Here is a 55,797-nt window from a genome sequence, read left to right as displayed (position 1 = left end):
CATCGTCGACGGCACCCTGGCCGAGCTCAAACGGCTGCTGCCGCCCGTCAAGGTCGAGTACGTCGAGAAGCAGCGATCCCTCGAAGACGTCTTCTTCGCGGTCGTCGGCGACGCCGGCGAAGACAGGTAAGGAACGACCATGGCCGCGCACTTCTTCGCCGACACCGCCGTCCTCACGGGACGGACCCTGCGCCACGTCACCCGCAGCCTGGACACCATCATCACGACCGCGATCACTCCGATCGCCATGATGCTGCTGTTCGTCTACGTGCTCGGCGGCGCGATCGACACCGGGACGGTCTCGTACGTGAACTACATGCTGCCCGGCATCCTGCTCATCACCATCGCGTCGGGCATCTCCTACACCGCGTTCCGCCTCTTCGCCGACCTGCAGGGCGGGATCTTCGAGCGGTTCCAGTCCATGCCGATCGCACGGTCGTCCGTGCTGCGGGCGCACGTGCTGACCTCGCTGGCAGCCAACGCGATCTCGCTCGTGGTCGTCGTCGGCGTCGCCCTCCTGATGGGCTTCCGCTCGTCGGCGGGGGTACCGGCATGGCTCGCGGTGGCCGGCCTCCTCCTCCTGTTCACGCTGGCCTTGACATGGGTCGCCGTCATTCCCGGCCTCACCGCCAAGAGCGTGGACGGCGCGAACGCGTTCGCCTACCCGCTCATCTTCCTGCCGTTCATCAGCTCGGCCTTCGTGCCCACCGGCACCATGCCCGGCCCGGTGCGCGCCTTCGCCGAGCACCAGCCGGTGACCTCCATCGTCAACACGATCCGGGCCCTGTTCACGCAGCAGCCGGTCGACTCCGGCATCTGGACCGCCCTCGCCTGGTGCGCCGGCATCCTCGTCATCGCCTACCTGTTCGCCGGCATCTCGTACCGTCGCAGGATCTCCTGAGCCGGCGCCGAGCGGGCCCGGGCGCGTCGAGGGCAGGATCAGAGCATGCTGACGATCGGACAACTGGCGGCGTACGCCGGCGTCACGGTGCGCGCGGTACGGCACTACCACCAGATCGGCCTCCTGCCCGAGCCGGAGCGGGACGCGTCGGGTTACCGGTGGTACGGCGCGCGAGCGGTCGTGTCCCTCATCAAGATCCGCACCCTCGCCAATGCCGGCGTGCCGCTGTCCCAGATCGGTCGGATGCTCGAAGCCGACACCTCGGCCTTTGCCGAAGCGCTCCAGCAAATCGACGGCCACCTGCGCGAGCAGATCGAACAGCTCGAAAGCAGCCGCGAGCAGATCGCGCAGCTCGCCGCCGGGGACAGCCTGGCGCTTCCACCGGAAGTGATCTCCTATCTCGATCGGCTCCGGGAGATCGGGGCGTCAGAGCCGATGGTGGAGGGCGAGCGGGACGGCTGGATCCTGGTCGCGGCCCTCTGGCCCGATCGGATCCGCGAGATCATGTCCGCGAAGCACGCCCAGCTCGATGACCCGCGACTCGTCCGGCTCTATCGGGTCCTGTCGGAGCTCATCGAAAGCGACGCGGCCGACGACCCGCGTCTGGAGGAAGCCGCCGACATCATGGCCGCCCTGGCCGAGCAGGCGTACACCGCCGGCGAGCTCGACCTCGGCGAGGTGGCGCAAGACGATCTGGCGGTCGGCCTCCTGGACGCACTTCCCCTCGAGGCAGACCCGCGTGCGCAGCGGCTGCTGGACATGATGCGCGAGCGCGGCTGGGCCGGCTGGACCCAAGTGGAACGCCTGGCCGAGCCACCCGCACCCTCACGCTGTGAGCCAGGTGGCGCTACGGAGGGCTCTGCACAGCAGGGCGGGGTGGCCTAGTCGGTGGCGAGAGGACAGTCCTGGCCGGGCGCTAACGTGGCCGAACGTGAGCGTGAGTGAGAAAGAGTGGCGTGAGTCGCATGCCGCCGCAGTCCGCGACTACAACGGCAGAGTCCGCGCCTGGGCCGAGCAGAACGGCATGTCCGTACGTTCCAGGGGCCGCATCCCCGCCGCCATCGAGGAGATGTACCTGCAGGCGACCGACGACGACATCATCGACGTCCTCACCCAGATCGAGAGGCTCCGGCCACCGCGCACACCCACCGCCTACGACTGGCTCAAGGGCCCGGACTGGCAGCATTTCCTCGCAGGGGCGGCGTTCTGCCTCGTCTGGGTCGACGGTCTCGGCGTGACAGGATGCCTCGAAGAGCTGACCTGGCTGCATCCCGTGCCCGGCGGCCCCACGCCGCTCCGACAGGTGATGTCCCGGCCCGAACCTCCGGCCAGCGACATCGCAGGAGCGACACGAATCGGCGAGTGGACCCTCCTCTACCAGCCGGAGGGCGGCTCTCTCGGGGTGGCGGCGGCAGCCCAGCGGCTCTCCGGCGACGGCCGCCGGACGGTCGTGTACTGGCAGCACCCGATCCTCGGCCACGAACGCTTCCTGTACTACCGCAATGGTGAGCTCCTCACCGAATTCGACCCCATGTTCCCGGGCGACCGCCAAGGCTCCCAGCCGGACCTGCTGGTGCCGCAGATGACCGACGCCGGGCTCCTGCCCTTCAGCGACCCCGGCGACTCGCCCCGCGACCACGAACTCAAGGCACTCGACCTGGCGGACCGTCTCACCAGCGGCGCCCACGCAGGTCCTGAAGTGATCGGCGGGACGTTCCTGTGGGCTGAACGGCTCTAGGAGCTCAAGAGAGCGCCACAACGCCGGCGGCCTTCCCGTACCCGAGACCCGCGTCCATCTTGCACCAGCCCGCCCAGGACGAAGATCGTTCAGTAGGATCTGCTGGATTCCGGGAGATGGTGGGGACCTTGTTCAGAGTTTTTCGTCGGCGGCGTCCGGACGAACTGGCCCTGGTCGACGCCGAGATCACGGCTTTCGGCGAGGCGCTCGCGCGGCACGCCTTCGAGCCGGAGCAGTACGCCGCCGACGCGGAACTCCTCGCGCATTACGCCAGTGCGCTCGACGCCTACGAACAAGCCAAGGTGGCGTTCATCGGTGACCGCGACAGCAGAGACGCGGAAGACGTGCTGCGCTTTCTGGACGAGGGCCGATACGCGCTCGCCTGCGTCGATGCCCATCTTGCGGGACGTCCCGCACCGGCCCGGCGCCCGTTGTGCTTCTTCGACCCCCGGCACGGCGTGTCCGTCGACCGGGTGCGCTGGACACCGGAGGCGGGTGCCACCCGATTCATCGACGTGTGCGCCGCCGACCAGGTCAGACTCGGGGAGGGCATGCCTCCCATCGCGACCGGACGCGGCACCCCATCGGGCATCGTGAAAACCACGTCGATCACGCGCAGTGGGAATGCCCGCAGGTCCCAGGGCTCCGTACCGAGCGCTGAACCATCGACCCGGCCTCCTCACCGGGAGCCCGCACCGTTCAAGATATTTCCGCCGAGGACCCGCCAGTCGCGGCGAGCCCAAGGAAAAGGGAAAGGACAAGTCAGGTTCCCTACTTACGGACCGCACATTCCCTTGGTGCTCGTCGTCCGCCTCCGTGGAAGAGGACGTTCAGGAACGGTGAGCCCGGACAAGGTCGAACTCCTGGAAAGGGGAAAGGCCCGGCTCCTCCATCAGGGCAAGGAACTCCGACGAAGCCGCGTTGTGGCACCCATCCCGGTGCGCGACGCACCGCATGTCCTCGTGCGCATCCGGTCACAGGGCCAGTGGGCGGCATGGATACAGCCGGCGGATAGCGTCCCCGTCGTCGAGGCTCAGGTGAGCTCACGCGGCTCATTCGTCCTTCGCTACGCGGGAGGCCCCGCAAGCATCCAGATGACGCATAGAAGCAAGGGCGCCTTCTCTCTCACCGAACTCACCCCTGAATTCGAGCAGGGGGCGGAAGTCCTGTCCGGCCGGGGCACGTCTTCCACCGAAGGTCACCTGTCGGGCCCGTCCTACCTGCACGTACGCGCCGAAGCGAATGGGAGATCACCGTCAACGCCCCGACGACGGACCGCTGGTCCCGTTCCGGCGCGGATCGACGACGGTGACCTGGGTACGGGCCGTACCAGCAGATCTGTCGTTCCTCGGCGGAAGCGGTGAACCGGGCACGGAGCCTGGGCGTCTGAATCGCATGGGACCGACGATGGCCGAAGAAACGCCGGCGAAGAAGTCCTCCGGGTGTTTGCTGGTGCTGATCACCGGATTCCTGATGGCCGTCATCTCGATCTACGGGCTCCTGGCCGCGGATGAGATGCGGGTCTACTTTCAGGGAGATTCGACGACCGCGCGGGTCGAGGCGTGTTCGGGTGGAAGAAAGCCGCGCTGTACCGGTACGTGGATTCAGCCTGACGGCACGGCCGCCTCCGGGCCCGTTCTCGGGGCGGGACGGAGCACCATCGGCACATCGATCGAGGTCCGGGTCTTGGGCGGGACCGCCACGACCTCAGGCGCCGGCGATGTGTGGTTCAAGGTCATCGCCATGGCCGCCGCCATGATCGGCATCATGTGGGGATTCGTCTTCACCTGGCGCCGCAGGAGCTGACCCTTCGCAGCCTGCGCTGACCCCCACTCCTGGATCGACCCTGACACGTGCGCGGCGATCGACGTCCGGCAGAACGTCCGCACCGAACAGGTGCCCCGGCAGGGTCCCGCCTCCTGGTCGCCGCCATGGACCTCCGCCTGCCCGAGCACGACCAGCGCGCCAACGCGACCACAGTCCGGGAGGGCTCCTGCGGCATGACGCTCCTCACGACCACTCTTCCGCTCGCGGGCCTGATCGCCGCGGCGGCGCTGTCCGTCCCTGGCCTCCTACTCACCCGATCCCGCCGGTGACCGATCAGGCCGATTGCGCGCGAGCCACGGGCGAGAACCAAAGACCGGCTGCTCGGCACGAAGACGTGCACGCCGCCGAACGGCCCCACCGGCAGCCCGAGCCGAGAGAGTCCTGGCTTCGCCTGACGGCCGACCGCAGGGTCAGAAATCGGAGGTGGGCAGGGCGCCTTCGAGTGGGGCCGGGACAGGCAGGTCCTCGCCGAGGGAGACCGAGGCACTGTGCGTGTAGTCGTCGCCTCGGGGCTCGGAGAAGATCGTGGCCTTGCCCTGTTGGCGGTCGATCAGCAGGTACAGCGGGATGTCGGCAGCGGCGTATCCTCGGCGCTTGGCCCCCGGTCGCGTTCGGCCGCCTTGCGGTCCCACCGCCCACCGGAAGTTACCTCCAGGACCATCGCCACCCCGTCGGGCTTGCTGTGCCAATCGCGCCCGGCGAACGCGCCCTTGGGGGCGGCGATCCCGTCAGGAACATATTCGCCCTCGGGACTGATCAACGTCAGGTTGCGATGCAAACGCAGTCCATGGACCTCGCGCACCCAGTCGTCGACCGCCACGATGATGGTCTCGTGCTGTCCGTCGTGGGGCGGTGACACGATGATCTCTCCATCGACCAGTTCCGCACGGAAGCCCGGCATCACGTCGAGCGCGGCGAACGCCTCGCGCAGGTCGGCACGGACGCGCGACACCCCTTCGGGCATTGCCGTCATCGAAGGTCCCCTCGCGCTCCGAGCGGTGTGGCGCCGAATCTCGTATCGACCATGCATCAGGCTCGTTCCGCGAATGTGGCCCGGAGGGTTCGTCCTCGGGAATCGCCTTTCCAGGACCATGCGGTGGCGAGCGCGTCCACTGTGAGCAGGCCACGGCCGCTCTCCGCCAGTTCCACGATGTCGCCCACGCGCGGCTCCCCCGGACCGCCCTCGTCGATCACGTGGACGGTCACCCCGGCCACGTCCCTGCGGATCTCGATGGTGAAGTGCCCGCCGGCCTGTCCCGAACGGGTGTGCCGGAGCGCGTTGACGGCCAGCTCGTCCAGGACGAGGAGGACATCGTCCAGAGCTTCGAAGTCGGCCAGCAGGTGCGCGGCGAAAGCGCGGACACTCCACACCTGGTCGGCCGCGCCCCTGAACCTGCGCCGCCAATACATCGACGCGTCGGCTTCGGCGGGGACGGGGATGGCGAGCAGCATTGATCACCTCACGGGGAGAACGGAACGGAGCTTTCTGGCTCGTTCCATCCTCACGACGAACCGCGTCGCCGTACGGCGAAGAGGCCGTTCACCTCCCCGTACGGCCGATCGGCACGCGGCTACGGCGAACAGCGCGGCCGTTTACGTAAACGATCCGAACGTTCGATCTCACATCGCTCGTTCGAATAGCTGCACTATCGAATGACACTCATTGTGTTCGCGTGATAACACAGAGTTGACAGCAGCCCCCCGCCCCACCGGCACGATCTTGGAGGTCCCCGGTGACCAGCCCCTTCCTCCGCCGACGCCGCCTCGCCACCGAACTCCGAACCCTCCGCGAGGAGAAAGGCATCAAGGCCGAGGACCTGTCCCAGCAGATCCTCCGTTCTCGCATGACCGTCTCCAAGCTGGAGAACGGCCGCTGCCGTCCCGACGTAGCTGACGTCGTCAAGATCCTCGAAATACTCGGTGTCACCGGCGACAAGTGGCAGGAACTCTTCAACCTCACCTGCCAGGCCGCCGAACGCGGCTGGTGGGACAAGTACGGCGACGCGATGGGCCCTCGCCAACGCATGTACGCCGATCTCGAGTCCGCAGCAGAATCCATCTGCGGCTACAACCAGTTCGGCGTCCCGGGCATCCTGCAGACACCAGATTTCTCCCTGGCGCTGGTCGAACTCGATAAGGCCGACGGGCCTTTGACGTACCGACCGGACCGCATGCTGGAAGCACGCCAACGACGCCGGCAGGCTGCCTTCGGGCCAGGAGGTCCCACCTACGAGTTGATCCTGGACGAGTTCGTGGTACGCCGATTGGCCGTTCCACCTGGTGTCATGAGCGAACAACTCGTCCACCTGGTGCAGGCCGCCACGGCAGAACCTCGCCTATCCATCCACGTCCTGCCGGTCAATGCGCGGGTCGAGGGAGGCTTCCTGGCAAGGTCCACCTTTGCGATCTACACCTTCACCGACCCGCGTGACCCGCCGGTGGCGATCGCCGACACGATGCACACCGATATCGTCCACACCACAGCACGTGAAGTCGCTCGTTATGTCGAGCTGTACAGACGCCTGCGCGAAGCCTCGCTCTCGCCGGTCAGCAGCCTCACGCTTCTGGAGGAAGCTGCCAACGAGCTGAGCGAGCTGGCAGGATCGTAAGCATGATGCTCCGGTACGAAAACTGGCGTAAGTCCACCTACAGTGCGCCGGACGGCGATTGTGTGGAAGTCGGGTCCTCCTCCGCTGGCATGGTCGGTGTTCGCGACAGCAAGGAAGGCGACTCAAGCGCCGCCTTGGAGTTCACCCCTCGTGAATGGTCCGCATTCCTGCAGGCCGTCCGGTCACGGTAGCTCCAGGGCCGCGAGGGCTGCGGTGTAGAGGTGGCTGGGATCGGTCGGTAGGTCGCGGGCGGTCCAGCCCGGGATCGGCTTCACTTCCTGCGCCCAAGGGCGGAGTCGCTCGTAGACCGACAGGGCGTCGGCGGGACGCGCTGTCGGTTGTGGCCCCGGAGGCCGACCGGAAGGCCCGGCCCGGCCTCTGGCGGAGGTCGGGCCGGGTGGTTCGTGCGTCGACGGCTACCTGCTGATCCAGATGGTCTCGAAGCGGTGCGTGGAGAGTCCGTTCAGGGGCTTGCCCGTCGATCCGTCCGGCAGCTTGTACTCGGCCAGGCCCCTGACGTTGGGCTTGGTGATCACCGCGTTGGTGCTGAGGTGGTCGACCCAGATGAACGGCAGCAGTTCCCGCAGCCGCTGCTGCACGGTCGCGTAGGACTGCTTGCGCGCCTCCTGGTCCAACGTCCGGCGGCCCTTGTCGAGGGCCGCGCTGAGCTGTTCGTCCTTGATGCGGCTGGTGTTGAGGGAGACCTGGCCCACCGGCTTGGCGAAGGCGGAGTGCCAGTAGCGGTACTCGCCGTCGGGATCGGGGGCGGTGTACTGCGTCGCCACGATGGACTGGTAGTCGCCGGTGAGCGCCTGCTGGATGAGGCTGGCCTGCTCGCCCTGCCGGATGGTGACCTCGGCGCCCGCCTTGTTCCACATGTCCTGCACCAGTTCGGCGTTCTGGATCGAGGACTGGTCGGGCACGCTCAGGAGTTCGAACTTGACCGGCCCCTTCTCCTTCTCGTACTCGGCGATCAGCGCCTTCGCCTGGTTCGGGTCGTACGCGGGATAGGCGCCGGGTGCGTACCACGGGGAGTCGGGCGACCAGGGGCCGTCGGCGGGCTTGGTCAGGCTGGAACGCAGCGTCTTGATGAACGCCTGCCGGTCCGTCGCGTGCGCCAGTGCCTTGCGGACGCGCAGGTCGTCCAGCGGAGCCACCGCCGTGTTGAGGGTGAAGTACAACTCGGGCACCGTCATGCCCGCCACGCGGTACATCCGGTACGAGCCCTGCTCGGCGAGCTTGCCGAACTTGACGATGTCGTTGTCGCGGATGGTGGCCATGGCGCTCAGCCCGCCCGACTCCAGCGTCTGCGCCCGGGTCTGGAAGTCCGGCAGGATCCGGAAGTCGATCCCGTCGAGGTAGGGCAGCCCCTTCTGCCAGTAGCGGGGGTTCTTCTTCACCACGAAGCGGTTGCCCGGCGTGTAATTGCTGAACACGAACGGCCCGGTGCCCACCGGCTGGCGGCTGGCCTTGGCGGGATCGGCCAGCGAGGCCTTCGGGACGATCATGCCGATCTGCCCGGCCAGCGTGCTCGGGAAGCTCGCCCAGGGGCCGGTGAGCGTGACCTTGACGGTGCTCGGATCGACCGCCTCGACGCTGCGTACCGGGGCGAGGACCAGCGCGTTCAGCGGCGATTTCCGCTGCGCGTCCAGGTTGGCCTTGACCACCTCGGCGTCCAGCGGCTCGCCGGTGGAGAACGTGATCCCCTTTCTGAGCTTGATCGTCCACTCGGCACCGTCCCGGCCGGGCGTGATCGCCTCGGCCAGCAGCGGCCGCCACTGACCACCACCGTCGATGGTGGTCAGCGCCTCGATGATCGTTCCGCCCATCGTGTACGTCTGCGGTGCGAAGGTGTCCTTGGCGGGATGGAACCCGCCGGCGTCGGCTCCGACCCCGTAGACCAGCTTGCCGCCGGGGACGGGGGTGCCCTCGGGGCCCGATCCGGTCGTACCGGACTCGCCACCTGAGCACGCCACCAGCAGGCCGCCCAGCATCAGTGCCGACACGATGTGCGCGACCGTGCGCCACGGTCGCCGTTCGTTGATCGCTCCCACGTACGTTCCTCCTCGGAGATCGTTGCCCCCGAACGCGCCACGCGGACTGTCAGACGCGAGCCGTGACGGCTTCGCGTACCGACGCCGGCAGCAGCTCGGCCATGTTGCCGGAGTAGAAGCGGGCCCGGTCGGCCTCGGTGCGGCCGGTGAGGGTCTCCTCGAACTTGGCCAGCGGGTCGCGGCCGCCCTCGGGGTGGGGGTAGTCGGTGGAGAACATGAACAGTTCCGCACCGGCCTGCTCGATCATCCAGCCGACGTCCTCGCCCGCGAACGGCGTGAACTTCAGATGGCGGCGGACATAGTCCGAGGGCCTGTCGCGCAGGTTCCGCAGCGGATCCTCCGTACGCCGGAAGGCGCGGTGGGCCTGGTCGAGATGGCGCATCCAGGACGGCACCCAGGCGGCGCCCTGCTCGATGCAGCCGCCGCGCAGCGCGGGGAACCGGTCGAAGAGGCCGTCGAGGATCAGCGTTCCGAGAAACGTCTCGGGCGAGTGGTGGATGGCCAGGTAGTCCTTGGAGCGGATGTTCTCGCCGCCGCCCAGATGGTCGGTGACGGGCATGCCGTTGTTGTGGAAGGCGGGGTCGAGCATCCGCCCGCCTCCGCCGACGTGGATGACGAACGGGACGTCCGCCTGGTTCAGGACGTCCCAGAACGCGTGCAGGTCCGGATGCGTCGGCGCCCGCTCCCCCGCTGCGGTGGACGGCACCAGGACGGCCGCGCATCCGTTCTCGACGGCCCGCGCGACGAGGCCGGCCGCCCTGTCCGGCGCCACCAGCGGTACGGAGGCGACCGGGAGCAGGCGGTCGTCGTCCTTGCAGAAGTCGCTCAGCGCGTCGTTCTGGGCCGCGCTTCCCGCGTAGAGGCGGTCCAGGTCGTTTCCGGAGTACAGGGTGGAGGCGAACGTGGCGAAGACGAGCTGGCCCTGGAAGCCGAGCAGGTCGAGCACGCGGCTGCGTTCGGCCGGATCGAACGCGCCCATGGCCTGCCAGCCCTTGTCCAGGAGCAGGCGTTCCTCCGCCTCCGCCGCGGCCGCCGCGCTCGTCCGGCGGACCTCGGCCCGCGCCGCCGCGGCCTTCAGCACCGGGTCGAGCGCCTCCACCCGGTCGCGGCGCAGCCGATCCCGCTGGCTCGGTTCGATGAAATCGTCCAGGAAGCCGTCCAGTTCCATGACATGGCTGTCGGCGTCCAGGATCGTGCGCTGTCCTGCATAGGTCATTCCAGCCTCCCGGGGGTGACGTGGAGACGGACCGATTCCGGTCCCTGGTGACATTTTGTCACCGGCCTTGGTGACAAGATGTCACAATGGGCCTGGACCGACAAGAGCACGGAACGACACCGGCATCAGCACCTTCCCGTTCGGCTCGGCTGTCGCGGGAGCACCGCCGCGAAGCCCTGGTCGACGCCGCCGCGGAACTGGTCTCCGCCGAGCCGATCGAGGCGATCTCGATAGAGACCGTGGCCGCGCACATGGGAGTCAGCCGGCCCCTCGTCTACAAGCACTTCGCCAACCGCGAGGAACTGCTGGCGGCCGTCTACGAGCGGGAGTCCGACCTGCTGCACACCCGCCTGGCCGAGGAGGTCAGGGCCGCCGAGTCCGTGGAGGAGATGTTCCGCGCTCTCATCCACGGCGTGCTGCGCGCCCAGCGGGAACGCGGCACCATGCTGGCCGCGCTACGCGCCGCCGGCGGATGGGACGAGGCGGTGAGAGGACGCAAGCGCGACCGGGACCGCACCACGGTGCGCTACTTCGCCGACCGCATGGCACGCCGGCTGGAACTCGACGAGCGCCAAGTGAAGCCGACCGTGGCCATCCTTCTCAGCGCCACCGACTCGGTCCTGCAGCAGTGGCGCCACAATCCGACGTCCGAACAGGCCGCCCTGCTGGAGGAGGCCTATGTCGACCTGGTCGCAGGCGCGATGAACCAGCTGGCCATCAGGCACCGGCCCGCAGGCACCGGGCACACGGGCTGACACCCGCCACGGCCCGCGTCCAGCACCGGCGTGATCCCGTCGACGCCGACTCAATCCCCTGCCGCGCTGAAACTCCTCGCGTTTCTCAGCGGGCGCCGCGGATCAGGCGGCCGGGCCGGGCGCCGGTGTCGGCGCTGTCGCGGCGGGTCACGGTGCCGCCGACGATGGTGGCCACGTAGCCGTCGGCGTCCTGCAGCAGGCGGCCGCCGCCCGCCGGCAGGTCGTGCGCCATCCTCGGCGCGTGCAGGCGGAGCGCGTCGAAGTCGATGACGTTGAGGTCGGCCCGCTTGCCCTCGGCGATCACGCCGCGGTCGGTCAGGCCGTAGAGGTTCGCGGTGTCCATGGTCTGCTTGCGGATCACGTACTCCAGCGGCAGCCGGTCGCCCCGGGAACGGTCCCGCGCCCAGTGGGTCAGCAGGTACGTGGGCATGGAGGCGTCGCACACCATGGCCACATGGGCGCCCCCGTCGGCGAGCCCGATGACGGCGGCCGGGTGGAGCAGCATCTCCCGCAGGGCCTCGTGGTCGTGGTCGCTGAATCCGAAGATCGGCACCATCAGCATCCGGTGCCCGCCGTCCTCCAGCATCAGGTCGTAGAGCTTGTGCATCGGGTCCACGCCTTCGGCGGCGGCGAGCGCGGCCACCGACCGTTCGGGCGTGGGCTCGTAGTCGACCGGATCGTGGAGCGGGAAGATCCGGTCCAGCAGGAACTGCTGCCCGACCGCGATGTCGTCGTCCAGGACGCCCGGCCGGGAGGGCCGGTCGGGCTCGGCCAGGATGGTCGCGCGCGTCTCCGGCCTGGCCAGCTCGGCCAGCAGCTCGGCGGGGGCCAGGCGGGCGGCCAGCGCCTCGTACGTCGGCCGCATGGTGAACGCGTGCCGGCCGGTGAAGCCGACGATCATGCCGAACGGCCGCGCGGCGACCTGGGGGTAGAGGGGGGCGCCGGCCTCGTGGGCGCGCAGCGACTCCGCCAGCATCTCCTCCCAGAGCCGGGGCGCGGCGTCCACCTGGAGCAGCGAGAACGACACCGGCAGGCCCGTCTCGGCCGCCAGCCGCCGCATCCAGTCCATCTCCCGGTGCGGGGCGATGAGGTCCTCGCCGGCCGTCCCCATCGGCGCGAGCTCGAAGACTGCCCGGCCCGCGGCCGCCGCCGCCCGGCCCAGCGCGAACAGCTCCTCCTCGGTGGCGTACGTGCCCGGCACCGGCTCGCCGTCGACGGCCCGGTGCACGATCGTGCGCGAGGTGGAGAACCCCAGCGCGCCCGCTCCGACGGCTTCGCCGACGATGCGGGCCATGGCCGCGATGTCCTCGGGGGTGGCCGGTTCGTTGCGGGCGCCGCGCTCGCCCATCACGTACGCGCGTACGGGCCCGTGCGCGATCTGCACGCCGAAGTCCATGGCCAGCTCGCGGCCGTCCACCGCGTCCAGGTACTCGGGGAACGACTCCCACTTCCACTCGATGCCTTCGGCCAGGGCCGAGCCGGGAATGTCCTCGACGCCCTCCATCAGGCCGATCAGCCAGTCCTCCCGGCCGGGACGTACCGGCGCGAAGCCCACCCCGCAGTTGCCCCCCACGACGGTGGTCACGCCGTGCGAGGCCGAGGGATCGAGCCCGGTGTCCCAGGTGACCTGGCCGTCGTAGTGCGAATGGATGTCCACGAAGCCGGGCGTGACCAGCAGTCCCGTGGCGTCGATGGTCTCGGCCGCCGCGCCGGGCACGGCCGGCGCGGCCGCACTGCCGACCGCAACGATGACGCCGTCCTTGACCGCGACGTCCGCCTGGCGGGGGGCCGCACCGGTTCCGTCCACGACGGTTCCGCCGACGAGCTTGAGGTCGTACATCGGGGCCCTCCCAGGGTCGCGGGACGAGATCACCACGCGCTCAACGTACTGTGTATGTCTTTCCCCGAACAGCCCTACGGCCGTATGAGCCGGACATCTCGGATGCATTAACGAACGCAAATCGCTTGTTTGCGTTTGCGACTACGCCTAGCATGATTGCGCCTGGCCGCCGCAGACCCCGGCCGCCGGTGAATGTTTGCAGATGCGATGTCCCGAGAACGGAAGAAGTGCATGCCCCCCTCCCGACTGATCACTCCCTGCGTGCTGAGCCTGACGCTCCTCGCCCTGGCCGGCTGCTCCGGTTCAGGCGACGACGGGCCCGCGGCCCCACCGCCCGCCTCCGCTGCGTCCTCCCCCTCGTCCTCCCCCGCGCAACCGCCCGGCAGTGGCGGCGGAACGCCCCTGGGCGGCGGGAAGACCGGGGTCACGGTGTCGCTTCCCACCGGCTGGAAGCAGGTCGACCCCGCGACGGACACGTCCCCTGTGGTGCAGACCTCCTTCCACCTGTCCGGAGACAGCGGAGAGATCATCAAGGAGCTGATCGGCGAGCAGCAGAAGCTCGGCGTGGTGTTCGCGATCGACTCCGCCACCACCTCCGGCTACGCACCGAACCTGTCCGCGGGATGCGACAGCGGCGGCCTCATCGGCACGGACCTCGAGACCTTGAAGAACAAGGAGCTCAAGCTGAACCCGGGCGCCCAGATCACGGACCTGACGGTCAGCGGGAAGCCCGGGTTCAAGATGACGCACACCAGCACCGGGCGCGACGGGATCGCCACCGACCAGATCGAGGTCAACGTCCCGGTCCCCGGCGACCGGTTCTGCTTCGTCAATCTGGCGGCCGCGAAGGGCACCATGCCGCCCGCCTCCGAACAGATCCTCTCGTCGTTCACGCTCGGCTGACCGGCGCGGGCGGCGTCCCCGGGCCGGGCCTCAGCGGCCGGTGATGCGGCGGACCAGGTCCTGCGTGTAGTCCTTGGTGAACTGGGCGGAGGGGCCACTGATCTCGACGGAGCCCCCGGTGATCGGCGAGCTGACGGTCGGAGCGGAGAGCACCTTGCCCTCGGCGATGATGGCGATCCGGTTGGCGGGGTCCTGCGCCCGCGCGGCCGTCTCGGTCAACCTCGTGAACGCCTGCGCGTCCTCCCGGTTGAAGGAGATGGCCACGGAGTAGCCCGTACGGCCACGCTCGGGATCGGGTGACTGGGCGTGGATGTCGTCGACCCGGTCGACGGTCATCCCGGCTCCCAGCTTGAGGCACTCGCCGCCGGACGGATCCGGCAGCAGGCCGGCCGCGCACGGGGCCGGCTCGGACGCCTGCACCGCGAGGAACCGCACCGGCTCGCGCAGGACCGCCGGACCCTCGCGTCCAGAATCGTCATCGGCGGAGAGCAGCACGAACGTCACCAGCGCGGCCACGGCGACGACCAGCACCACGGCCACGACGATGACGGGGATCAGCCAGGGGGCGCGGCGGGGCGGCGCGGTGGGCGGCGGAGGAGGAAAGGCCCCATAGGGCGGAGGATCGCTCATCACGGCCCCAGTATGTACGGACCCCGCTCCCCTGCGTGTCCGGGCCGCCCGCGATCCTGGGAGGTATGGATGATGTGCGGCCGCTGCTGACATTCGGCCATGGCACCGCCGAGCGCGAGGAGCTGGCCCGCCTCCTTCGCGACGCCGGGGTGCGGTCCGTGGTGGACGTGCGTACCGCGCCGGGAAGCCGGCGCAACCCGGACGTACACCGCAGCGCCCTGCAGGAATGGCTGCCTGCGGAAGGGATCGACTACCGGTGGGACGGGCGGCTCGGCGGCTTCCGCCGGGCCGCGCCGGACGCGCCCGACACCTTCTGGCGGAACGCGTCCTTTCGCGGCTACGCCGGACACACCCGCAGCCCCGACTTCCTCGCCGCCATGGACGATCTACTGCCCGAGGCCGGCCGGACCCTGACGGCCGTGATGTGCAGTGAATCGGTCTGGTGGCGCTGCCACCGCCGGCTGATCGCCGACTTCGCCGTACTGGCCCGTGGACGGCCCGTCCTGCATCTGGCCCATGACGGCCGGCTCACCGAGCATCCGCCCACATCCGGCGCGCGGCTACGCGAGGACGGACTGCTCGTCTACGACGGCGAGTGACCGTCCCGCCTCCCCGAGGTGGCCGGTCACGCGCGTCCTAGGATGAACGCACCTTCCGACATCCCGCCCGTGGAGCCACATGTCATCACAGTCCGTCACCCCCGCATCCGGCGGACGCCGCCGCGACGCCGAACGTACCCGGGCGGAGATCCTCGACGTCGCCCAGCGGGAGTTCGCCAGGCACGGGTACGCCGGGGCCAGGGTGGACGAGATGGCCGCGCTGATGCGCACCACCAAGCGGATGATCTACTACTACTTCGGCAACAAGGAGAAGCTGTACATCGCCGTGCTGGAGAAGGTCTACTCCGAGGTCCGGGCGGTCGAGGCCACCATCGACGTGCGGCATCTGGCGCCGGTCGAGGCGATCCGGACGCTGGCCGAGCTGACCTTCGACCACCACGACGCCCACCAGGACTTCATCAAGCTCGTCAGCATCGAGAACATCCACCAGGCCGAGCACCTGCGCAGGTCCGAGGTGCTGACCAACCTCGGCGCGCCGGCGGCCGGGCTGGTCGCGCAGATCCTGGACGCCGGACGCGCCGCCGGCGACTTCGTGACCGATGCCGACGCCATCGACGTGCACATGATGATCAGCTCGTTCTGCTTCTTCCGGGTCTCCAACCAGTACACGTTCGGGACGCTGTTCGGCCGCGACCTGGCCGCCCCCGAGCACCGCGACCGGCACCGCGCGATGACCGGCGAGATGGTCGTCGCCTACCTCACCGGGAACGGCCGTCCCGCCCGGCCTGGGCGCCGGTAGACGAAGTCCGGGTCCGCGGGGCCACCGCGATCCGCCGCGGTGACGGGCTCGCGCACCAGGTGGTGGTCGGGTGAGAGCGCGCAGGCGGGATCGGTACGGGCGGCGTCGCCCGTCAGCGCGTACGCCTGGCAGCGGCACCCGCCGAAGTCGATCTCGCGCTTGGGGCATTCGCCGCACGGCCCGGTCATCCAGGCGGTGCCGCGATAGGCGTTGAACGCCGCCGACTTCTCCCAGATCCAGGCGAGCGACTCGTCCCGGACATTGGGCGGGTCCAGGTGCGGGATCGCGTACGCGGCAGGGCAGGGCAGCGCGGTGCCGTCCGGGCCGACCGTGATCGAACGTGTTCCCCAGCCGCCCATGCAGGGCTTCGGTACGCCCTCGTAGTAGTCGGGCATGACCCAGACCAGCTCCGGCCCGCCTTCGTGTCGCTCGCGCCAGGCGGTGACCGTCGCCTTCGCGCGTTCCAGCTGATCGCTGGTGGGAAGCAGGGCGGCCCGGTTGAGCAGGGCCCAGCCGTAGAACTGGGCGTTGGCCAGCTCGATCCGGTCGGTCCCCCAGCGCGTCCCCAGCTCGATGATCTCCTGGAGCCGGTCGAGGTTGTGCCGGTGCAGGACGACGTTCAGCCCGAACGGCAGGCCGGCTGCGCGGATCACCTCGGCCGCCCGTTCCTTGGCCCGGTACGAGTCGCGTCCGGCGATGAAGTCCGAGCCCGGCTGCCGCGCGTCCTGGAGGGAAAGCTGGACGCTGTTGAGCCCGGCGTCCGCCAGCCCGTCCAGCCGGGCGGCGGTGAGGCCGAGGCCGCTGGTGACGAGCTGGGTGTAGACGCCGGCACGATGGGCCGACTCCACGATCTGCACCAGGTCGCGGCGCAGGAGCGGTTCGCCGCCGGAGATGTGGGCCTGGACGATGCCGAGGTCGGCCGCCTCGTTGAAGACCCGTTCCCAGTCGCCGGCGCCGAGTTCGGCGCTCCTGCGGACCAGTTCCAGTGAGTTGGAGCAGTACGGGCAGTGCAGCGGGCAGGCGTGGGTGACCTCCGCCAGGAGGGCCCAGGGGGCGGGGAGGGCCGGTGCGTCGCTCATCGCAGCCATCCTTCGGCCCGGATCCGGTCCAGGAATCCGGGGACGTCGTCGGCGAGCGGGGCGTCGGGGAAGGTCTCGCCGAGTTCGGTGACGATGTCGGCGACCGTGCGGCGGCCGTCGCAGAGCCGGAGGATGCGGCCGCCCTCGCCGCTGAGCCGTACGGCGCGCTCCGGCATCAGCAGGAGGTCGGCATCACGGACGCGGTCGTGGCGCAGCACGATGGACCGGTCCAGCCTCGGCCGCCACGGTTCCCGTTCAGCGGGCATGGGACGCCTCCGTACGGACGGCGGCGTGCTCGACCGCGTCCAGAAGGGACCAGAGCACGTCGCACTTGAACGTGAACGCGGCCAGCACACGCTCTTGGTCGTCGCGGGTCCGCGCCCATTCGTGGACCAAGCCCAGTGCCTCGTCGGCGTCCCGGCGGCCCTGGTCCACTCGCACTTGGAAGTAGCGCAGCCCTTCCGGCTCGATCCAGGGGTAGTGGCGTTCCCATGCGGCGATCCGGGTCACCATCAGATCCGGGGCGAACAGCTCGGTCAGCGAGGACGCGACCGCTTCGAGGGGCGAGCCGTGCCTGCAGAAGTTCAGGTAGCCCTCCACCGCGAACCGCACGCCGGGCAGGACGCCCTCGCCGGACAGCAGCAGCGTGCGGTCGAGGCCGACGGCCTCCCCCAGCCTGAGCCAGCGTTCGATCCCCCCGGCCTCGCCGGGACGGCCGTTCTCACCGGGACGTCCGTCATGGTCGTGGACGCGCCGGATCCATCCGCGCCGCTGCTCGCGGGTCTCGAGCTTGGCCAGGATCAGCGCGTCCTTGATCGGTATGTGGCGCTGGTAGTGGAACCGGTTGAGGATCCAGCGGCTCAGCTCCTCGGGAGAGAGCAGCCCGTCGTGCATGCGCAGGTTGAAGGGATGCCGGTGGTGGTACCGCTCCTCGGCCAGCGCCCGGAGGCGCTCCTCCAGCTCGCCCGGCGGCCATCGTGGTGTGCTCACAGTTCGATCACCTCTCGCTCCCGGGCCACGTCGATCCCCATGGCGGCCAGCCGCCGGTGCCCGCCGTCGGCCGGATCGACCAGGGGGTTGGTGTTGTTGAGATGGGTGTAGAGGCGGCGCGCCGCCGGCAGCGCGGCCAGGCGTTCGGCGGTACCGTCCGGGCCGGTGATCGGCAGGTGCCCCATCTCGACGGCGGTCCGCTGGGAGAACCCGGAACGGCGGGGCTCCTCGTCGTCCCAGAAGGTGCCGTCGATGAAGACGCAGTCGGCGTCGTGGAGGGCGCGGTCCAGTCCGGCGGGCCAGGCGGCGAGGGCCGGGGCGTAGACGAGGGCCTTGCCGTCCCGGCGGTCGCGGATGCGCAGGGCCACCACCCACGCGTCACCGGCGGGTTCGGCGTCGAGATCGGCCGCGTAGCGGGGACGCTTGCCCGAGACCGTGATGCCCTGGATCTCCAAGGGACCGCCGTCGAGCGCCTCCGGGGCCTCGTGCGGCAGCGTCGCCCAGGACAGTCCGGCGTACGGGGCGAGGACCCGGTCCAGGCGCAGGCCGCCGCACAGCGCCTCGCGTACCGTGTCCGTCGCGATGATCCGCAGCGTGGGCGCCTCCCGCAGCCGGGGCAGGCCGAGGGTGTGGTCGAGTTCGGCGTCGGTGAGGATGACCCCTGCCACCGGGGTGTGCCGCCGGGCGGGTCCGGGACGCAGCGGGGGGCATTCCTCGATCTGCTCGCCGAGGTCGGGCGTCGCGTTGACCACGTACCAGCGGCCAGCATCCGCCTCGACCGCGAGCGAGGCGTGCCGGCGCCGCAGCCGGGGGTCGGCACGCGCGGCGGCGCACCCCGGGCACGCGCAGTTCCATTGGGGTACGCCGCCGCCCGCGGCGGTGCCGAGGATCCGGATCCGCATGGGGGCGGATCAGCTCTCGGCGCCGAAGTAGGCCGTGACCTCCATCGAGGTCTCCACGATCTGGTAGTCGGGGGCGACCCAGCGGGTCACGCGGTCCTCGGCGCGGTCGCGCTCGGTGTCGGCTGCCTGCTCTGCCATGGTGGCTCGCTTCCTCTCGTCCGGGGCGGGGCGCCCCGGGGGGTCACTGGACGACGATCTTCCCGGTGCTCTGCGGGAAGACGGGGTCGTTGTAGAAGTACTCGCCGGCCTCGGTGAAGGTGTGCGAGGACGACTGGCCGGGCTGGAGCCGGCCGGTGTTGAAGACGCGCTCGAAGAACGACGCGGCGCCGTGGCTGTGGACGTTGCCCTCGGGGTTGAGGAAGGTGACCTCCGTCCCGACCGGCACCGTCATGTGCTGCGGGGACATGGCGTTCTGCGCGACGAAGTTCTCGGTGTCGCCCGGGGCGCCCGCGCCGGAGTTCCAGACGCGGCCGAGCGTGATCGTGTTGTTCGCGTCGGTGCCCGCGACCGCCGCCGCGCGGATCTGGTTGCGCTTGGACGGGGGCTTGGGAGCGGGCGCCGGGCCCACCTTCCCGTCCAGTTTGAACGCCCACAGGTGGTCGCCCTTGGGGATGTCGGGATAGGGAAGGCCGTTGCCCCCGGCGAAGACCGCGATGTACTGCTCGCCGTCGATCTCGTAGCTGACCGGGCTGGTGTGCACGCCCGCGCCGCACTGCCAGCTCCACAGCTTGCGCCCGTTGGTGTCGTCCATCGCGTGCAGCACCCCGTCGGGGCCGCCCTGGAACATGACCCGGCCCGCGCTGCTGAGGATCCCGTTGCCGTGCGCCAGCGACCAGTCGCCCTCCCTGCGCCAGACCGGCCTGTTGGTACGGGGGTCGACGGCGACGATCCCGCCGGAGAAGTACTCGCCCAGCGGCCGTGAGGTGTTGACCCTGCCGCCGTTGGTGTTGGAGTAGGCCGAGTTGATCAGCCCGTACCCGACGTACAGGAACCCGGTGTGCGGGCTGAACGAGATGTGCGACCAGTCGGCCCCGCCGCCCGCGCCGGGGAACAGGATCGTCGCGTCGTCCCAGAACGGGGTGTAGATCTCGCCGGTCGGATAGTACGGAACCGGCCTGGTCGTGTCGCGGTGGCTCGGCTCCTGGCGGACGAACGGCCTGCCGCCCGGGAACGGCTGGGTGGGCCAGGTCTTCTGCAGGGGCTCCTGCGGTACGCGGCGTTCGGTCATGCCGTGGACGGGCCTCCCGTTGGCCCGGTCCAGGATGTAGTACATCCCGGTCTTGCTGCCGTAGACGACGACCTTGCGCTTGCGGTGCCCGACCTGCATGTCGAGCAGCACGGGCGCCATGACGTTGTCGAAGTCCCAGATGTCGTGGTGCACCGACTGGAAGTGCCAGCGCCGCTCGCCCGTCTTGGCGTCGATCGCGACCAGGCAGTTGGAGAAGAGGTTGGTGCCGCCGCGCGTGGAGCCGTTGGTGCGCGGATAGGGGTTGCCGAACGTCCAGTAGACGAGCCCGAGGTCGGGGTCGACGGCCGGGTGCATCCAGCAGACCGCGCCGCCGGTCTTCCAGCTCTCGCCCTCCCAGGTGTCGTTGCCGTACTCCCCCGGGCCGGGCGGTCCCCAGAACGTCCAGGCGATCTCGCCGGTCCTGGCGTTCAGCGCGTACCCGCGGCCGCGCGCCCCGGCCGTGCTGCCCTCGGTGCCGACGAAGATCTGCCCGTCGTGGTAGACGACGGCGCCGGCGAGGCCGCCCCGGTTGCCGCCGCACTGGCCGTTCTGCGGGTCGCAGTCCGGGTCGCCCTCACCGGCGATGAGCAGCTCGCGCTGCCAGACGACGCCGCCCGTCTTCTGGTCCAGGGCGTACACGATGTTGGCGCCGGAGGTGGTGAAGACCAGGCCGCCGCCGAGGCCGACACCCCGCATGTTGGTCCGCTCGGAACCGACGTTGGTCTTCCAGAGGATCGCGCCGGTCCGGCCGTCGACGGCGAAGACGTTCTGCTGCGTGCTCTGGACGTACAGCACGCCGTCCTGGGCGACGATCGTGCTCTGCTGGGCGCGCCCGTCCGTGGCGCCGCCCTCGATGTTGACGTGCCAGGCGCCGCCGAGGCGGTTGACGTTGCGCCGCGTGATCTGCCGCAGCGCCGAGTGGTTCTGGTTGCCGAGGTTGCCGCCGACCTTGGGGAAGTCGCCGCCGGCCGGCTCCAGCCCGCGCGACTGCCTGGGGACGGGCAGCGCCATCGTCCCGCCGGGGTCGGCGTGCGCCGGCGTGCGGAACGGTGTGAAGGCCACCGTGCCGCCGGCCACCGCGGCGCCGGACAGGAAGTGCCGTCGTCTCATGCTGATCTCCAACCCACGGGGTGTCCCATCGTGGTCCACTAGGCGGATGGTTGGGTCCGTTGAACGGACGACACCGTAAGCCGCGCTCCGCTCGCCTGACAAGGGTGCGACGGGAAGAGATCGGGATGCCTTGCCGATCGTTCTTGCCTTTCCGCCGGAGAACCGGCCGCTCCAGGCCACCGTCCGGCGGCGGCCCTTGTCGTCGCGGGACCGGCATGAGATCGTCATCCAACCTCTGAGCGGTCCGACTAGACCACTAGGTGGACCTCGGAGGATGCCTGCAAGGAAGGAACCCGCACCATGAGGAGACCCTCGTCCCGTCTGGTCACCGTGGTGGTGACGGCGATCGGGACCGCCGCGGTGCTGATCGCGGCCATGCTGGCCAGCGGGCTGCCCGCCGCGGCCGGAAGCCACCGGGCCAAGCCGAAGGACCGCGGCGCCGAGCAGCTCGGCGACCCCGAGTACGGCGTCTGCCGGGGCACCGACCCCCGCTGCTACCACGACTGGGGCAACTTCGACCCCGCCGCCGGCTACAAGATCCTGGTGTACAGCCGTACCGCCGGCCCCCGGCACGCCAACCTCGGCCCCGCGCTCGCCCCCGGCCTCAACCCGCCGCTGGCCGAGGCGAACGTGGCGCAGAGCGCCCTGGTGAAGATGGGCAAGGACAACGGCTTCACCGTCGACTGGACCGAGGACGTCACCCGGCTCTCCTCGGCCGGGCGGCTGTTCGCCTACAACGCCGTGGTGTTCCTCAGCACCACGCGCGACACCCTGGACGACGCCGCGCAGACCTCGCTGCGCCAGTACGTCCGGGGCGGCGGCGGGTTCGTCGGCATCCACAACGCGTTCGGCACCGAGTACAACTGGCCCTGGTACGAGGGGCTCCTCGGCGGCACCAACTTCTACGACCACGGGCCCTCGCAACCGGGGACCGTCCAGACCAACGGCCGCAGGGACGCCTCCACCGCCGGGCTTCCGGCGCGCTGGGCGTTCAGCGACGAGTGGTACAACCTGATCCCCTTCCCGTCCCGGGTCCGGATCCTCGCCTCGGTGGACGAAGGCACGCTGGAGAGAGGCGCCGAGGGCGGCCAGGGCCACCCCGGGCACGGCGCGTCCCACCCCGTCGCCTGGTGCCAGTACTACGACGGCGGCCGGGCCTGGCTGACCACGCTCGGGCACGACGCCAAGGCGTTCACCGACGACGGCTCGACGTTCCCCGGCGCACCGCAGTTCCAGAAGATGGTCCTAGGCGGAATCGAATCCACCATGGGCAAGAAGCCCTTCTGCCGCTGACCCCCGCCGGTTGACTCTTGGCGTGTTCGCCCTTCCAGAGCGATGAAAAGGCGAACACGCCACGAGTCAACGCGAGGGGGGAGCGGTGGCCGGGGGTTAGAGGCCCAGGTAGATGCGTCTTACGCGGACGTCCTCGCGCAGCTCCCGGGACGTCCCGGTCATCGCGACCTCGCCGTTCTCCATGACGACGCAGTCGCTGGTGGCCTCGAACGTCAGCTTCGCGTTCTGCTCCACCAGCAGCAGGCTCAGCCCCTCCTCGCGCAGCCGCACCAGCACGGCCAGGATGTCCTCGACGAGCTTGGGCGACAGGCCCATGGACGGCTCGTCCAGCAGCAGCAGCCGGGGCTTGGCCATCAGCGCACGGCCGACGGCGAGCATCTGCTGCTGGCCGCCCGACAGGGCGCCGGCGAGGCGGCCGCGCATCTCCCGGAGCACCGGGAAGATCTCGTACACCTCGTCCAGCGTCTCCCGGGTCCCCGCGTCGCGCCACGAACGGGCGTAGGCGCCCAGCATCAGGTTCTTCTCGACCGGAAGCCCGGGGAACACGTGCCGGCCCTCGGGGACGTAGCCGATCCCGTGCCGGACCACGTCCCGCGCCTTCACCCTGGTCAGGTCCGTCTCACCGAACCGGACCGCGCCGCCGCTGCGGGGCACCAGGCCCATCAGCGCCTTGAGCGTGGAGGTCTTGCCCGCCCCGTTCGCGCCGATGATGCCGACCGACTGGCCCGGCTCCACAGTGAACGAGATGGACCTGACCGCGCACACCCCGCCGTAGTGGACCGACAGGTCCGCCACCGTCAGGGTCTCGGGGGCGGGACCGGGCACGGGCCCGGGCTTCCGCTCTTCCTTCGCCGTGGTGCCGCTGTTCATGGGCTCACCTCCGTTGTGGTCGGCAGGGGCATCTCGGCCATGGCGGAGTCACCGAGGTAGGCCTCGATCACCCGGTGGTCGCCGACGACCTCGTCCGGTGTTCCCTCGGCGATCACCACGCCGCCGGCCAGCACGGTCACCCGCTCGCACAGCGACATGACCAGGCCCATGTTGTGCTCGATCAGCACGACGGTGACGCCGCTGTCGCGGATGGACCGCACGATCGCGGCGAGCTGCCGTACCTCCTCGCCGTTGAGCCCGGCGGCCGGCTCGTCCAGCAGCAGCAGGCGCGGCGAGCCCGCCATCGCGCGGGCGATCTCGATCCGGCGCTGGATGCCGTACGGCAGCGAGCCCGGGGCCGCCTGCGCGAACTCGGTCAGCCCGAAGCGGGACAGCAGCGCGTCCGCCTGCTCGTTGAGCCGGTGCTCGCGCCGCCAGATGCCCACCGGCCACAGCACGTACTGCCAGATCGCGACCGTGCGCGAGCGGTCCAGGGCGACCAGCAGGTTGTCCTTGACGCTCATCTCGGCGAACAGCCGCAGGTTCTGGAAGGTGCGCGCCGCGCCGAGCATGGAGAGCCGGTACGGGCGGGACCCGGAGACGACCCGCCCGTCCATCGCCACCTGGCCGCCGGTCGCCCGGTAGAAGCCGCTGACGACGTTGAAGAGCGTGGTCTTGCCGGAGCCGTTGGGCCCGACGATGCCGCGGATCTCGCCGCGCGCGACGGTCACCGAGACCTCGTCGAGTGCCTTGAGCCCGCGGAAGTGCTTGCTGACCGCGCGTACCTCCAGCATCGGGGGGACGTCCCGTTCGGCCTCGGCGGCGCCGGCGGGCTCGGGCTCCACCGACTCGTACGGCTGGAACGGGCGCAACTCGGCGCGCTCGGCGGTCCTGCCCCGGCGGCGGTCCATCGCGACCCGCGCGCGTGCCGGGATTCCGGCCAGCCCCGTGGGGGCGAACACCACCATGATCACCACGACCGCGCCGAAGCCCAGCTGGGCGTAGGTGGGGTAGTCCACCAGCTGCTCGCGGACCAGCGTCAGCCCGATCGCGCCGACCACGCAGCCGACCAGACTCTGCCGGCCGCCGATCACCACCATCGCCAGCAGCAGGAACATGTTGGCGATGTTGAACGTCTCGGGCGCGATGTAGCGGATCAGGCCCACGTAGAGCACGCCGGCGATGCCGCCGAACACGCTGGACAGCATGAACGCGGTCATCCGCAGCAGCGGGATCTCCGCGCCGACGGCGCCCGCGGCCAGCGGGTCGTCGCGCATCGCCATCAGCCGCCGGCCCAGCCCGGTGCGGACCACGAACAGCCCGAAGGCCAGCGCGATCGCGAACACCACCACTTCCAGGTAGTAGTAGAGGTACTCGCTGGACAGGTCGATGCCGAACATCGGCGGGACCGGGATCGCGGAGATCCCCTCGGCGCCGCCGGCGATCTCGGCGTTGGTGGCCCAGTTGATGAACGCCAGCGCGAGCCCGAGCGTGACGATGCCCAGGTAGTGCGACTGCATGCGCAGCGCGGGGATGCCGACCAGCAGCCCGATCAGCGCGGAGGCGACCATGGCCAGCGCCGCCGCGGGCCAGAAGCCCAGGCCGCTGTGGGTGGTGAGGATCGCGGTCGCGTACGCGCTGACGCCGAAGAAGGCGACCTGCGCGAGGTTGATCTGCCCGGCGATGCCCATCGCCAGGCCCATCCCGATCGCCAGCAGCGCGAACACGAGCGCGACGTTGACGACGTGGATGGCGTAGCCGCCGAGCTGGTACGGCAGCAGGAACGCCGCGACGCCCAGCGCCACGAGGGCACCGAGCCGCGGGGTGCGGCGGTGTCGGAGGAGGTTCATGCGCGGCTCACCGTCATCTCGCCGAACAGTCCGGTCGGCCGGATCATGATGACCACCGTGAAGACCAGGAACACCACCAGCTCGGAGTAGCCCTGGAAGTGCCCGGCGGCGAAGGAGTCCAGGATCCCGATCGCCAGGCCGCCGACGATGGCCCCGGGGATGTGCCCGCAGCCGCCGAGCATCGCGGCCGCGAAGCCCTTGATCCCGATCACCCCGCCCATCGTCGGGTTCACGTACAGCAGCGGCCCGACCAGCCCGCCGGCCAGCGCCGCCAGCCCGGCCCCGATCGCGAACGCGATGGCGTTGCTGCGGCCGACGTGGATGCCGACGGCCGTGGCGGCCTCGTGGTCCATCGCGACGGCCTGCATGGCCGCGCCCCGCTTGGTGCGCTGCAGGAAGCCGACCAGCAGCACGACGGCGACCGCGGCGATGAGCAGCACGACCAGGTCATAGGTGCGCACCCGCAGGCCGAACAGCTCCAGCGGGGCGGCCGGGACCGGGTTGTCGACGGCGTGCCCGGTGGCGCCCCAGATCAGCACGGCCACCGCCTGCAGCACCATGCCGAAGCCGATCGTGCCGATCAGCATCAGGGTGAAGTCCTTGTTCTCCAGCGGGCGCAGCACCCGCTCGATGAACAGCCCGATGAGCCCGGTGAGCGCGATGGCCAGGGTCATGGCCACCGCGAAGGGCAGCTTGGTCGACATGTAGAACGTGGACGCCGCGTACGCGCCGATCATGAGCACGTCGCCGTGCGCGAAGTTGACCAGCCCCATGGTGCGGTAGACGAGGGAGAACCCCATCGCCACCAGGGCGTAGATCGCGCCGAGGCTCAGTCCACCTATCAGGGTCTGAAGAAAGACTTGCATGGTTCTCTTTCTGGCCGATGGCGGGGCGGCCGGACACGGGTGGTCCGGCCGCCGTCGTTCGTCCGGTCGTTCCGGTCAGCCCTCGGCCTTCACGAGCACCCCGTCCTTCATGATCCCGATGGTGGTCTCCTTGATCCCGACCCCGGTCTCGTCGAAGGCGAAGTCGCCCAGCAGTCCCGGGTGCTTCACCGCGCGGATCGCGTCGGCCAGCTTCTTGCCGGTCGCCACGTTGCTGTTCTTCATCGCGGTCAGCATGATCTGGGTGCCGTCGTAGGCCTTGGCCCCGTGCATCTCGGCCTCCTCGTTGAAGGCGGCCTTGTACGCGGCGGCGAACTTCTTGGCGTCCTCGCTGATGTCGTTGCTGAGGTACGGCGAGCTGACGATCGTCCCCTCGGCGTTCTTGGCGCCCGCGGTGTCGAGGAAGACGGGCGTGCCCTGCGGGGCCGCGCCGGCGAACGGGGCGGTGATGCCGAGGTCGCGGGCCTGCTTGACGATCAGCCCGGACTCGACCTCCTCGGCGCCGAGGAAGATCACCTCCGGCCGCTGCTGCCGGATCTTGGTCAGCTGCGCGCTGAAGTCCTTCTGGTCGATGGTGACGACCTCGTCGGCGACCGGCTTGATCGAGCGGGACTCCAGGGCCTTGACGAACGCGTCGTGCTCGCCCTTGCCGTACGCGCCGTTGTTGGTGATCAGCGCGATCTTCTTCATCTTCTTGGTGTCGGCGATGTACTTGGCGAGGGTCTCGTCGTAGGTCGTGCTGGTGGGACCGTTCAGGAACAGGTACGGGCTCTTGAGCGCCACCATGCCCGGCGACTGGCCCGAGGCGATGTTGGGGATCTCGAACTGGCGCAGGATGGGCGCCATCGCGATCGTCACGGCGCTCTCGGCCGTCCCGAGCATCGCGATGTACTTCTGGCTGGCGATCTTGCGTGCGATGTTGGTGCCGACGGTCGGGTCGCCCTGGTCGTCGAAGACGTCCAGCTGGATCTTGCGGCCGTTGATGCCGCCGGCCTTGTTCCACTCGTCGACGGCGAGCTTGGCGCCCTTGTGCTCCCACTTGCCGAGCGAGCTCAGCTGCCCGCTCTGGGCGTCGACGAGAGCGATCTTGATCGGGCCGGAGCCGCCGGAACCGGTGTCCTCCGACTGCCCGGGCGCGGCGCAGGCGGCGGTCAGGCTCGCCGCCAGCACGCCGGCGGCCAAGGCGGAGACACGGACCCTGGAAAGGTTGAACATGGAGGTCACCTCGGGGATGGGGGGTGGGGGTCGGGAGGGACGTCGGGTGGAGCGGGCGGGGAGCGGCCTCGGGTGAAGGACGTCGGCTGGGCACGGACGGCTGGACGGTGGTGGCTGGACGGTGGCGGCTAGCCGCTGGGCGGGAAGACGCCCTGGTAGATGTCGTTGATGTTCCAGTGGCCGGGCGTGGGCACCGGCTCGTTGACCATCGGCACGTCCAGTACGGCGGGCCGCCGCCGGGCGACGGCCGTCCGCAGCGCCGAGGCCAGCGAACCGGGGTCGGGGATCCGGTACCCGTCGGCTCCGCAGGACTCGGCGAGCGCCGCGAAGTCGGGGCTGTAGGGCCGCCCTTCCGGGTCGGCGAACTCGCAGCCGTAGCTGGCACCGAAGTTCGCCGCCTGCAGGTCGGCGATCGTTCCGTGGGCCCGGTTGTTCATCACCACGAAGATCACCGGCAGGCCCTGCTCGACGGCCATCGGGAGCGCCGGCAGCTGCGCGCTCATCCCGCCGTCGCCGACCAGCGCGACCACGACGCGGCCCGGCTGGGCGATCTGGACGCCGACCGCGGCGGCGGGCCCGAAGCCCATGGTCGAGGCGCCGCCGGGGGTGATGAACCGGCCCTCGGCGGGCAGCTCGTAGCACTGGGCGACACCGTTCTTGTTCCAGCCCACGTCGGTGACCAGCACCGCGTCGTCCGGAAGCGCGTCGCGCAGGTCGCGCAGGATCCGCTCGGGCCGGAGCGGGAAGTCGTCGCTGCGGCCCCGCTCGCGGCTGGCGGCGAAGAGCTCCGTCCGGGCGGTACGGATCCGTTCGCGCAGGCCGGGCCGGGAGACGGGCTCGGGCCGTACCTCGTGCACGGCCGCGGCGATCGCCTCGACCGCCAGCGTGACGTCGGCGGCCGCGCCGATCTCCACCGGGTAGTTGCGGCCGATCTCGGCGGGGTCGATGTCGATCTGGACCAGCCGGCCCTGGCCCGGTTCGCGGCCGAGGTTCCAGGTGAACCGCGGGTCCCACGAGCTGGCGTCGGTCTCGGCGAATCGAGTGGCGAGCGCGAGCACGACATCGGCGGTACGGGCGTAGTCGTTGGTGGTGCTCAGTCCCCAGAATCCCGGCATGCCCAGGAGCAGGGGGTGCTCGTCGGGGATCGCCCCCTTGCCCATCAGCGAGTGCACGATCGGGATGTCCAGATGCTCGGCGATCGACAGCAGCGGGGCACGTCCGGGCCCGCCGCGCAGCCCGCCGCCGAGGTAGATCAGCGGCTGCCGGGCCCCGTCCAGCAGCGCGGCGATCCGGCCGGCGACCGGGGCGGGCAGGCCGGGCCCGGACATGTGCTCGGACGGCGGATGGTCCTCGCGCGCCACCCGCCGGGAGAACAGGTCCATCGGCACGTTGATCAGCACCGCGCCGGGCCGCCCGCTCGTCGCCGTCCAGAACGCCCGTTCGGTGAACCGGCCCAGGTCCTCGGCTCGCTGCACCTGCCAGGCCCGCTTCACGAACGGCCGGTAGATCGCGGTCTGGTCGGCGTCGGCGTGCAGGTTCACCTCCTGGTGCGGATGCCGCCCGTAGTAATAGGAGGGGACGTCGCCCGCGATGGCGATCAGCGGCACCGAGTCGAGCGCGGCGGTGGCCACCCCGGTGACGGCGTTCATCATTCCGGGACCCACGTGCAGCAGCAGGACGCCCGGCCGGCCCGACGCGCGGGCGTAGCCGTCGGCGGCGTGCGCGGCCGCCTGCTCGTGGCGGGCGATGACGAAGGTGATCGGGCTGCGGCCCAGCGCATCCAGCAGCGCGATGTTGGTATGGCCGCAGGTACCGAAGACGTACTCGACGCCGTACAGCTCCAGCTGGCGGACCAGCCCCTCGGCGGCGGTGACCTGGGCGGCGTCGCCGCCGGCCATGCCGTCCTGGGGACGGGTGTCGACGGTCATGAGGTCATCTCCTCGTTGCGGGGCAGGCTGATCCAGGTCTTGCCGGCGATGTCGGCGGCCCGCTCGAACGCCTTGGGCGCGTCGGCGAGTTCGTAGCATTCGCGCAGGACCCGGCCCGGCCGCAGGTCGCTCGCTGCCAGCGTCGCGATGGTGCCGGCGAACCCGGCCGGGTGGTCGTAGATGAGGCAGCCGCGCACGGTCAGCCGCCGCTGCACCAGGGTGAACGTGGAGATCTCGGCGGGTACGGCGCTCTGGCCGACCGCGATCACGCAGCCGCCGGGGGCGACCCGTTCCAGTGCCCGCCCGAACGCCTCGGGAGCGCCGGAGGCCTCGATCACCACCGGGAACCGCTCGTCCGGGTCCGTTCCGGCCGCGTGCGCGCCCATCTCCACGGCGAGGGCGGCGCGGCCCTCGTGCGGCTCCGACACGTACGCCACACCGCCGGCGTGCCGTACGGCCAGGCACACCAGCAGGCCCTGCGCTCCGGCGCCGACGACCAGGCAGCCGTCGCCCGGCTCGAGGCCGCTCATGCGCACGGCGTGGAGCGCGACGGTCAGCGGCTCCACGCAGACCACGTCGGTGTCGTCCCAGTCCTCGGGGACCGGCCAGGTGCACCGGGCCGGAACGGCGACGCGCTCGGCCAGCAGGCCGGGCTCGGTGATCCCGGCGGCGCGGCGGTCGCGGCATCCCGCCGTACCGCCGGAACGGCACGGGCCGCAGGCCATGCACGGGTAGTTGGGTTCGATCACCACCCGCTGGCCGGGGCGGCGGCTCGAGACGTCCGCGCCGACCGTCACGACGACACCGAACGCCTCGTGCCCGAGCACCCAGGGCATCGCGGGCACGGCCCGGCGGCCCGACACCACGGCCAGGTCGGAACCGCACAAGCCGACGCCGTGGACGGCGACGATGACCTCGCCGGGGCCGCAGGACGGCTCGGGCAGGCCGTCCAGGACCGCGACGTTCTCCGGGGCGAGCAGCGCGACGGCCTTCATCCGCGGCCTCCCCACAGGGAGGTACCGCGCAGCATCAGCGTCTTGACGACGGTGTAGTCGTCGATCATGCAGCCCGGGGACTCCCGCCCGAAGCCGGAGTCCTTGACCCCGCCGAACGGAACGTGGTCGAGCCGGTGGTTGGACGAGCCGTTCACGATGAGCCCGCCGACCTCCAGATCGCGCCAGGCCGTGATGATCCGGTCCATGTCGCGGGTGAACAGGCCGGCCTGCAGCCCGTACCGGCTGCGGTTGCAGCGTTCGATCACCTCGGTGAAGTCGTCGAAGGGCAGCACCGCGACCAGGGCGCCGAACACCTCGTGGGCGACGACCGAGGCGTCGTCGGGCGGCTCGGCCACGACGGTCGGGGCGGCGGTGGCACCGTCCCGCGAGCCGCCGAGCACGACGCGGGCGCCGGCCTCGGCGGCCTCGGCGCTCCAGCGCACGACCCGTTCGGCGGCGTCCTCGTCCACCATCGAGCCGACATCGGTGGCCGGATCGAGCGGGTCGCCGACGTTCAGCGCCGCGACCTCGGCGGTGAACAGGTCGAGGAACTCCTCGAAGCGAGGACGGTGCACGTAGACCCGCTGCACCGAGATGCAGCTCTGCCCGGAGTTGGTGTAGCCGGTACGGGCGCAGACGCGGGCGGCTGCGGCGATGTCGGCGTCGTCGCAGACGATGGTGGCCGCGTTCCCGCCCAGTTCCAGGACCAGCCGTTTGGCGCCCGCCGCCCGCGCGACCGCCGCGCCGGTCGCCGCACTGCCGGTGAAACTGATGACGCTCACCTCGTCGGCCGCGCAGAGGGCGGCGCCGACACCGCCGTCCCCGTGCAGGAGCTGGACGGCCTCGAACGGCGTCCCGGCCTCGGTCAGCAGGGCGACGATCGCGGCGGAGGTGGCGGGGGCCTGCGGCGGTGCCTTGACGATCGTGGTGTTCCCGGCGGCGAACGAGGCGCCGAGCTTGTGCGCCAGCAGGTTGGCCGGCGCGTTGAACGGCGTGATGGCCAGCGCCACGCCCGCCGGTGCGCGGTAGGTGAACGCGGTGTTGCCGATCCCCCGGTCCCAGCCCGCCACCGGGAGCGTCTCGCCGCCGATCCGCCGGGCCTCGGCCGCGCACACCGCGAAGGTGTCGGCCACCCGGTCGATCTCGCCGAGCCCGTCCTTGACCGGCTTGCCCAGCTCCAGGGCGAGCAGCCGGGCCAGGTCCCCGCGCTTCTCGGCGGCGGCGGCCGAGGCCCGTTCCAGGATCCCGGCACGGGCGGCCGGGGCCAGCATCGCCACCGTCCGCGCGGAGGTACAGGCGTAGGCCAGGACCGCGGCGATGTCCTCGGGGCCGGCCGCCGGGGCCCGGCTCACCGGGTGGCGCAAATATGGTCCGATCCGTTCACTCTGCGGACCATCGGTGATCCACTGCCCGGCCACGAGCGCCGCCGCCTGCACCACTGTGGCCTTGGATTCAGCCGTGAGTATCGGCTCGAGCATCAACGTCCTCCTGGACCGCGTAGCGGTCTCAATAGCCCACTTTGCGGACTTTCGAGTCAACGTAAGGGCCCTCGCGGGCCCTGACAAGAGCCTTCGCGGCAAAAGTTCCGGGCGGGGTCTCCGCCATGAGCGGCCGCGACGGACGGCGGCGGCCGGGAACGATCACGGGCCGCCCTAATGTTCGAACCGGTGAGTTAGTTATAGGTGAGCCAGCTCACAAGGGGAAGTGGCGGCGGGGAAATTCGTGCGCGGATTTCGCAAATCGACCGACTGACGGTCCAACTAGACCGCTATGCGGACTGCGTGTAACGTACGACCGCGGAGTGGAACAGCCGATGACCGCTCGAGAGCCGGGGAGATCGAACGCCAGTGAGTCCAGCCAATGAGCCCGGAGCCGAATCGCCGGCCGATGCCCAGGGCGTGCGCAGCGTGCAGCGGGCCGTGGACATCATGTCGCTGCTGAGCGAGGAACGGCCCGTCGTCACGGTCCGCGAGATCGTCGCGGCGACCGGGCTGGCCAAGACGACCGTCATCCGGCTCGTCCAGACCCTGGAGCAGAACGGGCTGCTCTGGGCGACGCCCAACGGCTACCAGCCGGGTCCCGGGCTGTGGCGGTGGGCGCACCTGGCCCGCAGCAGCTGGGAACTGCCGCCGGAGACCCGCAAGGCCATGCGCGACCTGGGCGCGCGCAGGCGCGAGACGGTCAACCTCTACATGCTCCGCGACATCTACCGCGTCTGCGTGGCCCAGCAGGAGAGCCCGCAGCCGCTGCGCCACGTCGTGCACGTCGGCGACGAGCTGCCGCTGTGGGCCGGCGCCTCGTCCAAGGCCCTCCTGCGGGACGCGCCCGACAGCCTCCTGACGCGGATCGCGGTCAGCTCCCCCTACGGCGAGGGCCACGTCCGTCGCCTGCGCGAATGGATCACCGAGGCCGCCCACCGCGGCTGGGCGGTCAGCCACGGCGAGCGCGACGACGGGCTGTCCGCCGTCGCCGTCCCGATCCTGGGCCGTACCGGAAAGGTGGTGGCCGCGCTGTCGCTCAGCGGCCCGACCGTGCGCTTCACCGACGACCAGGTCGAGCTGTTCGCCGCCGATCTGCAGCAGGTGGCCAAGGAGATGTCCGAGCGCGGTTTCGACCACCCGTTCGGCCCCGCCCGCTGATCGCGGGCGGGCCGTCCACAGGCTGGTCGATCCCAGGCAGGCCGCGCACGCGACGCACGACAGAAGGAGCAAGCGCATGCACGAGCGACCGCTCGACGGCATCCGGGTCCTCGACCTCACCAACGTGCTCGCCGGTCCGTACTGCAGCTACCAGCTGATGCTGCTTGGCGCCGAGGTCATCAAGATCGAGGTCCCCGGCCAGGGCGATCTGGCGCGGCAGCTCGGCCCCGACCCCGAGCTGAACCGGACCGGCCTGGGCGCGTCGTTCCTGGCGCAGAACGCGGGCAAGAAGTCGGTCGAGATCGACCTCAAGGACCCGGCCGGCCGCAGCGGCTTCGAGGACATGGTGCGCGGCGCCGACGTGCTGCTGGAGAACTTCCGCGCCGGCGTGCTGGACCGTCTCGGCTTCGGCTGGCCCCGCCTCCAGGACCTCAATCCCGGGCTCGTCTACTGCGCCATCTCCGGCTTCGGCCAGACCGGCCCGATGAGCCAGGCACCCGCGTACGACCAGATCATCCAGGGGCTGTCGGGGATGATGAGCGTGACCGGCACCAAGGAGACCGCTCCGCTGCGCGTCGGCTTCCCGGTCTGCGACACCGTCGGCGGCCTGGCCGCCGCCCTGCACATCTGCGCCGCGCTGGCCGGCCGGGCGCGTACCGGCACCGGTACGTTCCTGGACGTGTCCATGCTGGAGGCCGCCGTCTCGGCCATGGGCTGGGCGACGTCCAACTACCTGGTCAGCGGGGTACCGCCCGAGCCGATGGGCACCCAGAACGCCACCGCCGCCCCGTCCGGGACGTTCGAGGCCTCCGACGGCCCGCTGAACATCGCGGCCAACCGGCAGCAGCAGTTCGAGACCCTCTGCGAGGCACTCGACCGCCCCGACCTTCCGGACGACCCGCGGTTCGCGGACCGGGAGGACCGCAAGCTCCATCGCGAGGAGCTCGACACCGAGCTCAACACCGCGCTGCGCCGCCGTACGGCCCGGGAATGGGAGGAGATCCTCGGCGCCGCCGGCGTGCCCGCGGCCCGCGTCGCCAGCGTGCCGCAGGCCGTCGAACTCGACCAGCTGAAGGACCGCGGGTTCTTCACCGACCTGCCCTTTCCGGACGGCTCGGGGCGGACGCTCCGGGTGGCCGGCAGCGGAGTGCTCCACAACGGCGAACCCCTGCGTCCCACCGCCCCTCCCCCGCTGCTGGGGCAGCAGAACGACGAGCGGGAGGCACTGACGGCCCGCTGGAACACGGCCGAGGACGCCGTCGCCCCATGAGCTCCCACGCCCAGCCTCAAGGAGGTCGCATGAGCGACATCGATCCGACCGGCGCCGTCGCCGGCTGGTGGGCCACCGCCGTCTCCCGGATGGAGCCGGGGGTCATCGAACTGCGCGGCCGTCCCGTCCAGGAACTGATCGGCGGCACCGGCCTCACCTCGATGATCTGGCTGATGCTCCGCGGCGACCTCCCGGCCGACCGCCAGGCGGACCTGCTCGAGGCGGCCCTGGTCGCCGCCGTCGACCACGGCCCGCACGCCCCCTCGATCGCCGTCGCCCGGATGGCCGCCACCTGCGGCGTCGGCCTCAACAGCGCCGTCGCCAGCGCCGTCAACACCCTCGGCGACTCCCACGGCGGCGCCGGCGAGCAGTGCGTCCGCCTCCTCGACGAGATCCTCGCGCAGGAGGCGACCGGCACGCCCCTGGCCGCCGCCGCCGAGCAGGTCATCGAACGAGGGCCGCGCTACGTCCCCGGCTTCGGGCATCGCTTCCATCCCCGCGACCCGCGCCGCGACCCGCTCCTTTCCCTGGTCGAGGACGCCGTACGCGACGGTGTCGTCTCCGGGGACCACCTCCGCGCCGGTCTCGCGGCCGAGGCGTACCTCGCCGTCAAGGGAACGAGACCGGTCCCGATGAACATCGACGGCGCCACCGCGATCATCTACGCCGAACTGGGCTTCCCCGCTCCCCTGGCCCGCGGCCTGTTCGTCCTCAGCCGCAGCATCGGCATCCTCGCCCACGCCTGGGAGGAGACCCAGCAGGGACGCCGCAACAAGGGGCCGATCCCCCCGTCCGTCCTCCCCGCCCGGCTCGGCTGACGCCTACGGTCACCGCGCGAGCGGGTTGAAGCGGGACGGAACCGGTTCGGTCCAGCGCAGCGGGCTCGCGCCTGGAGTCTCGACGACACCGGTGACGGTGAACTCGACCAGCCGTTCGGCACCGGGCACCAGCGCGGCGCGCTCGGGGTCCCAGTCGGTGCGCGCGGTGCCGGTGAGCTGCAGGACGGCCCCGGTCCGCCAGTCCGGGAACAGCAGCCCGGCCTTGGGCTGGACCTCAAGGTTGCCCAGCGTGTTGAACATGGCGTTGCCCACGTAGTCGGGCCAGCGCAGCACGGTCGGCGACAGCACCTCGACGAATCCCGGAGCGCCGCCGCGGTGGGAGGCGTCCGCGTTGCCGTCACGGTCGGCGGTCGCGATGAAGAACGTATCGGCGCCGGCGATCGAGCGCCGCTGCCCATCGGACAGGACGAGGGACCGGCGCGGTTCGCCGGGCTCGGCCGGGTCCCGGGCGGGCTCTCGTTTCTGGATGTACTTGGGGCAGTTGGAGTACACCTGGTCGAGCTCGACCCGCAGGCCGTGCGCGGTGGGAACGGCTCGGCCGTTCATCCGCATCCGGCGATGCCGGGCCGGCTCGATCGCCAGCATGCCCACCTGGGCGGGGCCGCCCAGGCGAGCGTGCAGCGGGTCGCCCGGTACGGGCCGGGCGCCGATGGTGACGGTGCGAGCGTCCTCGGCCTGCAGGAAGCCCGGCCGTCCGGTGAGCAGCGTCGCCCACATCCGCCCGCCCTGGTCGGCGGCGCCGAGGACCACCATCGGCTGCTGGGCGAGGAACCCTCGCGCCACCTCGGGAATCTCCGCGCGGATCGCTCGGGAGGAGAACCCGCCCTGATCGAACAGGCCCGCGCGCCGCTGGGCGGCCCGTTCACCCTCGTGGTAGACGTTTTCGTGCTGGACACCGACCGCCACAGCGGCCTCCTTTCATCGGTACGCGCCGGGCCGTACGGTCAGAAGAAACCGCAGGTCGGAGCGGCTCCGGTGGGAGCGGGCGCGGTGTCGGCACCGGAAGGCGCGTAGATCTCCAGGCGGATTCCGTCGGGGTCGGTGAAGAAGATCCCTCCCGAGGCGGCGCCCTCGCCGTGCGGGACGACGCCGTCGTGGGCGAAGCCGGCCCCCAGCTCGCGCAGCAGCCCCTCGGCGGCCTTCACCTCGTCGATCGTCTCGACCTGGAACGACAGGTGGTGCAGGCCCGCCGTCTGGGTGGAGAAGCCGGTGCCGCTCTGCTGCCACAGGGTGAGCACCAGGCGCCCGTCCCGTCCCAGGAACGCCCAGCGGCGGCCGTCCTCCTTGCCCTCGGCCTGCACCTCGAAGCCGAACACCCGCACGTAGAACGGCAGTGATCGGTCCAGATCGGTCACGTTCAGCCCTACGTGCCCCGTCTGCAGAGCATGGATGGCGACTGTTCCCATGACGCACCTCGTTCCCCGGGCCGCCGGCCCGGCGTTGATCTAACCGATGATTTGAAGATAGACGGTTAGATCAAACGTCGTCAACCGGCAAAATCCAGATAGCCGGTTATCATCGAGGAGTGATCGACAGACCGCTCACCGGAGAACCGCTCGCGCTGGACCTCGTCAACACCCGATGGCCGGCCGGCGGGCGCGACCATGACGTGTTCGACGACCCCGCCGCGTTCGGCGAGTGGCTCACCGAGCACGGCCTCGTACCGCCCGCCGGGCAGGGGTACCGGCGGCCGCTGCTGGAGGCCCGCGACGCGATCCGCCGGTTTCTGGAAGAGGGATCGCCGGACGGGGTCAACGCCGTCCTCGACCACGGACGGCTCGCACTGTCCCTCGACCGCGATCGGCCTGCCGAACGGATCGACCTGGACGACGAGGACTGGCGCCCCGCCTGGGAGACCGCCCGAGCCCTCGTCGAACTCCTGCGCACCGCGTCGCCCGACCGGCTGCGCCGGTGCGCGGGACATGACTGCGTGCTCTGGTTCCTCGACACCTCACGCAACGGCCGACGCCGCTGGTGCTCGATGACGGGCTGCGGCAACCGCGCCAAGGCCCGCGCGCACTACGTCCGCGAAAAAGGCGACTGACCTCCGCCGGTGTCCGCTGATTCCTGCGCGGTCACCGGTCCGTGGCATGCTCACCAAGTGGACGATCAAGATAGGACCGACGTTTCGCCGGTGGCCGATGAGCGCGCGACGCTGGCCGGCTTCCTGCAGTTCCAGCGCGAGACCCTGGCCATGAAGTGCACGGGGCTGACCACCGAGCAGCTCAGGCAGAGGTCCGTACCGCCGTCCGCCATGTCACTGCTCGGGCTGGTCCGGCACATGGCCGAGGTCGAGCGGGTCTGGCTCCGGATCAGGCTGAGCGGCGAGGACATCGCCTACCGCTGGAAGCGGCGGCCCGGCGATGACGTCGACTTCGAGATCGACGACGCCGACCCCGGCGAGGCGTTCGAGGCCTGGGACCAGGAGTGCGCGCGGTCCCGCGACATCGTGCACGCCGCCGAGTCCCTCGACATCACCGGGCGCCACCGCGACCAGGACTACTCGCTCCGCTGGGTCCTCACCCACATGATCGAGGAGTACGCGCGGCACAACGGCCACGCCGACCTGCTCCGCGAGCGCATCGACGGAGCCACCGGAGAGTGAAGGCCTCGCCTGCCCCGGACCGCCTCAGACGATCCGGGCGCAGAGCACGCCCTTGCGGAAGTTGTCCCATCGCCGCGAGCCGCTGGGACATCTGCTCGCGTAGTAGCCGGTGAACTGGAGGATGTAGCGGAAGTCCTTCGGCACGGTGTTCTTGCCGCACGACCACGAGGTCATCAGTCCGTGTCCGTTGATGGCCACCCGGCCCGGCTCGTCGCCCTTCTTGCCGAGGAAGCACTCGCCCTTCCTGAACTCCCGCCGTACGCAGAGATACATCGTGTCCCCTCCATGCGACGGGGACCTCCACCAGGACTCCCCGTCGAGCGCCTCGGAGTCGCACGAACTGGCCCGCTCCTTCACCCCGGTCACCCTCACGTAGGCGTCACTGCGGCCGCAGGAGACCGCGTTCGGCATGCTCTCACTCCAGTCGCCGGAGTCGTAGGGGTCCTTGTGCGCGTCCAGGCAGTCGCCGACGGAGATGTCGTCGAACGCCTCCCAGGTCCGGTCGGGGGACGGGCTGGGACGCGGCGTACTCCGCCTGATACCGGTGCGCCCGGACGTCCGGCTCGAGGTCGGAGTCGCGGTCGAGCTCGAGCGGGCGTTGGCGTTGCTCGCCCGGCCGGAGTCGTCATTGGCGGCGACGGCGATGAGCAGGGCGACCAGCAGGACTCCCACGACCCCGGCCACGACCCCGGGATTCGGCTTCGCCGGTGGCTTGGCCGGAGGGCGCGGCCGCGGTGGAGGTGCTCCCTGCTGCGGCCGCTGGGGCGGGCGCTGCTCCTGCGGCTCCTGGCGACGCGTCCGCTCCCGCTCGTTCTGCGAAGGGCCGGTCCCCTGCCCTCCGGTATCGGGCTTCCTCGCGAAGACCTCGGTCTCGGCCACCCGCGTGGCGATCATCGTGCTGAACGTGTCCGGCAGGGGCAGCCCCTCGCCGCCGGCCAGCGCGGAGCAGCGGTCCAGGAACTCGCCGGTCGCGGGACGGCCGTCCGGGTCCTTCTCCAGACCGGCCGCGATCAGCGACCGCAGTGACGCCGGAACGCCCGTCAGGTCCGGGTCCTCGTGGCGGACGCGGTAGCCGAGGACGTCGGGCGGCCCCTCCCCGAAGGGATGGCGGCCGGTGGCCGCGAAGACCAGGACGGCGGCCAGGCAGAACACGTCGCTGGCCGGGGCGATCTCGCCACCCAGATACTGTTCGGGCGATATGTACCCGGGCGTGCCCACCATGGACAGGCTCTGCGAGGTGGCGTCCATCGCGCGGGCGATACCGAAGTCGATGATCCGCGGCCCGTCCTGGGCGAGCAGCACGTTCCCCGGCTTCAGGTCCCGGTGGATCACGTTCTGCTCGTGCACCGCCACCAGCCCTTCGGCGAGGCCGGCACCGAGCGCCGCCACCGAGGCCTCCGGGAGCGCGCCGTTCTCCTCGACGGCGTCCTGCAGCGACGGCCCCGCGATGTACTCCGTCACCAGCCATGGCGGGTCGGCATCGGCGTCGGCGTCGACCACCTGCGCCGTGTAGAAGCCCCCGATGCGCCGCGCCGCCGCGACCTCCTTGGTGAACCGCCGCCGGAACGCCGCCTTGTCGGCGAACTGCGGATGGACGACCTTGACCGCCACCAGCCGGCGGCCCTGGGAGCGCGCCAGATAGACCTGGCCCATCCCGCCCGCCCCCAGCCGTGCCAGCAGCCGGTACGGCCCGACCCGTTCCGGATCACCGGCCCTGAGCGCCCTGAGTCCTGCGCCGGACATCAACACCTACCCTCAAGCCTGCCGAACATCCTTGTCTATTTGATGTCGAGCTTAACGAAGATCGTGGCGACGATCTGCGTCTCAGGACGCACACCGCGATCGCGGGGCGGGCCGCCGCGCGGCGCCGTGCCGAAGTGACGGTCTCCGGCCGGAGCGGCAGCTGATCAGGTCACCTGGATGGCGCAGTCGTGCTGGATGGATCGTTCGGCAGCGCGCAGGAACACCGCGATGTAGAAGACGGCGTCAAGGCGGTCCCGGCCGAGGCCTGCAGGCCCGTCCGGTCGCTCCGCGTGCAGCGACCAGGAGGTGAGTGCCAGGTTCGTCGGCTCGATCGGAACCTCGGCCGGCAAGCCGATCCGGTCGGCCAGGGACCGAGTGGCCTCCAGGAGCCGATGCGCGCTCCGGATCGTGGTGATGCCGGAGTGACTCGACGGCACCGGCAGGACGATCGAGCCGGCGAAATCGATCGGGATGACCATGTCCCAGTCCAGCGACTCCTCCTGCGCTGGGCCGAACAGATCGGCGAAGCCCTCCATGGACGGGATCAGCTTCTCTTCGAACACCCGATCAGGGGCGCGCGGTTCGGGCATGAACAGCGGCAGGTTCCGCTCGGCGAGTGCGAGATCCAACGCCGAGCCGAGTTTCAGAAGAGGGCCGCTCCAGTCCTGGAACGTCACCTCGCTGATGTAGACGCCCACCCGCCGGACTTTAACCGGTGTCGCGCGGACTTCACCAACGGTCGTGGTGGACGGCGGTGTGCAGGGGGCGGCGGCGTCGCCAGCCGTGCCGTTCCAGGTCCGGCGTCGCCTGAAGGCGGGCGACGGGTCCCAGGCACAGCCACGCGACCGGGCGGATGCCTTCGGGGATGCCGAGCAGGCGGCGCAGGAACGGCTCGCGATAGAACGACACCCAGCCGACCCCCAGGTTCTCGGCGGTGGCGGCCAGCCAGAGGTTCTGGACGGCCAGGCACACCGAGTAGAGGCCCGCGTCGGCGATGGCATGCCGGCCGAGGACGGCCGGGCCGCCGCGCTCGGGGTCGTAGGTCACCACGATCGACAGCGTGGACTCCAGCACTCCGTCGATCTTGATGCGCTCGAACGATCTCGCGGCGGCCGGGTCGAGGGTCGCCGCGAAGACGGTGCTCTCGTGCCGGACGTGCGCATGAAAGTCCCGGCGAACGGCCTGGTCGCGGACGATGACGAAGTCCCACGGCTGGGACAGGCCGACGCTGGGCGCGGCGTGCGCGGCCGCCAGGATCCGGTGCAGGACATCGTCCGGCACCGGATCGCCGGTGAACTCGGCGCGCACGTCACGGCGGCGGCTGATGACCTCGTAGAGGTCGGTGCTCATGGGCGGGCTCCCGCTGCGTCAGATCATGCCACGCAGACCCTAGCAAGCCGTGATCTCGGCCCCGGCGGCCGCCGGGGCCATGGAGAGTTCCCAGAAGTCGGCGTAGCGGCCACCGCGGCGCAGCAGTTCGTCGTGGGTGCCCTCCTCCGCGATCCCGCCGCCGTCCAGGAAGACGACGCGATCGGCGCGCCGGACGCTCCGCATCCGGTGCGCGACCATCACGACCGTCCGGCCGGCCATCAGGCGTTCGATGCCCTCGTGCACGGCGGCCTCGTTCACCGGGTCCAGGGCGGAGGTGACCTCGTCCAGCAGCACGACGGGCGCGTCCTTCAGGAGCGCTCGCGCGATCGAGACGCGCTGGCGCTCACCGCCGGACAGCAGGGCGCCGCCCTCGCCGACGTTCGCCGCCCATCCGCCCGGCAGGCGTTCGATGACCTCGTCCAGCCGGGCCGCGGTCGCCGCCGCCCGCACCTCGGCCTCGGCGGCGCCGGGACGGCCCAGGCGGACGTTGTCCTCGATCGTGCCGTCGAAGAGGTAGACGTCCTGGAAGACGATCGCGATCTGCGCCATCAGGACCTCGGTGTCGATCGCGCGCACGTCCACGCCACCGACGCGTACCGAGCCCGCGTCCACGTCGTAGAAACGCGCGAGCAACTGCAGCAGAGTGCTCTTGCCTGCACCCGACGGCCCGACGACGGCAAGCCGCCGGCCCTGCGGCACGGACAGCGACACCTCGTCGAGGACCGTACGGTCGCCGTGCCGGAAGACGACGGAGTCGAACTCCAGGTCATGGCGTTCCGGCCGGATCGGCTCGCGAGGCTCCGGCAGCGGCTCGGTGCGCAGTACCGCGTCGAGCCTCGCCAGCTCGGCTCGTGCGACGCGCATGCCGCCGCCGAGTTCCGCCAGCGACAGCAGCGGGTCCGCGCAGCGGGCGGCGAGCACCAGGATCGTCAGGACCTCCGCCGCACCGATGCTCCCGCCCAGCGCGAGGTAGGCGCCCAGGGCCAGCGTCACGGTGAACACCGCCTGCACCGTGAGCGTCAGGCCCACCACGCCGGGCAGCGCCGACAGCGTGGACCGGCGGGACGCCCGCTGGAGTTCACGCAGCGAGTCGTCGAGCAGCCGGAAGCGTTCGGTGGCCCGGCCGCCGGCCCGCAGCACCGGCTGGGCCTGCAGGTATTCGATGACCCGTCCGGTGGCCTCGTGGTCGCGCGCGGCGCGCTCGGCGTCGGCGGCGGCCATCGAACGTCCCGCCCAGGCCTGGATCGCCGCCACGACCGGTACGGCGACCAGCGCGGCCAGCCCCAGCTGCCAGTTGAAGGCGAGCATCACGACGATGATCGTCAGCGGCGTCACGCAGGCGGAGATGTACGGTGCCAGCAGATGCGCGATCACGCTCATCGCCTCCAGGACCCCGCGTCCGGCCAAGACGGACACCTCCCCGACACGGCCCGCGCCGTACCAGCCGATGGGCAGCCGGCCCAGATGGTCGCCGAGCCGGTGGTACATGCCGCGAAGCAGCGTGGTCCCGACGCGGAAACCGGACAGGTCGCTGATGTAGCGCAGCACCGCGTAGACCGCGACCGCTCCCCCGAACGCGATCAGCCAGGGGAGGGCGTCTTCGGGAGTGCTCCCGAACAGCGCCCGCAGCACGGGAACCAGCAGCGCGTAGGACAGGCCCTCGACCACCGCGGTCACCGTCATCAGCGCCACGGTGCGACGCACCGGCGCGGCGTACTCGTCTCCGAGCACGCGCAGCAGCATTCGGATCATCGGGTCTCATCTCCTTGCGGTACGGCGCCATGGGTTTCGGCGATCGCCGATCGGTGGGATCGCCAGAACGCGGCGAACCTTCCGTTCCGTGCCAGCAGGTCGGCGGGCCTGCCCTGCTCGACAATCGACCCGTTCTCCAGCACCACGACGGTGTCGGCGTCGGCGACCGTCTCCAGGCGATGGGCGATGACCAGGATCGTCCGGTCGCCGCCCAGCGTCGCCAGCGCGCGGCGCACCGCCTGCTCGGTCCGCGGGTCGGCGAAGGCGGTCGCCTCGTCGAGCACCAGAACGGGCGTGTCGGCGAGCAGCGCGCGGGCGATCGCGATCCGCTGGGCCTCGCCGCCCGACAGGCCGGTGCCGTCACCGATCACCGTGTCGTAGCCGCGCGGCAGTTCCAGGATCCGGTCGTGGACGTTCGCCAGCCGGGCGGCGCGCTCCACCTCCTCGCGGTCGGCGTGCGGGACCGCCAGCGCGATGTTGTCGGCGACCGACGCGCGCAGCAGGCGGACGTCCTGGAAGACGAAGGAGACCGTCCGGTACAGCTCCCGGCCGCCGAGCTCGCGCAGGTCGGCACCGCCGAGGGTGATCGAGCCGTGGGTCGGGTCGAAGAACCGGGGCAGCAGCTGGACCAGCGTGGACTTCCCGCTGCCCGACGGCCCGACGATCGCGGTGACCGTCCCCGGCTCGAGCACCAGGTCGATCCCGCGCAGTACCTCGTGATCGGCCTGGTAGCCGAACCGGACGTCGCGCAGTTCCACCCGGTGCCCGTGCGGTGCGACCGGGTGCGCGGGCTCCGGCAGCGGCGGCACCGCGAGCACGTCCCGGATCCGGCCGACCGCGCGCCGGGCGGCCTGCATGTCGTCGAAGCCGTGGCCGAGGGCCGCGACCGGAGCGGTCAGGCCCAGCCCGAGCAGCAGGAACGGCAGCAGGTCGGCCGGGGCCATGCCACCGGTCGTGATCAGGGCCGCACCGCCGATCAGCACGACCAGCAGCACGAACGGCGGCGACAGCACCATCTGCATCCCCGCGGCGATCCCGGCGAGACCGCGCACCATCCGGTAGAAGCTGCTCACGAAATCGTCCACGGCCGTACGGAACCTCAGGTGGGCGCGCTCGGCTCCGCCGAACGCCTTGACCACCGCGATGCCTTCGACAAACTCCACGACCGAGCTCGCGATCCGGCCCATGCCCGCGTCGAACTCCTTCTGCTCGCGCAGCCGGGCCGGGGTCATCATCAGCGGGACCAGCGCCACCGCCAGGACCACCGGAATCAGCGTGATCAGCGTGAGCCGCCAGTCGATGGTGAACAGGTAGATCAGCGACACCACCGGCACCACGAAGGCGGAGACGACTTCGCCCGGGGTGTGGGCGATGAACGGGTGCACGGCGCTCACGTCCTCCCCCACGACCTTCGCCAGCTCGCCGGTCCGGCGCCGGGAGAACCACCCGATCGGGACGCGGCCCAGCCCCGCGGCCAGCCGGCGGCGGAACGACAGCTGCACCTGGACGTCGAGAAGGTGCCCGATTCCCGACGACGCGGCCGTGAACAGCAGCCGGACGAGCAGGCCGCCCGCACCCGCGATCACGATGAGCCGGACATGATCGTGATCGAGCGGGCCCGGCGCCAGCAGCGTGCGCCCCAGTTCGACGACCGCCAGCAGCGGCGCCAGCCCCGCGATGGCGCCGATGACCTGCAGGATCACGACGGCGGCGAAGGTCCCCGCATGGGGGCGCAGGAGCCCTGCCAGGCTCTCTCCCGCTGAGGACTCGGCCGCCGGTGGCGGCGTGGACCGCTCCTTCGCCTGGACGGCCTCGGTGGCGGTCATCGCTTCTCCAGCCGGCTGCCGCGCGGCAGGGTGACGGCCATGATGTTGCTGGGGACGTCCAGCTCGATGCGGTGCCATCGCCCGCGCGGGACGATCGCCGCCGCACCGGCCACCAGCCTGATCTCCTCCTCTTCCCCTCCCGGCCGCTCCGGGCGGAGGTAGAGGCGGATCTTCCCGATGAGGCAGGACACGACCTCCTCGGCCTCGGGGTGGACCTCCCAGTGGTCGGCGTGGACGTCGGCGCCGGTCTTGGCGTGGAAGGCCGTCAGCCGCCAGCCGTCCTGGCCGGAGTCCGCCGTTCGTTTTCCGGCCTGGACCTCGCCGCCCTGGCGAAGGTGGACCGCGGACGCGAAGAGATCGATCGGAGTAACGGTCATGCCGGACATCGTGGTCTTCGGACCGGCCAGCGGTCGTCCTGCGGGGGGAGTCTCCTTTTCCTGAGGCCCGGGAAGTAGAGACGGGCCGACTACTTCCCGGGGAGTAGTGGGCGATTACGACGCGCGGCGGAGGCCCTCCGGCCGGAAAGACCGTAATGTCACGCAGATGAAGCACATGGGCCGGTGGCGGCCACTCGCCGAGGACGGCCTGCTGGCCATGGGAATGGCCGTCCTGGTGACGGCCATCGTGGTCCTCACGCCGCGCACCGGCGCGCTGGACATCGCGGCCGCCCTCGCCGGTTCGCTCGCGCTCGTCGCCTGGCGGCGAGCACCCCTGGTGACGCTTCTGGTCAGTACGGTCTTCATGCTGGTGCTCACGGTGCACGGCCAGCCGGGCCCGGTGGCCGCCTATCCCGTGATGGTCGCGGTGTTCGCCGCGACCTGGGCCGGCCGGCTACCCGCCGCGGCGCTGGCGAGCGTGGTCTTCCTGGGCACCGACCTGGCGGTGAACCTGCCCGAGATCACCGAGTCCGTTGAAGGGCTGCAGGGCAGCACGCTCCTGATCGGCTGGTTCGTCGCGGCCGGCGTGGCGGCGACGGTGACCCGGCACCGGCAGGCGTACCTGGAGGAGGCCGAGCGGCGGGCCGCCGAGGCCGAGCACACCCGCGAGGAGGCCGCGCTGCGCCGCGCGAGCGAGGAGCGGCTGCGCATCGCCAGGGAACTGCACGACTCACTCACGCACAGCATCTCGATCATCAAGGTCCAGGCCGGGGTGGCCGTCCACCTGGCGCGCGGGCGCGGCGAGGACGTGCCCCCCGCGCTGCTGGCCATCCAGGAGGCCGGCGGCGACGCCATGCGCGAGCTGCGCGCCACCCTGGAGATCCTGCGCGACACCGACCCCTCCGACCGCGATGCCCCGGGCAGCGGCCTGGACCGGCTGGACGACCTGGTGGAGCGGGCCCGTTCGGCCGGGCTTCCGGCCACGGTGACGGTCTCCGGAACGTCGCGGGAACTGCCCCCCGAGGTGGACCGGGCCGCGTACCGCATCGTCCAGGAAGCGCTCACCAACGTCTCCAGGCACGCCGGGGGCGCGGCCGCGGTGGTGCGCATCGACTACGCGGACGGGACGCTGGCCGTGCAGGTCGACGACGACGGCGAGGCCGACCCGGACGCGCCGCCCATACCCGGCACGGGCCTGCTCGGCATGCGCGAGCGCGTGGCGGTGCTCGGCGGCCGGCTGCGGGCCGAGCCCCGCCCCGAGGGCGGCTTCACCGTACGGGCCGAGCTTCCCCTGGGAGAGCCGGCGTGATCCGCGTGCTGCTGGTGGACGACCAGGCGCTCATCCGCGGCGGCTTCCGGGCGCTGCTGGAGAACGAGGCGGACATCGAGGTGGTCGCCGACGCCGCGAACGGCGAGCGGGGCGTCGCGCTCGCGATCGAGCACCGGCCCGACGTCGCCCTCATCGACATCCAGATGCCGGTGATGGACGGCATCGAGGCGACCCGGCTGATCGCCGGCGACGAGCGGCTGAGCGGCGTGCACGTGGTGATCCTCACCAACTACGGCCTCGACGAGTACGTCTTCAACGCGCTGCGCGCCGGCGCCTGCGGCTTCATGGTCAAGGACACCGAGCCCGCCGACCTGCTGCAGGGTGTCCGGGTCGCGGCCCGCGGCGACGCGCTGCTGTCCCCCGCGATCACCCGCCGGCTGATCGGCGAGTACGTCACCCGCCGCCGCGCCGAGCCCGCGCCCGAGGGGCTCGAGGCGCTGACCAACCGCGAGCGCGAGGTCACCGCGCTGGTGGCCCGGGGCCTGTCCAACGCCGAGATCGCCGACCGCATGGTGATCAGCCCGACCACCGCGAAGACGCACGTCAGCAGGGCGATGACCAAGCTGCGCGCCCGGGACCGCGCCCAGCTCGTCGTGTTCGCCTACGAATCCGGCCTCGTCACTCCGCACCGTGGCTGACCCCGCAAAGCGGCCGACCGGCCTGGCCCGTACCCCGATCGGCCTGGTCCGTGGCCTGGCCGGACGGGGTGCGGACCGTAGAGTGTCGGGGCACGCAGGCTCATCGGAGCAGGGCACCGATCTGACGGTCACCGAGCACACAAAGGGTAGGCAATGACTCACGCAGTGATCGCGGGTTTGGCCGATGTCCGAGCGGAACTGATCGAGCTCTACAAGGACCTGCACCAGCATCCGGAGCTCTCCCTCCAGGAGACCCGTACCGCCGCCCTGCTCGCGCAGCGCCTGCGGGACGGCGGCTTCGACGAGGTCACCGAGAAGGTCGGGATGACCGGCGTGGTCGGAGTGCTGCGCAACGGCGCGGGCCCGGTGGTGATGCTGCGCGCGGACTTCGACGCGCTTCCGGTCGAGGAGGACACCGGCCTGCCCTACGCCAGCCGGGCGCGGGCCGTCGACCGTGAGGGGGTGGAGGTTCCGGTGATGCACGCCTGCGGGCACGACATGCACGCCGCCTGCCTGATCGGAGCGGCCACCCTGCTGGCCGGAGCGCGCGAGCGGTGGAGCGGAACGCTGCTGGTGGTGTTCCAGCCCGCCGAGGAACTCGCGGTCGGTGCGCGCGGCATGATCGACGACGGCCTGTTCGAACGCTTTCCCCAGCCGGAGATCGTCCTGGGCCAGCACGTGGGGCCGCTGCCGGCCGGGTTCATCGGCTACGGCACCGGACCGGTGATGGCGGCCTCGGACTCCCTCGCGGTCACCCTCCACGGCCGCGGCGCGCACGGATCGCGGCCGGAGGCGTCCATCGACCCGGTCCTCATGGCGGCGAACGTCGTCACCAGGCTGCAGGGGATCGTCGCCCGCGAGGTGCCGCCGAGCGAGTCCGCGGTGGTGACCGTGGGCCGGCTGCACGCGGGCACGAAGGACAACATCATCCCGGACAAGGCCGAACTCAGCATCAACATCCGTTCCTACACACCGCAGGTCCGCGACCTGGTCCGCGCGGCCATCGAGCGCATCGTCCGGGCCGAGTCCGCGGCGAGCGGCGCGACGAGTCCCCCCGATCTCGACTGGTTCGGCAGCACGCCACCGCTGGTGAGCGAACCGGACGCCACCCAGGCGACGGTGGCCGCCTTCGCCGAGCACTTCGGGCAGCAGCAGGTCATGACGATGCCCCAGGTCAACGCCAGCGAGGACGTCGGCGTGTTCGGCGAGGAACTGCAAGTGCCCACCGTCTTCTGGTTCTGGGGCGGGCTCGAGGCGGAGAGCACCGTCACCGCCTTCCTGGAGGGCCGCATGGACGATCTTCCCAGCAACCACTCCCCGTCCTTCGCCCCGGTGATCGAGCCGACCCTGAGCACCGGCGTGGAGGCGCTCACCATCGCGGCCATGACCTGGCTCGGCGCCCCCGAGTGAGGACGAACGATCAGGGGCAGAATGCCCTGCATGACTGGCACACAGAACCTTCCCGGCGGCACCGCGCTGCCGTCGATCGGTTTCGGGACCTGGCAGCTGGAGCCCAAGACGGCGTACGAGTCGGTGCGTGCGGCGCTTGAGATCGGTTACCGGCATGTCGACACCGCGACGCTGTACAAGAACGAGGCGGACGTCGGCAGAGCCGTCGACGACAGCGGCGTGGACCGGGAGCAGGTGTTCATCACCACCAAGCTGCGCCCGCAGGACGCGCGGCATGCCCGCCGCACCCTGGAGGAGAGTCTCCGGCTGCTCGGCACCGGCTACGTGGACCTGTGGCTGATCCACTGGCCGACCGGCCAGGACGCGCTCGTCCCGACATGGCAGGAGCTGCTGTCGGCCCAGGACGCCGGACTGGCCCGCAACGTCGGCGTCAGCAACTACAGCCCTGCCCAGATCGACCTGCTGACCGAGGCCACCGGACGGCAACCGGCGGTCAACCAGATCCCGTGGAGCCCGGCGCAGCACGATCCGGCCCTGCTGGACGAGCACCGCCGCCGCGGCGTGGTCGTCGAGGGCTACAGCGGCCTGAAGAACACCGACCTGAACGATCCCGTCCTCACCGGGATCGCCGGGCGGCATGACGCCACTCCGGCACAGGTCGTCCTGCGCTGGCACCTGGAGCACGGCATCGTGATCCTCCCCCGGTCCTCGCGCCGGGAGCGCATCGCCGCCAACTTCGACCTGGAAGGCCTCGACCTCACCACCGAAGACGTCGCGGCGATCGACGGACTCGCCCGGACCGGCTGACCGCCGAAGCCGGCGTCATCGATGGGTCCGGGCTCCCATCTCGATCGATTCAGGTCTCGACATATGACGGCGAAGTCGACAAAATTCATCCATTCGAGGTTGTGACACCCTCGCGCGGTCCGGGGTGCCGCGCCGTCGTCCGGGTGGAATGGGGTGAGCAGGCATCGCTCGTCCGGTAGCGGAAGCACGCTGGTTCGCCCCACCCCGAGACGACGCCGAGTGCGCGCTGCTGTGCCTGCCCTACGCCGGTGGCGGCCGGACCGCGTACTGGTCGTGGCGGCGCGAGTTCCCGGCCGCCATCGACCTGCAGCCGCTCAGCCTCCCCGGCCGGGACGGGCAGGCCGGGGAGCCGGCGGAGGCGCTGTCCGTCCCCGAGATCGCCGAGGCGGTGGCACGCCGGGCGCGGGCCCCCTACGCGCTGTACGGGCACAGCATGGGCGCCCGTTCCGCCTTCGAGGTGCTGCGCGAGCTGCGGCGGACGGGCGCGCCGATGCCGATCCGGCTGTTCGTCGGCGCCGCCCTCCCGCCCCACCTTCCCGAGCCGCTGGCCCGGCTGGCGAACCTGCCCGAGGCCGAGTTCATCGAGCAGCTGATCGACCGCGCGGGAGCACCGCCGGACCTGCGGCACGAGCCCGAACTGCGCGCCCTGGCGCTGCCCGTGCTGCGCGCGGACTTCGCCTGGATCAGGGCGTACCGGTACCGGCCGGAGCCGCCTCTGGACGTCCCGATCACGGCGTTCGCGGGACTGGAGGACCGGGAGTTCCCCGCGGCGAAGATGGCGGGCTGGGCCAGGCACACCACGTCGGGATTGCGCCTGCACACCCTGCCGGGCGGGCACATGTTCCTGCACGATCAGGCCGAGCGGATGGCCGCGATCATCGCGGCGGACCTGACCGGCGCGAGCGGCCAAGCTCCCGGACCGCCGGAGGACGACGAGGTGCACGTCTGGCTCTCGACGGAGCCGGAGGCTCTGCGGCGGTACGACGGCGCGCTACCCGATCTCCACATCGGCACCGCCGAATCGGCCGGTCTCGCCATCACCGCTGTCACGCGGGGCCGGCGCGCGGGCATCGCCGTGGAACGCGTACCGCCCCCGGCGGGCGTGGACGAGAGCCTCTTTGACCCGGCGGAGCGGGCCGACCTCGAAGCCGAGCCCGCCGAGACGAGGCTGATGTCCGCGGTGAGCATCCAGGTCGCGAAGAAGGCAGTCCTGCAGGCCGCTGGGAACGGCCCGGCCTGCGACCCTGCGGTTTTCGGGTTCGCCCAGCGCGACGCGGCCGAACCGTGGCGTCCCAGGGCGGGCCCGGGGATGGAACGGCTGGAGGCATGGCAGGTCACTCATCTCCCCGTACCGGGCGGGCTCGCGGCCGTGGCGGTGGCACGTGACAAATGGCGGCTCCGCTTCGAGACCCCCGGGGGGCCGCGGTGACCGAGGCGCCGGCCGCCCCGCCTCCGCCCCCGCTTCTGGGAGACCTGATCACGGCCCAGGCCGCGCGGACCCCCGACGCCATCGCCGTCAGGCAATGGAACGACACCCTCACCTACCGAGTCCTGGCCGGAGCCGCCGCGGCGCTGGCCCGGGACCTCCGGCGGCTCGGCATCGGCCCGGAGCGGCGGGTCGGGGTCTGCCTGCGGCGGACGCCGCTGATGCCCGTCGCCGTCCTCGGCGTGCTGCTCTCGGGCGGCGCCTACGTGCCGCTCGACCCGTCCCATCCGCGGGGACGGCTGGCCGGCCTCATCGCGGACGCCGCCATCGACGTGGTCGTGGCCGACGAGACCGGCCGTGACCTCCTGGACGGCCTGGGCCCGCGCATCCTCGTGCCCTCCCTGGACGAACTGGACGACCCGCCGCCGACCCCCGCCAGACCCGAGAACGCCGCCTACGTCCTCTACACGTCCGGGTCGACCGGCGAGCCCAAGGGCGTGACGGTCGCCCACCGCAGCGCCGTGGCGTTCGTGACCATGGCGGCCGACTGGTTCGGGCTGGACGCGGGGTGCCGCTCGATCGCCTTCTCCGCGCTCGGCTTCGACGTGTCCGTCCTGGACATGCTGGCGCCGCTGACCAGGGGCGGCGGCGTGCAGCTCGTCGGCGACGGCGACCGCGAGGACCCCGGCCGGCTCCAGCGTTTCCTGTGCGAGCACGAGGTGACGTGGGGCTTCCTGCCGCCGGCTCTCCTGCCGCTGCTCGATCCCGCGGGGATGCCGCACCTGCGCGACCTGATCACCGCGGGCGAGCCGCCCGGCCCGGAACAGGTGGAGCGCTGGTCGAAGCCGCCCGGGCGCAGGTTCCACAACTGGTACGGCCCGACCGAGACGACCGTGTGCGTGGTCGGCACGGAGCTGACCGGCAGCTGGGACCGCCCGCTCCCGATCGGCCGCGCCCTGCCCGGCTGCCGCGTCCACATCCTGGACGAGCTGGGCGACCCGTGCCCGGCGGGCGTCCCGGGCGAACTGTGCGTCGGGGGCACGCAGGTGTCCCGGGGCTACCTCGGACGCCCCGGCCTCACCGCCGAACGCTTCGTCCCCGACCCCTTCGGAGGGGAACCGGGCGCGCGGCTGTACCGCACGGGCGACCGGGTGGTACTGGACGGGGACGGTCGGATCGCCTTCCTCGGACGGCTGGACCGGCAGGTGAAGATCCGGGGCCAGCGGGTCGAGATCGGCGAGGTCGAGACCGTCCTGCGCGGTCACCCCGGCGTGCTCCAGGCGGTCGCCGACGTCGAGGCGGGCGAGCTGGTCGCCTACGTCGCCCCCCGCGAGGCGCCGGACCTGGAGCGGCTGCGCGGCCACTGCGCCGGCCGGCTGCCCGCCTTCATGCTGCCGACCCGGCTCGTGCGGCTCGACGCGCTGCCGCTCAACACCGCGGGCAAGGTCGACCTGGACGCGCTGCGCGCCCGCGCGGTCCCGGAACGGACGCCGTCCCCGGGCGGGAACGGGACGGTCGCCGGGATCTGGGCACGCGTCCTGCGGGTTCCGGCTCCCGCGCCCGGTGACGGGTTCCTGGAGTCCGGCGGCCACTCGCTGCGCGCCATGCGGATCGTCGCCGCGCTGCGCGCCGAGCTGGCCCGCGATGTCACCGTCGAGGACGTCTTCGCCGGGCGGACGCTGGCCGGCCTGCAGACCCGGGTGGCCGCGGCTCCCCCGCTCACCGACGGCCCGGTACGCGCCGGGCCGGGCGGACCGGTGCTGTCGCCGATGCAGCGCAGGCTCTGGTTCGTCGAGCAGCTCGCACCGGGCACGCCCGTGCACAACGTGGCGATCGCGGAGCGGCTGCGCGGCCCGCTCTCGGCGGACGCGCTGCGCGCGGCGCTGACCGCCGTGGTCGCCCGGCACGACGTGCTGCGCTGGCGCGTCCGGCAGCGGTCCGGCATCCCCTACGTGGTCGTGGAACCGCCCGGCGAGGTGCCGCTGCCCGTCGACGATCTCGGCGCGTCCCGGCTGAGCGAGGCGCTCGCGGACGAGGCGTCCACGCCGTTCGACCTGGCCGCCGGGCCGCTGCTGCGCGCCCGGCTGTTCCGGCTCGGTGACGACGACCACGTGCTGGCGCTGACCGTCCACCACCTCGTGTTCGACGGCTGGTCCCAGGGCGTGCTCGCCGACGATCTGGCCGCCGCGTACAGCGGAACGCTCGGCGCGCTCGGCGCGCCGCCGCGGGCGGGCTTCGCGGACTACGTCGCCTGGTCGCGGGAGCGGACCGAGCGCCACGGAACGGACCAGGCGGCGTGGTGGAAGGACCATCTGGCCGGGGCGCCGGCGGTGCTCGACCTTCCGCGCGACCACCCCCGCCCGCCCGTGCAGACCTTCGGCGGCGAACGCGCCACCGCCCGGACCGGCCCGGAGCTCGCCGCCGCCGTCGACGCCCTCGCCCTCTCCCTCGGCACCACCGCGTACGCCGTCCTGCTGGCGGCCTTCGGGGTGCTGCTGCACCGCCTCACCGGCCAGGACGACCTGGTCGTCGCGGCCCCGGTCGCCGACCGCCGGGACGCCGCGTTCGAGAACCTGGTCGGCTGCTGCCTGCAGATCCTGCCGCTGCGGCTGCGGCCGGACGGCGGCGCGGACTTCGGCCACCACGTGCGGAGCTGCCGGCACGAGATCGCGCAGGCCCGCGCCCACGGCGACCTGCCGTTCGAGCGGATCGTCGAGGCCCTGGGCGTCCCGCGCGACCTGGGCCGGGGGCCGCTCGCCCAGGTCGCCTTCAACATGTACGGGTTCACCGAGCCCCGGCTCCGCCTTCCCGGCTGCACCACCGAACCGGTCGAGACCGGGCTGCCCGGGTCGCTGTTCGACCTGACCATGTACGCCGACCGGACGCCCGGCGGGCTGGCGTTCCAGGTCGTCCACAACCCCGACCTGTTCGCCGCCGACCGCATCGAGGCGCTGCTCTCGGGCTACCTGCGGCTCCTCGAAGACCTCGTCGCCCGTCCGCACGCGCCGGTGCGCGAGGCGTCGCTGCGCGGCGACGCCGCGCCAGGCTGGGACGAGCCGCTCCCGGAATGGACGGGGCCGGGCGTCCTGGAACGGGTACGCCGGGCCGCCCCGGACGCCGTCGCGGCATCCGGGGCCGGGGGCGAGCTGACCTACCGCGAACTCGTCCTCCTCAGCCGCCGCACGGCCGCCGCCGTGCGCGCGGCCGGCGTCCGCCCCGGCGAGACGGTCGTGGTCCCGGCGGCCAGGCACGTGGCCCTGCCCGGCCTGCTGCTGGGAGTCCTCGCCTCCGGGGCCCGCTGGGCGATCCTCGACCCGTCCGATCCACCGGCCGTACGGCGGGCGCAGTCCCGCGCGGTCGGCGCCCGCGCCCGGCTGCGCGGACCCGGCACCGCCGAGGACGACGGCGCCCTCCACGACGTCCCGGCCGTCTCCGTCCAGGACGGCGACCCCGCGGACGGGACCGAAGCGCCGCGCGGCTACGTCTCCCTCACCTCGGGCACCACGTCCGCCCCCAGGCCCGTCGTCACGACGGACCGCCCCCTGGCCCGCTTCGTCGACTGGTACACGACCACCTACGGCATCGGCGCCGGCGACCGCGTCGCGCTGCTGTCCGGCCTGTCCCACGACCCCGCGCTGCGCGACATGTTCGTCCCGCTCGCCGCCGGGGCCCGGTTGTGCGTGCCCGAACAGCCTATGGTGCGCGACCCGGAACGCCTGGCCGGATGGTTGCGCGCCCAGCACGTCACGGTCGCGCACCTCACCCCGCCGTCGGCCCGGCTGCTCTGCGCGGCGGCCGCCGAGCCGATCACCGGCCTGCGGCTGATCGCGCTCGCGGGCGACCGCCTCACCGAGGACGATGCGCTCCGCCTGGCCGCCCTCGCCCCGAACGCCCGGCTGCTGAACCTGTACGGCACCACCGAGACCCCGCAGGGCCATTCCTGCCACGAGATCGATCCGGCCCGGCTGACCGCGACGGCGCGTCCCGTCCCCATCGGGCGCGGCATTCCCGGCAGCGCCCTGCTGGTCGTCGACCCCGCGGGACGGGTCTGCGGGACCGGCGAGCTGGGCGAGGTGGTGGTCCGCAGCCGCCATCTCGCCGACGGCTACCTCGACGCCTCCCTGACCGAGCGCCGTTTCGGCGCCACGCCGGGCGCCACCGGCCCCGGCGACCGGACCTTCCGCACCGGCGACCTCGGGCGGTACGCACCCGACGGCACGGTCGAACTGGCGGGACGCGCCGACGACCAGGTGAAGATCCGCGGGTACCGGGTGGAGCTCGGCGCCGTCGAGGCGGCGATGCTGGACCATCCCGGCGTCCGGGCGGCCGCCGCCACCACGGCGACGGGCGCCGGCGGCACGCGCGTCGTGCACGCCTACGCGGTGCCCGAGCATCCCGGCATCACCCCGGCCGACCTGCTGGCCCATCTGCGCGCGAAGCTCCCGGACGCCGCCGTCCCGGCGGACGTGAGCCTGGTCCCGGCCATCCCGCTGACCCGCGCCGGCAAGGTGGACCGTTCCGCACTGCCCCGGCAGCGGCAGCGGCGGCGTCCGCCCCCGCCCGGCGAGCCGCTGACACCCACCGAACGGGTGGTGGCCGAGGCCTGGGGCGCGGTGCTGGGGCTGCCGCGGGTCGGCCCGAGCGAGGGCTTCTTCGACATCGGCGGCCACTCGCTGGCGATCATCGCCGTGCAGGCCCGCCTGAACCGGGCCCTCGGCCGCCGGATCCCGGTGGTCGAGCTCTTCCGCCATCCCACCGTCCGGGAACTGGCCGCCTTCCTCGAAGGCGGCGCCCGCCACAGCCCCGGACTCGACCGGGCGGCCCGGCGGGCCGCCGCTCGCCGCTCCCGCTCCCGGCGGCACGACCGCCCCTCTTCACGCACGCGACCGGCGCACGGCGACCAGAAGGACGCGGACCATGACGACCCCCCATCCGGCCTCCCCCGTTGACCAGCCCGACGAGCAGGACGAGTACGGCGAGCAGGCCGTGGAGCCGATCGCGATCATCGGGCTGGCCTGCCGGGTCCCCGGCGCCGGCGACGCCCGGCGGTTCTGGGACAACCTCGCCGGCGGCGTGGAGGCGATCCGCTACTACTCCCTGGAGGAGCAGCGCGAGCTGGGCGTGCCCGAGCACGTCCTGACCGACCCGAACTTCGTGCCGGCCGCGATGGTGCTGGACGACCACGACTCCATCGACGCCGGGTTCTTCGGCATGTCGATCCGCGAGGCGGAGATCCGCGACCCGCAGCACCGGCTGTTCCTGGAGCTGGCGCACACCGCCCTGGAGGACGCCGGTTACGACTCGGCCCGCTACCCGGGCGAGATCGGCGTGTACGGCGGGGTGGGGCCGGACGTCTACCAGTGGATCAACATCCGCAGCAATCCCAAGGCGTACGCCAACGCGGGGTGGCTCGCGGTGATGGTCAGCAACCACGCCGACTACTGCGCCACGCTGGCGTCCTACAAGCTCGACCTGCGCGGGCCCAGCGTGACGCTGCACACCGCCTGCTCCACCTCGCTGGTCGCCGTGCACACCGCGTGCGAGGCGCTGCGCAACGGCGAGTGCGACATGGCGCTGACCGGCGCCGC

Annotated in this window: 54 protein-coding genes (2 of these 54 running past the window's edge); 25 read left to right on the top strand and 29 right to left on the bottom strand. The window is 71.5% G+C overall.

Annotation, left to right across the window (positions count from 1 at the left end; translation table 11 throughout):
• The 4 genes in view from ACH34Q_RS35600 to ACH34Q_RS35585 are tightly spaced (at most 46 nt apart) and all read left to right on the top strand, a layout consistent with a single transcriptional unit that may run on beyond the window.
• A protein-coding gene (locus ACH34Q_RS35600; protein WP_395987554.1) for an ABC transporter ATP-binding protein crosses the window boundary here: on the top strand, window positions 1–130 show its end. The gene continues 662 nt to the left of window position 1, outside the view; the window shows 130 of its 792 coding nt (coding positions 663–792); its start codon lies off the left edge, out of view; its stop codon occupies window positions 128–130.
• A 9-nt stretch (window positions 131–139) separates the two neighbouring features.
• Window positions 140–901 (top strand): ABC transporter permease, encoded by a 762-nt coding sequence (locus ACH34Q_RS35595; protein ID WP_395987553.1) that lies wholly within the window; start codon window positions 140–142, stop codon window positions 899–901.
• Window positions 902–946: 45 nt separating this feature from the next.
• Entirely contained in the window at window positions 947–1,786 is an 840-nt protein-coding gene (locus tag ACH34Q_RS35590) for a MerR family DNA-binding transcriptional regulator (protein ID WP_395987552.1), read from the top strand.
• A gap of 46 nt (window positions 1,787–1,832) precedes the next feature.
• Entirely contained in the window at window positions 1,833–2,639 is an 807-nt protein-coding gene (locus ACH34Q_RS35585) for a histone-like nucleoid-structuring protein Lsr2 (RefSeq protein WP_395987551.1), read from the top strand.
• A gap of 89 nt (window positions 2,640–2,728) precedes the next feature.
• Here ACH34Q_RS35585 and ACH34Q_RS35580 read toward each other — a convergent pair whose 3' ends face one another.
• Window positions 2,729–3,037: a hypothetical protein gene (locus tag ACH34Q_RS35580; protein ID WP_395987550.1), complete on the bottom strand. Its 309-nt coding sequence runs from the start codon at window positions 3,035–3,037 to the stop codon at window positions 2,729–2,731.
• 910 nt (window positions 3,038–3,947) lie between these two features.
• Here ACH34Q_RS35580 and ACH34Q_RS35575 point away from each other — a divergent pair.
• A complete protein-coding gene (locus ACH34Q_RS35575; protein WP_395987549.1) occupies window positions 3,948–4,445 on the top strand; it encodes a hypothetical protein in 498 nt (165 codons plus the stop codon).
• 125 nt (window positions 4,446–4,570) lie between these two features.
• Complete coding sequence (locus ACH34Q_RS35570; RefSeq protein ID WP_395987548.1) at window positions 4,571–4,735, top strand: hypothetical protein; 165 nt, start codon at window positions 4,571–4,573, stop codon at window positions 4,733–4,735.
• Window positions 4,736–4,876: 141 nt separating this feature from the next.
• Here the strand turns inward: ACH34Q_RS35570 and ACH34Q_RS35565 are convergent, their stop codons facing one another.
• Genes ACH34Q_RS35565 through ACH34Q_RS35555 form a run of 3 tightly spaced genes read right to left on the bottom strand, consistent with a single transcriptional unit; the run spans window position 4,877 to window position 5,918 of the window.
• Window positions 4,877–5,098 (bottom strand): Uma2 family endonuclease, encoded by a 222-nt coding sequence (locus ACH34Q_RS35565; RefSeq protein ID WP_395987547.1) that lies wholly within the window; start codon window positions 5,096–5,098, stop codon window positions 4,877–4,879.
• Window positions 5,017–5,439: a Uma2 family endonuclease gene (locus tag ACH34Q_RS35560; protein ID WP_395987546.1), complete on the bottom strand. Its 423-nt coding sequence runs from the start codon at window positions 5,437–5,439 to the stop codon at window positions 5,017–5,019. Before ACH34Q_RS35560 ends, ACH34Q_RS35565 begins: the two co-directional genes overlap by 82 nt.
• A 56-nt stretch (window positions 5,440–5,495) precedes the next feature.
• A complete protein-coding gene (locus tag ACH34Q_RS35555) occupies window positions 5,496–5,918 on the bottom strand; it encodes an ATP-binding protein (RefSeq protein WP_395987545.1) in 423 nt (140 codons plus the stop codon).
• A gap of 281 nt (window positions 5,919–6,199) precedes the next feature.
• Between ACH34Q_RS35555 and ACH34Q_RS35550 the strand changes: the two genes are divergently transcribed.
• Complete coding sequence (locus ACH34Q_RS35550; protein ID WP_395987544.1) at window positions 6,200–7,075, top strand: Scr1 family TA system antitoxin-like transcriptional regulator; 876 nt, start codon at window positions 6,200–6,202, stop codon at window positions 7,073–7,075.
• Between the two features lie 2 nt (window positions 7,076–7,077).
• Entirely contained in the window at window positions 7,078–7,266 is a 189-nt protein-coding gene (locus ACH34Q_RS35545; protein ID WP_395987543.1) for a DUF397 domain-containing protein, read from the top strand.
• 225 nt (window positions 7,267–7,491) lie between these two features.
• Here ACH34Q_RS35545 and ACH34Q_RS35540 read toward each other — a convergent pair whose 3' ends face one another.
• Both ACH34Q_RS35540 and ACH34Q_RS35535 read right to left on the bottom strand, forming a co-directional pair.
• The gene (locus ACH34Q_RS35540) at window positions 7,492–9,129 is read right to left on the bottom strand and encodes an ABC transporter substrate-binding protein (RefSeq protein WP_395987542.1); all 1,638 of its coding nucleotides are present in this window, start codon (window positions 9,127–9,129) and stop codon (window positions 7,492–7,494) included.
• 49 nt (window positions 9,130–9,178) lie between these two features.
• On the bottom strand, window positions 9,179–10,345 hold the full coding sequence (locus tag ACH34Q_RS35535) for an amidohydrolase family protein (protein ID WP_395987541.1): 1,167 nt from the start codon (window positions 10,343–10,345) through the stop codon (window positions 9,179–9,181).
• An 86-nt stretch (window positions 10,346–10,431) separates the two neighbouring features.
• On the opposite strand from ACH34Q_RS35535, the gene ACH34Q_RS35530 reads away from it, so the two are divergent.
• Complete coding sequence (locus tag ACH34Q_RS35530) at window positions 10,432–11,100, top strand: TetR/AcrR family transcriptional regulator (RefSeq protein ID WP_395987540.1); 669 nt, start codon at window positions 10,432–10,434, stop codon at window positions 11,098–11,100.
• An 85-nt stretch (window positions 11,101–11,185) separates the two neighbouring features.
• Here the strand turns inward: ACH34Q_RS35530 and ACH34Q_RS35525 are convergent, their stop codons facing one another.
• The gene (locus ACH34Q_RS35525; RefSeq protein ID WP_395987539.1) at window positions 11,186–12,976 is read right to left on the bottom strand and encodes an amidohydrolase family protein; all 1,791 of its coding nucleotides are present in this window, start codon (window positions 12,974–12,976) and stop codon (window positions 11,186–11,188) included.
• Between the two features lie 195 nt (window positions 12,977–13,171).
• On the opposite strand from ACH34Q_RS35525, the gene ACH34Q_RS35520 reads away from it, so the two are divergent.
• The gene (locus ACH34Q_RS35520; protein WP_395987538.1) at window positions 13,172–13,843 is read left to right on the top strand and encodes a hypothetical protein; all 672 of its coding nucleotides are present in this window, start codon (window positions 13,172–13,174) and stop codon (window positions 13,841–13,843) included.
• Between the two features lie 30 nt (window positions 13,844–13,873).
• Here the strand turns inward: ACH34Q_RS35520 and ACH34Q_RS35515 are convergent, their stop codons facing one another.
• Window positions 13,874–14,473, bottom strand: coding sequence for a SecDF P1 head subdomain-containing protein (locus ACH34Q_RS35515; protein ID WP_395987537.1), 600 nt, complete (start codon window positions 14,471–14,473; stop codon window positions 13,874–13,876).
• Between the two features lie 65 nt (window positions 14,474–14,538).
• Here ACH34Q_RS35515 and ACH34Q_RS35510 point away from each other — a divergent pair, with 65 nt between their 5' ends.
• Together ACH34Q_RS35510 and ACH34Q_RS35505 are read left to right on the top strand one after the other, a co-directional pair.
• Window positions 14,539–15,072, top strand: a complete 534-nt coding sequence (locus ACH34Q_RS35510; RefSeq protein ID WP_395987536.1) for a DUF488 family protein — start codon at window positions 14,539–14,541, stop codon at window positions 15,070–15,072.
• Window positions 15,073–15,151: 79 nt separating this feature from the next.
• A complete protein-coding gene (locus ACH34Q_RS35505; protein WP_395987535.1) occupies window positions 15,152–15,832 on the top strand; it encodes a TetR family transcriptional regulator in 681 nt (226 codons plus the stop codon).
• On the opposite strand, the gene pqqE is transcribed toward ACH34Q_RS35505, so the two are convergent.
• The 6 genes from pqqE to ACH34Q_RS35475 are packed head-to-tail and all read right to left on the bottom strand — an operon-like array spanning window position 15,787 to window position 21,141.
• Complete coding sequence (gene pqqE / locus ACH34Q_RS35500; protein WP_395987534.1) at window positions 15,787–16,911, bottom strand: pyrroloquinoline quinone biosynthesis protein PqqE; 1,125 nt, start codon at window positions 16,909–16,911, stop codon at window positions 15,787–15,789. The genes ACH34Q_RS35505 and pqqE overlap by 46 nt on opposite strands.
• The gene (gene pqqD / locus ACH34Q_RS35495) at window positions 16,908–17,177 is read right to left on the bottom strand and encodes a pyrroloquinoline quinone biosynthesis peptide chaperone PqqD (protein WP_395987533.1); all 270 of its coding nucleotides are present in this window, start codon (window positions 17,175–17,177) and stop codon (window positions 16,908–16,910) included. The genes pqqE and pqqD overlap by 4 nt, the downstream gene beginning before the upstream one ends.
• Window positions 17,167–17,901, bottom strand: a complete 735-nt coding sequence (gene pqqC, locus ACH34Q_RS35490) for a pyrroloquinoline-quinone synthase PqqC (RefSeq protein ID WP_395987532.1) — start codon at window positions 17,899–17,901, stop codon at window positions 17,167–17,169. The genes pqqD and pqqC overlap by 11 nt, the downstream gene beginning before the upstream one ends.
• Window positions 17,898–18,803 (bottom strand): pyrroloquinoline quinone biosynthesis protein PqqB, encoded by a 906-nt coding sequence (pqqB, locus tag ACH34Q_RS35485; RefSeq protein WP_395987531.1) that lies wholly within the window; start codon window positions 18,801–18,803, stop codon window positions 17,898–17,900. The genes pqqC and pqqB overlap by 4 nt, the downstream gene beginning before the upstream one ends.
• Window positions 18,804–18,812: 9 nt before the next feature.
• Complete coding sequence (gene pqqA / locus ACH34Q_RS35480; protein ID WP_395987530.1) at window positions 18,813–18,941, bottom strand: pyrroloquinoline quinone precursor peptide PqqA; 129 nt, start codon at window positions 18,939–18,941, stop codon at window positions 18,813–18,815.
• Window positions 18,942–18,984: 43 nt separating this feature from the next.
• On the bottom strand, window positions 18,985–21,141 hold the full coding sequence (locus tag ACH34Q_RS35475) for a PQQ-binding-like beta-propeller repeat protein (protein WP_395987529.1): 2,157 nt from the start codon (window positions 21,139–21,141) through the stop codon (window positions 18,985–18,987).
• A gap of 300 nt (window positions 21,142–21,441) precedes the next feature.
• On the opposite strand from ACH34Q_RS35475, the gene ACH34Q_RS35470 reads away from it, so the two are divergent.
• Window positions 21,442–22,434: a ThuA domain-containing protein gene (locus ACH34Q_RS35470; RefSeq protein WP_395987528.1), complete on the top strand. Its 993-nt coding sequence runs from the start codon at window positions 21,442–21,444 to the stop codon at window positions 22,432–22,434.
• Window positions 22,435–22,530: 96 nt separating this feature from the next.
• Here the strand turns inward: ACH34Q_RS35470 and ACH34Q_RS35465 are convergent, their stop codons facing one another.
• The 7 genes from ACH34Q_RS35465 to ACH34Q_RS35435 all read right to left on the bottom strand — a co-directional run bounded on the left by ACH34Q_RS35465 (window position 22,531) and on the right by ACH34Q_RS35435 (window position 31,654).
• Entirely contained in the window at window positions 22,531–23,304 is a 774-nt protein-coding gene (locus ACH34Q_RS35465) for an ABC transporter ATP-binding protein (protein WP_395987527.1), read from the bottom strand.
• Window positions 23,301–25,154, bottom strand: a complete 1,854-nt coding sequence (locus tag ACH34Q_RS35460; protein ID WP_395987526.1) for an ATP-binding cassette domain-containing protein — start codon at window positions 25,152–25,154, stop codon at window positions 23,301–23,303. The genes ACH34Q_RS35465 and ACH34Q_RS35460 overlap by 4 nt, the downstream gene beginning before the upstream one ends.
• Entirely contained in the window at window positions 25,151–26,020 is an 870-nt protein-coding gene (locus ACH34Q_RS35455) for a branched-chain amino acid ABC transporter permease (protein ID WP_395987525.1), read from the bottom strand. Before ACH34Q_RS35455 ends, ACH34Q_RS35460 begins: the two co-directional genes overlap by 4 nt.
• A 75-nt stretch (window positions 26,021–26,095) precedes the next feature.
• A complete protein-coding gene (locus ACH34Q_RS35450; RefSeq protein WP_395987524.1) occupies window positions 26,096–27,253 on the bottom strand; it encodes an ABC transporter substrate-binding protein in 1,158 nt (385 codons plus the stop codon).
• Between the two features lie 128 nt (window positions 27,254–27,381).
• Window positions 27,382–29,181 carry a thiamine pyrophosphate-binding protein gene (locus ACH34Q_RS35445; protein ID WP_395987523.1) on the bottom strand — a complete coding sequence of 600 codons (1,800 nt, stop codon included), beginning with the start codon at window positions 29,179–29,181 and terminating at the stop codon, window positions 27,382–27,384.
• Window positions 29,178–30,176, bottom strand: coding sequence for a zinc-binding dehydrogenase (locus tag ACH34Q_RS35440; protein ID WP_395987522.1), 999 nt, complete (start codon window positions 30,174–30,176; stop codon window positions 29,178–29,180). Before ACH34Q_RS35440 ends, ACH34Q_RS35445 begins: the two co-directional genes overlap by 4 nt.
• Complete coding sequence (locus ACH34Q_RS35435; protein WP_395987521.1) at window positions 30,173–31,654, bottom strand: aldehyde dehydrogenase family protein; 1,482 nt, start codon at window positions 31,652–31,654, stop codon at window positions 30,173–30,175. Before ACH34Q_RS35435 ends, ACH34Q_RS35440 begins: the two co-directional genes overlap by 4 nt.
• A gap of 369 nt (window positions 31,655–32,023) precedes the next feature.
• Here ACH34Q_RS35435 and ACH34Q_RS35430 point away from each other — a divergent pair, with 369 nt between their 5' ends.
• From ACH34Q_RS35430 to ACH34Q_RS35420, 3 genes are all read left to right on the top strand, one after another.
• A complete protein-coding gene (locus tag ACH34Q_RS35430; RefSeq protein ID WP_395987520.1) occupies window positions 32,024–32,815 on the top strand; it encodes an IclR family transcriptional regulator in 792 nt (263 codons plus the stop codon).
• 76 nt (window positions 32,816–32,891) lie between these two features.
• Window positions 32,892–34,085, top strand: coding sequence for a CaiB/BaiF CoA transferase family protein (locus ACH34Q_RS35425; RefSeq protein ID WP_395987519.1), 1,194 nt, complete (start codon window positions 32,892–32,894; stop codon window positions 34,083–34,085).
• Window positions 34,086–34,114: 29 nt separating this feature from the next.
• On the top strand, window positions 34,115–34,903 hold the full coding sequence (locus tag ACH34Q_RS35420) for a citryl-CoA lyase (protein WP_395987518.1): 789 nt from the start codon (window positions 34,115–34,117) through the stop codon (window positions 34,901–34,903).
• Window positions 34,904–34,912: 9 nt separating this feature from the next.
• Here ACH34Q_RS35420 and ACH34Q_RS35415 read toward each other — a convergent pair whose 3' ends face one another.
• Both ACH34Q_RS35415 and ACH34Q_RS35410 read right to left on the bottom strand, forming a co-directional pair.
• On the bottom strand, window positions 34,913–35,830 hold the full coding sequence (locus ACH34Q_RS35415; protein WP_395987517.1) for a pyridoxamine 5'-phosphate oxidase family protein: 918 nt from the start codon (window positions 35,828–35,830) through the stop codon (window positions 34,913–34,915).
• 38 nt (window positions 35,831–35,868) lie between these two features.
• On the bottom strand, window positions 35,869–36,330 hold the full coding sequence (locus ACH34Q_RS35410) for a VOC family protein (RefSeq protein WP_395987516.1): 462 nt from the start codon (window positions 36,328–36,330) through the stop codon (window positions 35,869–35,871).
• A 119-nt stretch (window positions 36,331–36,449) separates the two neighbouring features.
• Here ACH34Q_RS35410 and ACH34Q_RS35405 point away from each other — a divergent pair, with 119 nt between their 5' ends.
• Window positions 36,450–36,968, top strand: coding sequence for a CGNR zinc finger domain-containing protein (locus ACH34Q_RS35405; protein WP_395987515.1), 519 nt, complete (start codon window positions 36,450–36,452; stop codon window positions 36,966–36,968).
• 57 nt (window positions 36,969–37,025) lie between these two features.
• A complete protein-coding gene (locus ACH34Q_RS35400; RefSeq protein WP_395987514.1) occupies window positions 37,026–37,529 on the top strand; it encodes a DinB family protein in 504 nt (167 codons plus the stop codon).
• Between the two features lie 24 nt (window positions 37,530–37,553).
• Here the strand turns inward: ACH34Q_RS35400 and ACH34Q_RS35395 are convergent, their stop codons facing one another.
• The 6 genes from ACH34Q_RS35395 to ACH34Q_RS35370 form a co-directional block, all read right to left on the bottom strand.
• Window positions 37,554–39,272, bottom strand: coding sequence for a serine/threonine-protein kinase (locus ACH34Q_RS35395; protein ID WP_395987513.1), 1,719 nt, complete (start codon window positions 39,270–39,272; stop codon window positions 37,554–37,556).
• A 164-nt stretch (window positions 39,273–39,436) separates the two neighbouring features.
• On the bottom strand, window positions 39,437–39,970 hold the full coding sequence (locus ACH34Q_RS35390) for a hypothetical protein (protein ID WP_395987512.1): 534 nt from the start codon (window positions 39,968–39,970) through the stop codon (window positions 39,437–39,439).
• A 31-nt stretch (window positions 39,971–40,001) separates the two neighbouring features.
• Window positions 40,002–40,622, bottom strand: a complete 621-nt coding sequence (gene bluB / locus ACH34Q_RS35385) for a 5,6-dimethylbenzimidazole synthase (RefSeq protein WP_395987511.1) — start codon at window positions 40,620–40,622, stop codon at window positions 40,002–40,004.
• Window positions 40,623–40,661: 39 nt separating this feature from the next.
• Window positions 40,662–42,395 (bottom strand): ABC transporter ATP-binding protein, encoded by a 1,734-nt coding sequence (locus ACH34Q_RS35380; RefSeq protein ID WP_395987510.1) that lies wholly within the window; start codon window positions 42,393–42,395, stop codon window positions 40,662–40,664.
• Window positions 42,392–44,221, bottom strand: coding sequence for an ABC transporter ATP-binding protein (locus tag ACH34Q_RS35375; RefSeq protein WP_395987509.1), 1,830 nt, complete (start codon window positions 44,219–44,221; stop codon window positions 42,392–42,394). Before ACH34Q_RS35375 ends, ACH34Q_RS35380 begins: the two co-directional genes overlap by 4 nt.
• A complete protein-coding gene (locus ACH34Q_RS35370) occupies window positions 44,218–44,598 on the bottom strand; it encodes a cupin (RefSeq protein WP_395987508.1) in 381 nt (126 codons plus the stop codon). Before ACH34Q_RS35370 ends, ACH34Q_RS35375 begins: the two co-directional genes overlap by 4 nt.
• A 166-nt stretch (window positions 44,599–44,764) precedes the next feature.
• Here ACH34Q_RS35370 and ACH34Q_RS35365 point away from each other — a divergent pair, with 166 nt between their 5' ends.
• From ACH34Q_RS35365 to ACH34Q_RS35335, 7 genes are all read left to right on the top strand, one after another.
• Entirely contained in the window at window positions 44,765–45,907 is a 1,143-nt protein-coding gene (locus ACH34Q_RS35365; RefSeq protein ID WP_395987507.1) for a sensor histidine kinase, read from the top strand.
• Window positions 45,904–46,566 carry a response regulator gene (locus ACH34Q_RS35360; protein WP_395987506.1) on the top strand — a complete coding sequence of 221 codons (663 nt, stop codon included), beginning with the start codon at window positions 45,904–45,906 and terminating at the stop codon, window positions 46,564–46,566. The genes ACH34Q_RS35365 and ACH34Q_RS35360 overlap by 4 nt, the downstream gene beginning before the upstream one ends.
• A gap of 153 nt (window positions 46,567–46,719) precedes the next feature.
• Window positions 46,720–47,976, top strand: a complete 1,257-nt coding sequence (locus ACH34Q_RS35355; RefSeq protein WP_395987505.1) for an amidohydrolase — start codon at window positions 46,720–46,722, stop codon at window positions 47,974–47,976.
• 30 nt (window positions 47,977–48,006) lie between these two features.
• Window positions 48,007–48,783 (top strand): aldo/keto reductase, encoded by a 777-nt coding sequence (locus ACH34Q_RS35350; protein WP_395987504.1) that lies wholly within the window; start codon window positions 48,007–48,009, stop codon window positions 48,781–48,783.
• A gap of 163 nt (window positions 48,784–48,946) precedes the next feature.
• Window positions 48,947–50,212: a thioesterase domain-containing protein gene (locus ACH34Q_RS35345; RefSeq protein ID WP_395987586.1), complete on the top strand. Its 1,266-nt coding sequence runs from the start codon at window positions 48,947–48,949 to the stop codon at window positions 50,210–50,212.
• On the top strand, window positions 50,209–55,158 hold the full coding sequence (locus ACH34Q_RS35340; RefSeq protein ID WP_395987503.1) for an amino acid adenylation domain-containing protein: 4,950 nt from the start codon (window positions 50,209–50,211) through the stop codon (window positions 55,156–55,158). The genes ACH34Q_RS35345 and ACH34Q_RS35340 overlap by 4 nt, the downstream gene beginning before the upstream one ends.
• On the top strand, window positions 55,127–55,797 hold the start of the coding sequence (locus ACH34Q_RS35335; RefSeq protein ID WP_395987502.1) for an SDR family NAD(P)-dependent oxidoreductase. Its footprint extends 4,834 nt past the window's final position; the window shows 671 of its 5,505 coding nt (coding positions 1–671); the start codon lies at window positions 55,127–55,129; its stop codon lies beyond the right edge, outside the window. The genes ACH34Q_RS35340 and ACH34Q_RS35335 overlap by 32 nt, the downstream gene beginning before the upstream one ends.

Source organism: Actinomadura sp. 9N407 (genome assembly GCF_044326315.1).
Lineage (GTDB): Bacteria > Actinomycetota > Actinomycetes > Streptosporangiales > Streptosporangiaceae > Spirillospora.
This window is presented reverse-complemented; position numbering and strand designations above follow the sequence as displayed.

What these genes read in the sequence shown, in the direction of transcription:
- ACH34Q_RS35580 (WP_395987550.1), bottom strand. Translation starts at nt 3,037, where the DNA reads ATGGGCATCGACGCAGGCGAGCGCGTATCGGCCCTCGTCCAGAAAGCG.
- ACH34Q_RS35440 (WP_395987522.1), bottom strand. Translation starts at nt 30,176, where the DNA reads ATGAAGGCCGTCGCGCTGCTCGCCCCGGAGAACGTCGCGGTCCTGGAC.
- ACH34Q_RS35375 (WP_395987509.1), bottom strand. Translation starts at nt 44,221, where the DNA reads ATGACCGCCACCGAGGCCGTCCAGGCGAAGGAGCGGTCCACGCCGCCA.
- ACH34Q_RS35475 (WP_395987529.1), bottom strand. Translation starts at nt 21,141, where the DNA reads ATGAGACGACGGCACTTCCTGTCCGGCGCCGCGGTGGCCGGCGGCACG.
- ACH34Q_RS35425 (WP_395987519.1), top strand. Translation starts at nt 32,892, where the DNA reads ATGCACGAGCGACCGCTCGACGGCATCCGGGTCCTCGACCTCACCAAC.
- ACH34Q_RS35435 (WP_395987521.1), bottom strand. Translation starts at nt 31,654, where the DNA reads ATGCTCGAGCCGATACTCACGGCTGAATCCAAGGCCACAGTGGTGCAG.
- ACH34Q_RS35530 (WP_395987540.1), top strand. Translation starts at nt 10,432, where the DNA reads ATGGGCCTGGACCGACAAGAGCACGGAACGACACCGGCATCAGCACCT.
- pqqE (WP_395987534.1), bottom strand. Translation starts at nt 16,911, where the DNA reads ATGAGCGACGCACCGGCCCTCCCCGCCCCCTGGGCCCTCCTGGCGGAG.
- ACH34Q_RS35395 (WP_395987513.1), bottom strand. Translation starts at nt 39,272, where the DNA reads ATGTCCGGCGCAGGACTCAGGGCGCTCAGGGCCGGTGATCCGGAACGG.
- bluB (WP_395987511.1), bottom strand. Translation starts at nt 40,622, where the DNA reads ATGAGCACCGACCTCTACGAGGTCATCAGCCGCCGCCGTGACGTGCGC.
- ACH34Q_RS35470 (WP_395987528.1), top strand. Translation starts at nt 21,442, where the DNA reads ATGAGGAGACCCTCGTCCCGTCTGGTCACCGTGGTGGTGACGGCGATC.
- ACH34Q_RS35570 (WP_395987548.1), top strand. Translation starts at nt 4,571, where the DNA reads ATGGACCTCCGCCTGCCCGAGCACGACCAGCGCGCCAACGCGACCACA.
- ACH34Q_RS35420 (WP_395987518.1), top strand. Translation starts at nt 34,115, where the DNA reads ATGAGCGACATCGATCCGACCGGCGCCGTCGCCGGCTGGTGGGCCACC.
- ACH34Q_RS35520 (WP_395987538.1), top strand. Translation starts at nt 13,172, where the DNA reads ATGCCCCCCTCCCGACTGATCACTCCCTGCGTGCTGAGCCTGACGCTC.
- pqqD (WP_395987533.1), bottom strand. Translation starts at nt 17,177, where the DNA reads ATGCCCGCTGAACGGGAACCGTGGCGGCCGAGGCTGGACCGGTCCATC.
- ACH34Q_RS35455 (WP_395987525.1), bottom strand. Translation starts at nt 26,020, where the DNA reads ATGCAAGTCTTTCTTCAGACCCTGATAGGTGGACTGAGCCTCGGCGCG.
- ACH34Q_RS35555 (WP_395987545.1), bottom strand. Translation starts at nt 5,918, where the DNA reads ATGCTGCTCGCCATCCCCGTCCCCGCCGAAGCCGACGCGTCGATGTAT.
- ACH34Q_RS35410 (WP_395987516.1), bottom strand. Translation starts at nt 36,330, where the DNA reads ATGGGAACAGTCGCCATCCATGCTCTGCAGACGGGGCACGTAGGGCTG.
- ACH34Q_RS35505 (WP_395987535.1), top strand. Translation starts at nt 15,152, where the DNA reads ATGTCATCACAGTCCGTCACCCCCGCATCCGGCGGACGCCGCCGCGAC.
- ACH34Q_RS35560 (WP_395987546.1), bottom strand. Translation starts at nt 5,439, where the DNA reads ATGACGGCAATGCCCGAAGGGGTGTCGCGCGTCCGTGCCGACCTGCGC.
- ACH34Q_RS35535 (WP_395987541.1), bottom strand. Translation starts at nt 10,345, where the DNA reads ATGACCTATGCAGGACAGCGCACGATCCTGGACGCCGACAGCCATGTC.
- ACH34Q_RS35365 (WP_395987507.1), top strand. Translation starts at nt 44,765, where the DNA reads ATGAAGCACATGGGCCGGTGGCGGCCACTCGCCGAGGACGGCCTGCTG.
- ACH34Q_RS35370 (WP_395987508.1), bottom strand. Translation starts at nt 44,598, where the DNA reads ATGACCGTTACTCCGATCGATCTCTTCGCGTCCGCGGTCCACCTTCGC.
- ACH34Q_RS35465 (WP_395987527.1), bottom strand. Translation starts at nt 23,304, where the DNA reads ATGAACAGCGGCACCACGGCGAAGGAAGAGCGGAAGCCCGGGCCCGTG.
- ACH34Q_RS35380 (WP_395987510.1), bottom strand. Translation starts at nt 42,395, where the DNA reads ATGATCCGAATGCTGCTGCGCGTGCTCGGAGACGAGTACGCCGCGCCG.
- ACH34Q_RS35590 (WP_395987552.1), top strand. Translation starts at nt 947, where the DNA reads ATGCTGACGATCGGACAACTGGCGGCGTACGCCGGCGTCACGGTGCGC.
- ACH34Q_RS35460 (WP_395987526.1), bottom strand. Translation starts at nt 25,154, where the DNA reads ATGAACCTCCTCCGACACCGCCGCACCCCGCGGCTCGGTGCCCTCGTG.
- ACH34Q_RS35445 (WP_395987523.1), bottom strand. Translation starts at nt 29,181, where the DNA reads ATGACCGTCGACACCCGTCCCCAGGACGGCATGGCCGGCGGCGACGCC.
- ACH34Q_RS35595 (WP_395987553.1), top strand. Translation starts at nt 140, where the DNA reads ATGGCCGCGCACTTCTTCGCCGACACCGCCGTCCTCACGGGACGGACC.
- ACH34Q_RS35350 (WP_395987504.1), top strand. Translation starts at nt 48,007, where the DNA reads ATGACTGGCACACAGAACCTTCCCGGCGGCACCGCGCTGCCGTCGATC.
- ACH34Q_RS35450 (WP_395987524.1), bottom strand. Translation starts at nt 27,253, where the DNA reads ATGTTCAACCTTTCCAGGGTCCGTGTCTCCGCCTTGGCCGCCGGCGTG.
- ACH34Q_RS35355 (WP_395987505.1), top strand. Translation starts at nt 46,720, where the DNA reads ATGACTCACGCAGTGATCGCGGGTTTGGCCGATGTCCGAGCGGAACTG.
- ACH34Q_RS35545 (WP_395987543.1), top strand. Translation starts at nt 7,078, where the DNA reads ATGATGCTCCGGTACGAAAACTGGCGTAAGTCCACCTACAGTGCGCCG.
- ACH34Q_RS35510 (WP_395987536.1), top strand. Translation starts at nt 14,539, where the DNA reads ATGGATGATGTGCGGCCGCTGCTGACATTCGGCCATGGCACCGCCGAG.
- ACH34Q_RS35515 (WP_395987537.1), bottom strand. Translation starts at nt 14,473, where the DNA reads ATGAGCGATCCTCCGCCCTATGGGGCCTTTCCTCCTCCGCCGCCCACC.
- pqqA (WP_395987530.1), bottom strand. Translation starts at nt 18,941, where the DNA reads ATGGCAGAGCAGGCAGCCGACACCGAGCGCGACCGCGCCGAGGACCGC.
- pqqB (WP_395987531.1), bottom strand. Translation starts at nt 18,803, where the DNA reads ATGCGGATCCGGATCCTCGGCACCGCCGCGGGCGGCGGCGTACCCCAA.